This is a genomic window from Pseudomonas fluorescens (assembly GCF_000802965.1).
Lineage (GTDB): Bacteria > Pseudomonadota > Gammaproteobacteria > Pseudomonadales > Pseudomonadaceae > Aquipseudomonas > Aquipseudomonas fluorescens_A.
Genome location: NZ_JSAK01000018.1, coordinates 261,236 through 318,906, shown reverse-complemented (window position 1 = coordinate 318,906; position 57,671 = coordinate 261,236). Strand labels below are relative to the sequence as shown.

General features: G+C 59.6%; 49 protein-coding genes and 3 pseudogenes (1 of these 52 cut by a window edge). 27 read left to right on the top strand and 25 right to left on the bottom strand.

Features of this window, described 5'->3' with window-relative positions:
- Positions 1 to 82, top strand: partial view of a transporter gene (locus NL64_RS16900; RefSeq protein WP_034149204.1) — the 3' end only. 941 nt of this gene lie to the left of the window's left edge; the window shows 82 of its 1,023 coding nt (coding positions 942-1,023); its start codon lies beyond the left edge, outside the window; the stop codon is at positions 80 to 82.
- Positions 83 to 335: 253 nt separating this feature from the next.
- Positions 336 to 1,949, top strand: a complete 1,614-nt coding sequence (locus tag NL64_RS16895; RefSeq protein ID WP_034149203.1) for an inorganic phosphate transporter — start codon at positions 336 to 338, stop codon at positions 1,947 to 1,949.
- 151 nt (positions 1,950 to 2,100) lie between these two features.
- On the opposite strand, the gene NL64_RS16890 is transcribed toward NL64_RS16895, so the two are convergent.
- Complete coding sequence (locus NL64_RS16890) at positions 2,101 to 2,541, bottom strand: multidrug/biocide efflux PACE transporter (RefSeq protein ID WP_034149202.1); 441 nt, start codon at positions 2,539 to 2,541, stop codon at positions 2,101 to 2,103.
- A 101-nt stretch (positions 2,542 to 2,642) separates the two neighbouring features.
- Here NL64_RS16890 and NL64_RS16885 point away from each other — a divergent pair, with 101 nt between their 5' ends.
- Complete coding sequence (locus NL64_RS16885) at positions 2,643 to 3,497, top strand: LysR family transcriptional regulator (protein WP_034149201.1); 855 nt, start codon at positions 2,643 to 2,645, stop codon at positions 3,495 to 3,497.
- Positions 3,498 to 3,625: 128 nt separating this feature from the next.
- Here NL64_RS16885 and NL64_RS16880 read toward each other — a convergent pair whose 3' ends face one another.
- The 3 genes from NL64_RS16880 to NL64_RS16870 all read right to left on the bottom strand — a co-directional run bounded on the left by NL64_RS16880 (position 3,626) and on the right by NL64_RS16870 (position 5,697).
- Positions 3,626 to 4,858 (bottom strand): RNA polymerase sigma factor, encoded by a 1,233-nt coding sequence (locus tag NL64_RS16880; protein WP_034149200.1) that lies wholly within the window; start codon positions 4,856 to 4,858, stop codon positions 3,626 to 3,628.
- A 1-nt stretch (position 4,859) separates the two neighbouring features.
- Positions 4,860 to 5,204 (bottom strand): YciI family protein, encoded by a 345-nt coding sequence (locus NL64_RS16875; protein ID WP_034149199.1) that lies wholly within the window; start codon positions 5,202 to 5,204, stop codon positions 4,860 to 4,862.
- A 67-nt stretch (positions 5,205 to 5,271) separates the two neighbouring features.
- Positions 5,272 to 5,697 (bottom strand): YybH family protein, encoded by a 426-nt coding sequence (locus tag NL64_RS16870; protein WP_034149198.1) that lies wholly within the window; start codon positions 5,695 to 5,697, stop codon positions 5,272 to 5,274.
- A gap of 142 nt (positions 5,698 to 5,839) precedes the next feature.
- Between NL64_RS16870 and NL64_RS16865 the strand changes: the two genes are divergently transcribed.
- On the top strand, positions 5,840 to 6,325 hold the full coding sequence (locus tag NL64_RS16865) for a GNAT family N-acetyltransferase (protein ID WP_034149197.1): 486 nt from the start codon (positions 5,840 to 5,842) through the stop codon (positions 6,323 to 6,325).
- 110 nt (positions 6,326 to 6,435) lie between these two features.
- On the opposite strand, the gene NL64_RS16860 is transcribed toward NL64_RS16865, so the two are convergent.
- The 3 genes from NL64_RS16860 to NL64_RS16850 all read right to left on the bottom strand — a co-directional run bounded on the left by NL64_RS16860 (position 6,436) and on the right by NL64_RS16850 (position 8,237).
- A complete protein-coding gene (locus NL64_RS16860) occupies positions 6,436 to 6,924 on the bottom strand; it encodes a GNAT family N-acetyltransferase (protein ID WP_034149196.1) in 489 nt (162 codons plus the stop codon).
- A 97-nt stretch (positions 6,925 to 7,021) separates the two neighbouring features.
- Positions 7,022 to 7,507, bottom strand: a complete 486-nt coding sequence (locus NL64_RS16855) for a GyrI-like domain-containing protein (RefSeq protein WP_034149195.1) — start codon at positions 7,505 to 7,507, stop codon at positions 7,022 to 7,024.
- A gap of 67 nt (positions 7,508 to 7,574) precedes the next feature.
- Positions 7,575 to 8,237, bottom strand: coding sequence for a LysE family translocator (locus tag NL64_RS16850; RefSeq protein ID WP_034149194.1), 663 nt, complete (start codon positions 8,235 to 8,237; stop codon positions 7,575 to 7,577).
- 139 nt (positions 8,238 to 8,376) lie between these two features.
- On the opposite strand from NL64_RS16850, the gene alaC reads away from it, so the two are divergent.
- Positions 8,377 to 9,594 carry an alanine transaminase gene (alaC, locus tag NL64_RS16845; RefSeq protein WP_034149193.1) on the top strand — a complete coding sequence of 406 codons (1,218 nt, stop codon included), beginning with the start codon at positions 8,377 to 8,379 and terminating at the stop codon, positions 9,592 to 9,594.
- Positions 9,595 to 9,831: 237 nt separating this feature from the next.
- On the opposite strand, the gene NL64_RS16840 is transcribed toward alaC, so the two are convergent.
- Complete coding sequence (locus NL64_RS16840) at positions 9,832 to 11,184, bottom strand: GntP family permease (RefSeq protein ID WP_034149192.1); 1,353 nt, start codon at positions 11,182 to 11,184, stop codon at positions 9,832 to 9,834.
- 82 nt (positions 11,185 to 11,266) lie between these two features.
- On the bottom strand, positions 11,267 to 11,800 hold the full coding sequence (locus NL64_RS16835; protein WP_034149191.1) for a gluconokinase: 534 nt from the start codon (positions 11,798 to 11,800) through the stop codon (positions 11,267 to 11,269).
- A 215-nt stretch (positions 11,801 to 12,015) separates the two neighbouring features.
- On the opposite strand from NL64_RS16835, the gene NL64_RS16830 reads away from it, so the two are divergent.
- From NL64_RS16830 to NL64_RS16815, 4 genes are all read left to right on the top strand, one after another.
- Positions 12,016 to 13,047, top strand: coding sequence for a LacI family DNA-binding transcriptional regulator (locus NL64_RS16830; RefSeq protein WP_034149190.1), 1,032 nt, complete (start codon positions 12,016 to 12,018; stop codon positions 13,045 to 13,047).
- Between the two features lie 175 nt (positions 13,048 to 13,222).
- A complete protein-coding gene (locus tag NL64_RS16825) occupies positions 13,223 to 13,861 on the top strand; it encodes a glutathione S-transferase family protein (RefSeq protein ID WP_034149189.1) in 639 nt (212 codons plus the stop codon).
- 142 nt (positions 13,862 to 14,003) lie between these two features.
- Complete coding sequence (locus NL64_RS16820) at positions 14,004 to 15,428, top strand: MFS transporter (protein WP_034149188.1); 1,425 nt, start codon at positions 14,004 to 14,006, stop codon at positions 15,426 to 15,428.
- Between the two features lie 165 nt (positions 15,429 to 15,593).
- The gene (locus NL64_RS16815; RefSeq protein WP_034149187.1) at positions 15,594 to 16,154 is read left to right on the top strand and encodes a hypothetical protein; all 561 of its coding nucleotides are present in this window, start codon (positions 15,594 to 15,596) and stop codon (positions 16,152 to 16,154) included.
- Positions 16,155 to 16,256: 102 nt separating this feature from the next.
- Here NL64_RS16815 and NL64_RS31160 read toward each other — a convergent pair.
- From NL64_RS31160 to edd, 14 genes and pseudogenes are all read right to left on the bottom strand, one after another.
- Positions 16,257 to 16,676, bottom strand: a pseudogene (locus tag NL64_RS31160) (methyl-accepting chemotaxis protein); the annotation flags it as partial.
- A 123-nt stretch (positions 16,677 to 16,799) separates the two neighbouring features.
- Positions 16,800 to 17,471, bottom strand: a pseudogene (locus tag NL64_RS31155) (PAS domain-containing protein); the annotation flags it as partial.
- A 479-nt stretch (positions 17,472 to 17,950) separates the two neighbouring features.
- Positions 17,951 to 18,598 (bottom strand): peptidase inhibitor family I36 protein, encoded by a 648-nt coding sequence (locus tag NL64_RS16805; RefSeq protein ID WP_034149185.1) that lies wholly within the window; start codon positions 18,596 to 18,598, stop codon positions 17,951 to 17,953.
- A 202-nt stretch (positions 18,599 to 18,800) separates the two neighbouring features.
- Positions 18,801 to 19,655, bottom strand: a complete 855-nt coding sequence (locus tag NL64_RS16800) for a D-hexose-6-phosphate mutarotase (RefSeq protein ID WP_034149184.1) — start codon at positions 19,653 to 19,655, stop codon at positions 18,801 to 18,803.
- A 274-nt stretch (positions 19,656 to 19,929) separates the two neighbouring features.
- The gene (locus tag NL64_RS16795; RefSeq protein WP_034149183.1) at positions 19,930 to 21,276 is read right to left on the bottom strand and encodes a carbohydrate porin; all 1,347 of its coding nucleotides are present in this window, start codon (positions 21,274 to 21,276) and stop codon (positions 19,930 to 19,932) included.
- Positions 21,277 to 21,464: 188 nt separating this feature from the next.
- On the bottom strand, positions 21,465 to 22,625 hold the full coding sequence (locus NL64_RS16790) for an ABC transporter ATP-binding protein (RefSeq protein ID WP_034149182.1): 1,161 nt from the start codon (positions 22,623 to 22,625) through the stop codon (positions 21,465 to 21,467).
- 2 nt (positions 22,626 to 22,627) lie between these two features.
- Entirely contained in the window at positions 22,628 to 23,473 is an 846-nt protein-coding gene (locus NL64_RS16785) for a carbohydrate ABC transporter permease (RefSeq protein WP_034149181.1), read from the bottom strand.
- Positions 23,466 to 24,374, bottom strand: coding sequence for a carbohydrate ABC transporter permease (locus tag NL64_RS16780; RefSeq protein ID WP_034149180.1), 909 nt, complete (start codon positions 24,372 to 24,374; stop codon positions 23,466 to 23,468). Before NL64_RS16780 ends, NL64_RS16785 begins: the two co-directional genes overlap by 8 nt.
- A gap of 157 nt (positions 24,375 to 24,531) precedes the next feature.
- A complete protein-coding gene (locus NL64_RS16775; RefSeq protein ID WP_034149179.1) occupies positions 24,532 to 25,833 on the bottom strand; it encodes an ABC transporter substrate-binding protein in 1,302 nt (433 codons plus the stop codon).
- 118 nt (positions 25,834 to 25,951) lie between these two features.
- Positions 25,952 to 27,211, bottom strand: a complete 1,260-nt coding sequence (locus NL64_RS16770) for a D-mannose isomerase (protein WP_034149178.1) — start codon at positions 27,209 to 27,211, stop codon at positions 25,952 to 25,954.
- Between the two features lie 231 nt (positions 27,212 to 27,442).
- Positions 27,443 to 28,912, bottom strand: a complete 1,470-nt coding sequence (locus NL64_RS16765; RefSeq protein ID WP_034149177.1) for an ATP-binding protein — start codon at positions 28,910 to 28,912, stop codon at positions 27,443 to 27,445.
- Positions 28,902 to 29,633, bottom strand: coding sequence for a response regulator (locus NL64_RS16760; RefSeq protein WP_034149176.1), 732 nt, complete (start codon positions 29,631 to 29,633; stop codon positions 28,902 to 28,904). Before NL64_RS16760 ends, NL64_RS16765 begins: the two co-directional genes overlap by 11 nt.
- 176 nt (positions 29,634 to 29,809) lie before the next feature.
- Complete coding sequence (locus tag NL64_RS16755; protein ID WP_034149175.1) at positions 29,810 to 30,760, bottom strand: glucokinase; 951 nt, start codon at positions 30,758 to 30,760, stop codon at positions 29,810 to 29,812.
- Positions 30,757 to 32,583, bottom strand: a complete 1,827-nt coding sequence (gene edd, locus NL64_RS16750; protein ID WP_034149174.1) for a phosphogluconate dehydratase — start codon at positions 32,581 to 32,583, stop codon at positions 30,757 to 30,759. Before edd ends, NL64_RS16755 begins: the two co-directional genes overlap by 4 nt.
- A 220-nt stretch (positions 32,584 to 32,803) precedes the next feature.
- Between edd and gap the strand changes: the two genes are divergently transcribed.
- From gap to NL64_RS16705, 10 genes and pseudogenes are all read left to right on the top strand, one after another.
- Complete coding sequence (gene gap / locus NL64_RS16745; protein ID WP_034149173.1) at positions 32,804 to 33,805, top strand: type I glyceraldehyde-3-phosphate dehydrogenase; 1,002 nt, start codon at positions 32,804 to 32,806, stop codon at positions 33,803 to 33,805.
- A gap of 134 nt (positions 33,806 to 33,939) precedes the next feature.
- Positions 33,940 to 34,404 (top strand): methylglyoxal synthase, encoded by a 465-nt coding sequence (locus NL64_RS16740; RefSeq protein WP_034149172.1) that lies wholly within the window; start codon positions 33,940 to 33,942, stop codon positions 34,402 to 34,404.
- Positions 34,405 to 34,635: 231 nt separating this feature from the next.
- Positions 34,636 to 35,154, top strand: a complete 519-nt coding sequence (locus NL64_RS16735; protein WP_034149171.1) for an RNA polymerase sigma factor — start codon at positions 34,636 to 34,638, stop codon at positions 35,152 to 35,154.
- Positions 35,155 to 35,255: 101 nt separating this feature from the next.
- Entirely contained in the window at positions 35,256 to 36,221 is a 966-nt protein-coding gene (locus NL64_RS16730) for a FecR family protein (protein WP_034149170.1), read from the top strand.
- Positions 36,222 to 36,343: 122 nt separating this feature from the next.
- On the top strand, positions 36,344 to 38,905 hold the full coding sequence (locus tag NL64_RS16725) for a TonB-dependent receptor (RefSeq protein WP_034149169.1): 2,562 nt from the start codon (positions 36,344 to 36,346) through the stop codon (positions 38,903 to 38,905).
- A 114-nt stretch (positions 38,906 to 39,019) separates the two neighbouring features.
- A complete protein-coding gene (locus NL64_RS16720) occupies positions 39,020 to 39,628 on the top strand; it encodes a biliverdin-producing heme oxygenase (protein ID WP_034149168.1) in 609 nt (202 codons plus the stop codon).
- Positions 39,629 to 39,799: 171 nt separating this feature from the next.
- Complete coding sequence (locus NL64_RS16715; protein WP_034149167.1) at positions 39,800 to 40,189, top strand: YbaN family protein; 390 nt, start codon at positions 39,800 to 39,802, stop codon at positions 40,187 to 40,189.
- Positions 40,190 to 40,391: 202 nt separating this feature from the next.
- Positions 40,392 to 41,672, top strand: a pseudogene (locus tag NL64_RS31150) (PDC sensor domain-containing protein); the annotation flags it as partial.
- Between the two features lie 102 nt (positions 41,673 to 41,774).
- Positions 41,775 to 42,530, top strand: a complete 756-nt coding sequence (locus tag NL64_RS31145) for a methyl-accepting chemotaxis protein (protein WP_371807299.1) — start codon at positions 41,775 to 41,777, stop codon at positions 42,528 to 42,530.
- A gap of 165 nt (positions 42,531 to 42,695) precedes the next feature.
- Complete coding sequence (locus NL64_RS16705; RefSeq protein ID WP_034149165.1) at positions 42,696 to 44,045, top strand: CoA transferase; 1,350 nt, start codon at positions 42,696 to 42,698, stop codon at positions 44,043 to 44,045.
- A 94-nt stretch (positions 44,046 to 44,139) separates the two neighbouring features.
- Here the strand turns inward: NL64_RS16705 and NL64_RS16700 are convergent, their stop codons facing one another.
- On the bottom strand, positions 44,140 to 44,991 hold the full coding sequence (locus NL64_RS16700) for a DNA-3-methyladenine glycosylase family protein (protein ID WP_437176922.1): 852 nt from the start codon (positions 44,989 to 44,991) through the stop codon (positions 44,140 to 44,142).
- 8 nt (positions 44,992 to 44,999) lie between these two features.
- Positions 45,000 to 46,427 (bottom strand): arginine-ornithine antiporter, encoded by a 1,428-nt coding sequence (gene arcD / locus NL64_RS16695; protein WP_034149163.1) that lies wholly within the window; start codon positions 46,425 to 46,427, stop codon positions 45,000 to 45,002.
- A 442-nt stretch (positions 46,428 to 46,869) separates the two neighbouring features.
- Between arcD (NL64_RS16695) and arcD (NL64_RS16690) the strand changes: the two genes are divergently transcribed.
- From arcD (NL64_RS16690) to gcvP, 8 genes are all read left to right on the top strand, one after another.
- Positions 46,870 to 48,297, top strand: a complete 1,428-nt coding sequence (gene arcD, locus NL64_RS16690; protein WP_034149162.1) for an arginine-ornithine antiporter — start codon at positions 46,870 to 46,872, stop codon at positions 48,295 to 48,297.
- A gap of 33 nt (positions 48,298 to 48,330) precedes the next feature.
- Positions 48,331 to 49,587 carry an arginine deiminase gene (gene arcA, locus NL64_RS16685; protein ID WP_034149161.1) on the top strand — a complete coding sequence of 419 codons (1,257 nt, stop codon included), beginning with the start codon at positions 48,331 to 48,333 and terminating at the stop codon, positions 49,585 to 49,587.
- Positions 49,588 to 49,668: 81 nt separating this feature from the next.
- Positions 49,669 to 50,679 (top strand): ornithine carbamoyltransferase, encoded by a 1,011-nt coding sequence (locus NL64_RS16680; RefSeq protein ID WP_034149160.1) that lies wholly within the window; start codon positions 49,669 to 49,671, stop codon positions 50,677 to 50,679.
- 139 nt (positions 50,680 to 50,818) lie between these two features.
- Positions 50,819 to 51,748, top strand: coding sequence for a carbamate kinase (gene arcC, locus NL64_RS16675; RefSeq protein WP_034149159.1), 930 nt, complete (start codon positions 50,819 to 50,821; stop codon positions 51,746 to 51,748).
- A gap of 12 nt (positions 51,749 to 51,760) precedes the next feature.
- Positions 51,761 to 52,123: a DUF5064 family protein gene (locus tag NL64_RS16670; protein ID WP_034149158.1), complete on the top strand. Its 363-nt coding sequence runs from the start codon at positions 51,761 to 51,763 to the stop codon at positions 52,121 to 52,123.
- Between the two features lie 224 nt (positions 52,124 to 52,347).
- Positions 52,348 to 53,856, top strand: coding sequence for a sigma-54-dependent transcriptional regulator (locus NL64_RS16665; protein ID WP_034149157.1), 1,509 nt, complete (start codon positions 52,348 to 52,350; stop codon positions 53,854 to 53,856).
- 512 nt (positions 53,857 to 54,368) lie between these two features.
- Complete coding sequence (gene gcvH, locus NL64_RS16660; RefSeq protein ID WP_034149156.1) at positions 54,369 to 54,752, top strand: glycine cleavage system protein GcvH; 384 nt, start codon at positions 54,369 to 54,371, stop codon at positions 54,750 to 54,752.
- 11 nt (positions 54,753 to 54,763) lie between these two features.
- Complete coding sequence (gene gcvP / locus NL64_RS16655; protein WP_034149155.1) at positions 54,764 to 57,616, top strand: aminomethyl-transferring glycine dehydrogenase; 2,853 nt, start codon at positions 54,764 to 54,766, stop codon at positions 57,614 to 57,616.
- Positions 57,617 to 57,671: the final 55 nt, after the last annotated feature.

Below are 57,671 nucleotides of genomic sequence, written 5' to 3'. Positions count from 1 at the left end.
GTTCTGGATTCTGGTAGCACTGGTGGCGACGTTTACGGTGATTGCGGGGCGGTGGGCGTTTCGTAAGCGGCAGGATTATTGATTCACTCCAACCACTGTGGCGAGGGAGCTTGCTCCCGCTCGGCTGCGCAGCAGTCGCAAGGCCTGAACATGCGGCGCAGCTGAACGAACGGGGGCGCTTCGCACCCCAGCGGGAGCAAGCTCCCTCGCCACAGGTTCTTCATTTCAGATCAATGGATCAGGTAAAAACCGCAAACACTGACCCAGGGCAGTCTCCCTGTAATATTTGGCAACGATCATGAGCGACACTCCTTCCCTCCTCAGGAATGTCCGGCATGGCTACGCCCTCCTTCACCGCCGCCCAGGCGCCCGTCAGTAGTGGCAAACCGCAACTCGATAAAAAACCCAGCCTGCTCACGCTCGTTGTGTTTTTTGCCGTACTGGCCATGGGGCTGTTGTTCACCGCCTATAGCCTGATGCGCGACATGAACGAACTCGGCACGGTGGTGACCACCTGGACACCGTTTCTGCTGTTGGGCGTGGCGCTGCTGATTGCCCTTGGCTTCGAATTCGTCAACGGCTTCCACGACACCGCCAACGCCGTCGCCACGGTGATTTACACCCACTCACTGCCACCGAACTTTGCCGTGGTCTGGTCGGGTTTCTTCAACTTCCTTGGCGTGTTGCTATCGAGTGGCGCAGTAGCCTTCGGCATCATCGCGTTGCTGCCGGTGGAGCTGATTCTGCAAGTCGGTTCATCCGCCGGTTTCGCGATGATCTTTGCCCTGCTGATCGCCGCCATCCTGTGGAACCTCGGCACCTGGTGGCTGGGCCTGCCGGCGTCGTCCTCGCACACCCTGATCGGTTCGATCATCGGCGTCGGCATCGCCAACGCGCTGATGCACGGCCGCGATGGCACCAGCGGCGTCGACTGGGCTCAAGCAACCAAGGTCGGTTATGCGCTGCTGCTCTCGCCGTTGGTCGGTTTTGGTTGTGCGGCGCTGTTGCTGCTGGCCCTGCGCGCCTTCGTCAAGAACCGTGCGTTGTACAAGGAACCGAAGGGCAACACGCCGCCGCCCTGGTGGATTCGCGGCATGCTGATCCTGACCTGCACCGGTGTGTCCTTCGCCCACGGTTCCAACGACGGCCAAAAGGGCATGGGCCTGATCATGCTGATCCTGGTTGGCACCCTGCCGATGGCTTACGCGCTAAACCGCACCATGCCAGCGGACCAGGCTTTGCAATTTGCTGCGGTGGCTGAAGTCACTCAGCAAGCGCTGGTGAAAAGTGCGCCACTGCCGGCGTCGGGCGATCCGCGAGCGATCCTTTCCGAATACGTACGCAGCAAGGAAGCGACGCCTCAATTGGTGCCGGCCCTCGCCGCGCTGACCGGCAGCATTGGCGCCGAGGTCAAGGGCTATGGTTCGCTGTCGAAAGTCCCGGCCGAGGCCGTGGGCAACGTGCGTAACGACATGTACCTGACCAGCGAAACCATTCGCCTGATGGACAAGAACAAGGTCGGCAACTTTGACGCCGACACCACCGACAAGCTGCAATTGTTCAAGCAACAGATCGACAGTTCCACGCGCTTCATTCCGTTGTGGGTGAAGATCGCCGTGGCCATCGCTTTGGGGCTGGGCACCATGGTTGGCTGGAAGCGCATCGTGGTGACGGTCGGCGAGAAGATCGGCAAGACTCACCTGACCTACGCCCAGGGCGCCTCGGCGGAAACCGTGGCCATGCTGACCATCGGCGCCGCCGATATGTTCGGCTTGCCGGTGTCGACCACGCACGTGTTGTCTTCAGGCGTGGCCGGGACCATGGTCGCCAATGGCGGCGGTTTGCAGATGAAGACCATCCGCAACCTGCTGATGGCTTGGGTCCTGACCTTGCCGGCGGCGATTGTGTTGTCGGGGAGTTTGTATTGGTTGTTTACCCAGATTTTCTGATGCACCGCATAAAAAATTGTGGGGGCGAGCGTCGGGGGGATGTTTTTGTAAAACTCTGAAGATCAAAAGATCGCAGCCTGCGGCAGCTCCAACAGGGGATTGAGTACACATAATCCTCTATAGGAGCTGCCGCAGGCTGCGATCTTTGCTTTTACTCCGGGCAGGACTCGTAACGCATCACCACCCGCTCGCGCACCACGTCATATACCCAGTGGTAAACGTAGGTGTACGGCAGGAAAAACAGCAGCACGCCGATATCCAGCAGGAACGCCTGCCACAGGCTGACATTCAGCCACCAGGCAATCAGCGGCACGCCCAATGCGACCAGCCCACCTTCGAACAACAGCGCATGCACTACGCGCACCCACGCGTTATGCACAATGGCAAAGCGCTTGAGCATCCGGTCGAAAAAGCCGTTGAACACCACATTCCACGCCAGGGCCAAGGCTGCCATGACAACGGTGACGGCGCCCATTTCGAGCATCGGCCTGTCCATGATCCAGGCCAGCAACGGGGTACAGATGAGAATGGCCAGCAGTTCGAAACCGATAGCCTGAAAAATACGTTCAATGATGGATTTGTTGGCACTCATGGCCTGACTCCCGGATTGTCGATGTGGGCGACGATGGTTGCCATGATCCTCCAGCACACCGATACTTCATAACCAATAACCATCGATCAAGGCGATAGTTTATGGCCTCCCACGAAGTGTTGCTGGCGTTCGTCCAGGCAGCGACCCAAGGCTCTTTTTCCGCCGCGGCGCGCAAGTTGGGCCGCAGTCAGTCGACCATCAGCGCTGCGGTGTCCAGCCTGGAAATCGACTTGAACCTGACGCTGTTCGACCGCAGCAGCCGCAAGCCGACCCTGACCCCGGCCGGGCACGTGATGCTGCAACGCGCCGAGGACATCCTCGCCGCCACCAGCCGTCTGGAAATGACTGCCACGCAACTGTCGCAAGGGGTGGAGCCGAAGCTGACCGTGGCGCTTTCCGATACTTATCAGTCCGACCGTTTCGAAGCGTCACTCAGTGCTTTCGAGCAGCGTTATCCGGACCTGGAACTCGAATGCCTGATCGCCGAATGCGACGACTTGGTGGCGCTTGTGCAAAGCGGTCGGGCGCAACTCGCCTTCGCCGAAATGCAGGACAGCTATCCGCCGGACCTGGTCCATTCGACGGTAGACGAACGCACGGACATCGCCTTGTTCGTGTCCCCCCAGCATCCATTGGCAGCACTGAAATACGTTGATCAGGACGCGTTGCAACAGCACCGTGAATTGCGCCTGGCAACCATCGTCAACCCTTATGAAAGCCGCGCAAAGGGTCGCGTCTGGTCGGCGCCGAGTTATCTGATGCTGCTGGAAATGGCCCAGGGCGGATTTGGCTGGGCGCCGTTGCCGCGTTGGCTGGTGGAGCGTTTTGGGCCGGGTTCATTGCAGGAATTACAGGTGCGCGGCTGGCCGAAAACGGTGTCGGTGGATGCGTTGTGGTCGCGGCTGCATCCGCCGGGGCCGGCGGGGAGTTGGTTGCTGGGCAGGATGCTGGAGTAGCGGTGCGGCGAATGGCCTCATCGCGGGCAAGCCCGCTCCCACAGGTTTGTGTGTCGGCCACAAATTTGCTCAACACCCCTCACCACTGTGGGAGCGGGCTTGCCCGCGATAGGGCCCGCAAGATCACATCAACGCAACGCCTTGAGCCGCCCCTCGATAAACCGCCGCTCAGGCTCTTGCTGGGTCAACTCAAGCGCCCGTTCATACGCCTCGCGCGCCTGCTCCACCCGCCCCAACTGCCGACAAAACTCCGCCCGCGCCGAATGCGCCAAGTGGTAGTCGAGCAACTCTCCACGCTCGAGAATCGCCTCGACCAGCGACAGTCCCGCCGACGGTCCATCGCGCTTCGATATCGCCGCAGCGCGGTTCAGCTCGATCACCGGCGACGGCACGGCTCGCAATAGCACGTCATACAGCCCGACGATCTGCGCCCAATCGGTTTCATCCACCGACGGCGCTTCGGCATGCACCGCCGCAATCGCCGCTTGCAGACAATAGGGGCCGAATCGACGGGAGCTCAGCGCTCGCTCGACCAGTGCACAACCTTCGGCAATCATCTCGCCGTTCCATAAGGTGCGGTCCTGCTCATCGAGCAAGATCAACTCGCCACTCGCCGAGGTCCGCGCCTCCCGGCGTGACTCGTGCAGCAGCATCAGCGCCAGCAGGCCCATCACCTCCGGCTCCGGCAACAACTCCATCAATAAACGTCCGAGGCGGATCGCTTCGCGGGTCAATTCCTCGCGGGTCACTTGCGCACCGATGGACGCCGAATAGCCTTCGTTGAACACCAGGTAAATCACCCGCAAAACGCTCTCGAGGCGCTCCGGCAATTCCGCCAGGGACGGCACTTGGTAAGGGATTTTTGCGTCGCGGATTTTCGCCTTGGCGCGCACGATACGCTGGGCGATGGTGGCCGGCGCAGAGAGAAAGGCACGGGCGATTTCTTCCGTGGTCAGGTCGCAGACTTCCCGCAGCGTCAACGGCACTTGAGCATCAGCCGCCAGCGCTGGGTGACAACAGGTGAAGATCAGGCGCAGCCGATCATCTTCCACGTCTTCGTCACTCCAGTCGGCCTGCTCCAGATCCTCCAGTTGCGCGATCAACAGCGGTCGTGACGCGGCGAAGCGTGCACGCCGTCGCAACACATCGATGGCTTTGAAGCGTCCGGTGGACACCAGCCAGGTGCGCGGATTGTCCGGTACGCCGTCCTGCTGCCAGCGTTCGACCGCGACGAAAAACGCCTCGTGCAAGGCTTCTTCGGCGAGGTCGAAATCGCCGAGCAGGCGGATCAGCGTCGCCAGAATGCGCCGCGACTCTTCGCGATAAACCAGCTCGACGCGTTCCTTGACCGAGGCAGTCATCTCAAGGATTCAACTGCCGAACGGGGCGCACTTCGACACAACCGACCCGGGCTGCAGGAATGTCCGCAGCGACCTGAATCGCTTCGTTCAGATCCTTCGCATCGATCAGGTAGAAACCGGCCAATTGCTCCTTGGTTTCGGCGAACGGACCGTCGGTGATCGACACCTTGCCATTGCGCATGCGCACGGTAGTGGCGGTCTGCACCGACTCCAGCGCTTCGGCGGCAACCATTCGGCCGCTGCCCTGGACAGACTCTGCGTAGGCCATGCATTCCTCGTCCTTGGGGCTCTCCGGCAGCGAATGCAGCAAGTGCTCATCGCTGTAGACCAGGCATAAATACTTCATCGCGCGCTCCTGACTGAACGGATCAACTATGGCTGCAGATCGGCAGCTTCGCCCTGTTTCCCGACGATCAGGGTTCCAGGTTGAACAGTGTCGCGCCACTCTGCATGTCGAACGGCGCCGACCAGTGCTCATGGACGATCTGCCACAACCCCGCGTCCTGTCGGTAGCACTGCGAGACACGCATCCAGCACGCCTGGGTTTCGCCTTTCTCGTTGGTCCCGCCGCAATGGGCCAGCCAATGGGCGAACGCGATCTCCTGGGACGGCTCGATGGTGATCTCGTGGAACTCGAAAATGTGCGGGCCGGGGCACATTTCCATGCATTCCTGCCAATGTGCGCGATAGGCAGGCTTGCCCTTGAATTGCAGGGCTTTGACCGCGTCGAAGGAGACGATGTCGTCGGCATACAAGGCCATGACTTTTTCCACGTCCTTGTTGATGACGGCCTGGCGATAGCTGTCGATCAGGTTCTGGATCTGGGTTTGCGAGTTCATGGTGGTTCTCCGTGGTTTTTGTTGTGAAGACACCCTTAGTCGTCTGGGGAGCCGGCGAATCGACAGGTGAAATAAAAATATTCCAAACGGCCGGAATCGCTAGAATCCGAGGTTCTATTCATGTTGGAAAAAGGACACTCCCGTGACAGCCCGACTCGTGCCTTACGAAAGCCTGAATGCGCTCCAGCGCCAGCAGGTCGAGGCAATTGAAGTACACCCGGAGCAAATCAGGTTCTCCGGTGACATCCATGGTGCATTGCACACTTTGTTGTCCAAGCCTGGCCCCGGCGTCAAAGGATTTGCTCTGTTGGCCGAAGACATTCCCGTTGCGTTTTTACTGCTCAAACGCCCACCGGTGTTGCCCGCCTGGGCCGACGAACACAGCGCCACGCTGCATGCGTTGCAGGTCGATCAGCGTGCTCAGGGCAGAGGTTTCGGCAAGGCCTGCCTGCAAGCACTGCCCGAGGCCGCGCGCCTGGCGTGGCCGGAAATCAGAGGGCTGGAATTGTCGGTGGATGCGGATAACGCGGCGGCCATTGCGCTGTATGCCAAGTATGGTTTTGTCGACAGTGGCGAAGCGTACAAGGGGCGTATCGGCTACGAGCGACGGATGGGTTTGATATTCTGAAATCGCCGCCCCCTGTAGGAGCTGCCGAAGGCTGCGATCTTTTGATCTTGATCTTAAAAAAACAAGATCAAAAGATCGCAGCCTTCGGCAGCTCCTACAGGGGAATGTGTTTACAGCACCAACACCATTTCGTGCCACGCCATCCCGCCGTGGTCCGACGCCGACGGCTTGACGTAGGCGAAGCCGAATCCGGCGTACAGCGGAATATGCCGTTCCTTGCACATCAGGTGGATGCTGACCTTGCCCATTGCGCGCATGCGCTCGATGAACTCGCCCATCAAACGTTTCGCCAGCCCCTGCCCCTGATAATCCGGATGCACCACCACCGACATGATCACCACGTTGGGCCCCGCCGGGTCGTGGCCGATCAGTTCCTTGAAGGCTTCGTCGGACATTTCCACCTGAAATGCCGCACCGGAGTTGATGAAACCGGCTACAACACCGTCCACTTCGGCAACGATGAAACCCTCGGGCCAGGTCGCGATGCGGGTAGCGATTTTCTCCCGGGTCGCGGCTTCGTCGCCTTCATAGGCAACGGTTTCGATGGCGTAGCAGCGGTCCAGGTCGGCGGGGGTGACGTTGCGGATGACGGTGTTCATGGCGGCTCGGGATCAGCGATGGAAAGGCCGGGAATGATAAATCAGCTTCCCCATGACATCGAGAGACGAATCGTCGATCCGTCTCTCGATGCAGCGTTCAGCCTTTGATCGGCAGCCAGAGTTCCAGCTTGCCGGTGTTGAGCTTCGGGTTGAAGTCTTCGCTGTAGCGTTCGAACTCCGGAGCGTTCAGCAGCTCGCGCCCGGACTGCGGCAGCCATGTGCCATGGATGTACTGGAAGGTTTGCGGCAAGGATTCCAGCGGTCCTTTGTGTTCGAACACCACGTACTGCTGAGGCTGGACCTCGACCCAGCGGTAGGTTTCGGGCAAATCGTCGAGTTTGCTGATCTCGACGCCAGCGATGTAATCGAAACCGCCCTTGCCGTCGAAATTGCAGCAGACGCCGTAAGTGACTTCGCCTTTTTGCCCCGGAACATTGCCGATGTGAGGTATGAATTTTTCCCAGAGTTCGGGTATGCCTTTTACCGTTTGCTGGGTAAATTGTCCGCCAAGTCCTGCGATCAGCAGGAAGTGTCCATGTTCGAAGCGTGGTTCCAACACTTCGACGCTTTTTTGCTCATCCATGACTCGACTCCTGGAAGGAAAAAATGGGTTCGGCTGGGAGTATAGAAGCCAAACCCGGTTCGCCCAGTTACAGCGCGTGCAACTGCTCGACGGCACCTGAACCGACAAACTCGTTGTAACCCGATAGGATCACGTACACCGCGAAATAGCAGAAGATCGCTGCCGATGCCATGTAGGAATAACGCAGCAACTTGTCGCCGAGCAACTTGCCGCCGTGGCTCGCGGCAAAGCACAGGCCTGCGGACCACAGCAAACCAGCGCAGAGGAAACCGCCAAGAAACAGCGCCGAACTCAGCGCACCACCGCCGCCTGAGCGGGCGATCAACGTACCGCCCACGGCGGCAAACCAGAGAATCGCGCTGGGCGACGACATGGCGAGAAAAATCCCGCGAAAGAACTCTTTGCGATGGGAGTTGTGGCCCACCTCGGCAGTCTCGGCCAACAGCGCTTCGTGATGGATCGCCGAATAAATCATCTTCGCCGCGAAGTACACCAACAGCGCGGAACCGCCGATCCACAACACCCAGCGCACGGTTTCGTATTGCAGCAAAACCGTCATGCCGGCCAGTGCCAGCACGGCGTAGATCAGGTCACCGACACAGGTGCCCAACCCCAGCGCAAAGCCTTGAAAATAGCCGCGTTGCATCGCCAACGTAATCATTGCGATGTTGGCCACGCCAATGTCCAGGCACAGCGAAAGGCTCAGCAAAAAGCCACTGGTAAATTCCATCGAACCCTTTCCTTCGGACAAATTTGTTTATTTTGAGGCTGGACAGTCTGCCACAGCTGCCCGTACATTCCGCCACAGGTCACCGCAGTGACCAGCGTCGCTCGGACGGTTCCGGGCGCTTACGTTATCCGAGGCAACAATGGCCGAACAAGGTTCGCCGCGCCGCTTTGCGCGCATAGATCGACTCCCCCCTTACGTTTTCAACATCACCGCCGAGCTGAAGATGGCCGCCCGTCGTCGTGGCGAAGACATCATCGACTTGAGCATGGGCAACCCCGACGGCGCCACGCCGCCGCACATTGTCGAAAAACTCGTACAAGTCGCCCAGCGCGAAGACACCCACGGCTATTCCACTTCCAAGGGCATTCCGCGACTGCGCCGGGCAATTTCCAACTGGTACAAGGATCGCTATGAGGTCGACATCGACCCGGAAACCGAAGCCATCGTCACCATCGGCTCCAAGGAAGGCCTGGCGCATTTGATGCTGGCGACCCTGGATCAGGGCGACACCGTGCTGGTGCCGAACCCGAGCTACCCGATTCACATCTACGGTGCCGTGATTGCCGGCGCCCAGGTGCGTTCGGTGCCGCTGGTGCCGGGCGTGGATTTCTTTGCCGAACTGGAACGGGCCATTCGTGGCTCGATCCCGAAGCCGAAAATGATGATCCTCGGTTTCCCGTCCAACCCGACCGCGCAATGTGTGGAGCTGGACTTCTTCGAACGTGTAATCGCCCTCGCCAAGCAGTACGACGTACTGGTGGTGCATGACCTGGCTTACGCCGACATCGTCTACGACGGCTGGAAAGCGCCGTCGATCATGCAGGTGCCCGGCGCCAAGGACATTGCGGTGGAGTTTTTCACCCTGTCCAAGAGCTACAACATGGCCGGTTGGCGCATCGGTTTCATGGTTGGCAACCCGGAGCTGGTCAACGCCCTGGCGCGGATCAAGAGTTATCACGACTACGGCACCTTCACCCCGCTGCAAGTGGCGGCGATTGCGGCGCTGGAAGGCGATCAGCAGTGCGTACGCGACATCGCCGAGCAGTATCGGCAGCGCCGTAATGTGTTGGTCAAAGGCCTGCATGAATTGGGCTGGATGGTGGAAATCCCGAAGGCGTCGATGTACGTCTGGGCGAAGATTCCCGAGGCTTACGCGCATTTGGGCTCGCTGGAATTCGCCAAGAAGCTGCTCGCCGAAGCGAAGGTTTGCGTCTCGCCGGGCGTGGGGTTTGGCGAGTACGGGGATGATCATGTGCGCTTCGCGCTGATCGAAAACCAGGACCGGATTCGTCAGGCGGTGCGCGGGATTCGCGGGATGTTTCGGGCGGATGGGTTAGCACCGAAAACCAATGCCTGACACCCGATAAATGTAACAACAACAATCCTGTGGCGAGGGAGCTTGCTCCCGCTGGGTCGCGAAGCGGCCCCGAAACCGGTCACCGCATTTCTTCAGCCAGGACGCATTGACCGGATTTGCGACTGCTTCGCAGCCGAGCGGGAGCAAGCTCCCTCGCCACAAAAGTGATCCACGTTGAGTTTTGATCACCCACAAAAAAACCGCATCGCTGCGGTTTTTTTGTGTCTGGCGAATCGCTTAGACGAACAGCGACAACAGCAGAATGAAGCCCAGCCCAACTACCGACAGGATGGTTTCCATCGCGGTCCAGGTCTTGAAGGTTTCGGCCACGGTCATGTTGAAGTACTGCTTCACCAGCCAGAAACCGGCGTCGTTGACGTGGGACAGGATCAACGAACCGGCGCCGGTGGCCAGCACCAGCAGTTCCCGGTTCACGCCCGGAATCATCCCCACCACCGGCACCACAATGCCTGCGCCAGTAATGGTTGCTACGGTTGCCGAACCGGTGGCGATACGGATCACCGCCGCCACCAGCCAGGCCAGCAGGATCGGCGAGATCTGTGCGTTCACCGCCATGTGGCCGATCACGTCACCCACACCGCTGGTCACCAGCATCTGCTTGAAGCCACCACCGGCGCCGATGATCAGAATGATCGCGGCGGTCGGCGCGAGGCTCGCGTCCAGCCATTTCATCATTTGGCTGGAACCGATGCCCTGCTTGTAGCCGAAGGTGTACAGCGACAGCAGCAACGCCAGCAGCAACGCCGAGATCGGGTGACCGATCAGGTCCATGAAGGCGCGGAAGATGTTGCCGTCCGGCAGCACCACGTCGGCAAACGTCTTGAGCAGCATCAGGAACACTGGCAGCAGCACGGTTACCAGCGTGATGCTGAAGCTCGGCAGTTCAGCCGAATCCGTTTCGCGGGCCAGTTGATCCACCAACTCCTGGTTCGGATGACCGGGAATGTGCTTGGCAATGAACGTACCGAAGATCGGACCGGCAATGATTGCCGTTGGCAGCGCCACGATCAGACCATAAAGAATGGTTTTACCGATGTCGGCGCCGAACACGCCAATCGCCAGCAGCGGACCCGGGTGCGGCGGCACCAAGCCGTGTACTGCGGACAAACCGGCCAGCAGCGGGATACCGATCTTGATGATCGACACGCCGGTGCGACGGGCCACAATGAACACCAACGGAATCAGCAGCACGAAACCAATTTCGAAGAACAGCGGAATGCCGACCAGGAACGCGGCGAACATCATCGCCCACTGCACCTTGTCCTTGCCGAACGCACGAATCAGCGTTTGGGCAATTTGATCCGCCCCGCCCGACTCGGCCATCATTTTGCCGAGCATGGTGCCCAGCGCCAGGATGATCCCGACAAAACCGAGCACGCCACCGAAGCCATCCTGGAACGCTTTGATGATGGTGCCGATCGGCATGCCGGACGTCAGCCCGAGGAAGGCTGCAGCAATGATCAGGGCTAGAAAGGGGTGCAACTTGAACTTGGTGATCAGAACGATAAGCCCGATCACCGTGACCACTGCATCGAGCAGCAGGAACGTCTCGTGGGACATGCCAAACATTAGGGGTGTCTCCTGGTTGTTGTTGTTATTAAAGCGGGAAATTCGAAAGCCATAAGGACAGCGCTATCTCTTCAAGCAAAATTTAACCGGCGCGTTTCAAGCCGTGTTCCAGCCACCAGACGTGAGCCTGAACGGCCAACTGGTCGACACTGTGGAGCGAAGCATCAAGGGCCAGGGTCAACGGCTCGCCGACGGGCGATTCGAGGGTGGCGAACTGGCTGTCGATCAAGGTCGATGGCATGAAGTGGCCTGGCCGGTGGGATACACGGTCGGCGGCGACTTCAGGGGTCAACTCAAGAAACACGAAGCCCAGGCCCGGCAAGGCACTGCGCAGACGTTCGCGGTAAATGTGTTTGAGGGCCGAGCAGGTCAGCACGGGGCGCTGGCCCAGGGCGTCAATGCGGCGCAGTTCATCGCACAGGCTGTCGAGCCAGCCGGCACGGTCTTCATCGTTCAGGGGGATCCCCGCGCTCATCTTTTCGATATTGGCGGCAGGATGGAAAGAATCGCCTTCAATGGCAGTGGCGCCGCTGAGCTGGCACAAAGCCTCGCCGACGCTTGTCTTGCCGCAACCGGCAACGCCCATGATGACCAGGGCGGTGATGGGATGATTCATGTAACACCTCAGCGCGCAGACAGCGCTACCTTTGCCAGTTATGACACTAGACCAAAAGCAGAAGTTGCCGACGCCTTTCTTGTCATTTTGTGGGTTGCAGCATGTGTGTTCCCAACGCCAAAAAGCGAGGATCAGGCGAACCCTCGCTCACGCATTTGCAGCTGCATCGAGACAGCGCTACCTTAGTGCCTTGAATTTTGTTTGGCAAGCCGTCGATGACTCCAACTAAAAACGATAAAAATACGCGCACCACTGGCCGCCCTACCCTGAATGAAGTTGCCCGCCTGGCCGGTGTCAGCCCGATTACTGCCTCCCGTGCCTTGCGCGGCGTCAGCACCGTGGCCACCGAACTGGTGGAAAAAGTGCAGAAAGCGGCGCTTGAACTCAACTATGTGGTCAACCCTGCTGCCCGCGCCCTCGCCTCGGCCCAGAGCCATTCGGTGGTGGTGTTGGTGCCGTCGCTGTCCAACCTTTTGTTCATTGATACCCTGGAAGCCATTCATCAGGTTTTGCGGCCAAAAGGCTTCGAAGTGCTGATCGGCAACTTCCACTATTCCCGCGACGAAGAAGAAAACCTGCTGCGCAACTACATGGCCTATCAGCCGCGCGGCTTGCTGCTGACCGGTTTCGACCGCACCGAAAGTTCGCGCAGGATGATCGAGGCGAGCAATATTCCGTGCGTGTATATGATGGAGCTGGACAGCGCCGCCGGGCTCAATTGCGTCGGTTTTTCGCAACTGGCTGCTGGCGAAACGGCGGCCGAACATTTGCTCTCTCGGGGCCGCAAGCGTCTGGCCTACATCGGCGCGCAACTCGACCAGCGGACGTTGCTGCGGGGTGAAGGTTTCCGCCGCGCCCTGCAAAAAGCCGGTCTGTATGACCCGGCGCTGGAGGTGCTGACGCCACGCCCGTCGTCGGTCGGCCTGGGCGGCGAGTTGTTCCTGAAGATGATTGCCAGTCATCCCGATGTGGACGCGATTTTCTTCGGCAACGACGACCTGGCCCAGGGCGCATTGCTCGAAGCCCTGCGCCATGGCATCAAGATCCCCGAGCAGGTAGCGATTCTCGGTTTCAACGATCTGCCCATGTCCGAATACATGGTCCCGCGCCTGAGCAGCATCAACACCCCGCGCGAAGCCATCGGCCGGCGTGCGGCGGAGCAGATGTTGACGTTGATGGCTGGGAACACCGTGGCCAGACCGGTGCAAGACATGGGCTTTGAGTTAAAGATTCGCGAGAGTACGTAGTTCCCCCTGTAGGAGCTGCCGAAGGCTGCGATCTTTTGATCTGGCTCTTAAACAACAAGATCAAAAGATCGCAGCCTTCGGCAGCTCCTACAGGGATACCGCGGTCAGGCAACAGGATTTCAACTAACCTTTTAGGACGACGAATGTCCCCCATCGGTCGCTAACGGGTAGCTCAATGGAACACGCACTGAAAATCCTCGGTAAAGCCTCGTCAATCAACGTCAGAAAAGTCCTTTGGACGTGCGAGGAACTGGGCCTTTCCTACGAACGCGAGGATTGGGGCAGTGGTTTTGCCTCGACCCACAGCCCCGAGTTTCTGCGACTCAACCCCAACGCACAGGTACCGGTGATCATTGATGAGAACGGGGTGTTGTGGGAATCCAACACCATCTGCCGCTACCTGACCGGCAAACACCACCATCACCACGCCGATTTGCTACCCACCGAACCCGCCGCACGCGCGCGGGTGGAACAGTGGATGGATTGGCAAGCCACTGAACTCAACCCGTCCTGGAGTTATGCGTTCATGTCGTTGGTGCGCAAGGATCCGGAATTCCAGGATCCGCATCGCCTCGAAGTCGGCGTGCGTAACTGGAATCAGAAGATGGCCATCCTCGAACATCAGCTGGCAGTCACCAAGGCTTATGTTGCCGGGGCTAAATTTACCTTGGCCGATATCGTGGTCGGGCTGTCCGTTAATCGCTGGCTGATGACGCCGATCGAGCGTCCGGATTACCCGGCGGTTGATGAGTATTTCCAGCGCTTGGCACAGCGCCCCGGATTTATGAAACATGGCTGCAACGGCCTGCCTTGAGCGGTCGAGCGCTACAAATCGCTAAAATGTAACCATTCATTGCAATAACGTGGCGAATCTCGGTGTGCCAGCGCCGGGATTCACAATCATTGGTTTCCGATAGCAGGCTAAGCTTCTCCATCGATAAAAAATGGATCAGCCCATGACTGCCCTCCCCACTGCTGCTGCTCAAGCAGGCGACGTAGATCCGGTGCGTGCCGCACAGATTTCCGCCCGCATCGATCGCCTGCCCGCTGTTTCGACGATCTGGCGCCTGGTGGCGCTGCTGTCGATCGGCGGCTTCTTCGAACTCTACGACCTGTTCCAGACTGCCTACATCAGCCCCGGCCTGATCAGTGATGGCATCTTCGCCACCGGCAGCCAGGGTGTATTTGGTTTCTCCGATCAGGCAGCGTTCGCCTCGGCGACGTTTCTCGGTCTGTTCCTCGGCGCCAGCCTGTTGAGCCCGCTGGCCGACCGTTTTGGCCGGCGCGCCATCTTCACCTTTGCCTTGATCTGGTACACCGTCGCGACCGTGCTGATGGGCGTTCAGAGTTCTGCGCTGGGGATCATCTGCATGCGCTTTCTGGTGGGCATCGGTCTGGGCATCGAGTTGGTGACCATCGACGCTTACCTCTCGGAACTGGTGCCCAAGCGCATGCGCAGTTCGGCGTTTGCCTTCGCGTTTTTCGTGCAGTTTCTGTCGGTGCCGGCGGTGGCGCTGATGTCTTGGTGGCTGGTGCCGCAGGCGCCTTTCGGTGTGTCCGGTTGGCGTTGGGTGGTGTTGGCCAGCGCGGTGTTTGCGTTGTTCATCTGGTGGCTGCGTTCGCGTTTGCCGGAATCACCGCGTTGGCTGGCCCAATATGGGCGTTACGATGAGGCAGACCAGATTCTCGCCCGCATCGAAGCGCGTTGCGTCAAGGATCAGGGTAAGCCGCTGGACGAGCCGGAACTGGCTGACGTGGACATTCAGGGTAAGGGCCGCTTCGCCGATATCTGGCAGCCGCCTTACCGCCGTCGCGCCTTGATGCTGATCGTATTTCACGTGTTCCAGGCTATCGGTTTCTTTGGCTTCGGCAACTGGTTGCCGGCGTTGCTCAATGGCCAGGGCGTGAGCGTCACACACAGCCTGATGTACGCCTTCATCATCACCCTCGCCTACCCGCTGGGGCCGTTGCTGTTCGTGAAGTTCGCCAACCGTTTCGAGAACAAGTGGCAGATTGTCGGCTCGGCGTTGGGCGCCATGACCTTCGGCACTTTGTTTGCCCTGCAAACGAGTGCGTTCGGCCTGATTTTCTGTGGGGTGATGATCACCTTCTGCAACGCCTGGCTGAGCTTCAGTTATCACTCCTATCAAAGCGAACTGTTCCCCACCAACATCCGTGCGCGTGCGGTGGGTTTCTGTTATTCGTTCAGTCGTTTGTCGACGGTGTTCAGCAGCTTGCTGATCGGGATTTTCCTCGAACACTTCGGCACGCCGGGCGTACTTGCTTTCATCGTCAGCAGCATGCTGATCGTGATGCTGACCATCGGCTGGTTCGGCCCGCGCACCCGCAACCTGGCGCTGGAAAACATCGCCCATCGCTGACGACCACGCGGTCGGGCTCTGCCGCAGAGCGGCAAGGCTTGACCGCGATCGCTACGGTTTATTCTGGCGAGAAACATTAACCGATTGATATATATGGACTTTTATATATAGGCATACTATTTGCTCCAAGCACTGCACCGCCAATACCTACAAGGTCTGCTTATCATGTTGGTCAGTGCAAAATTAAACCTGGTAACCCCACTCCCGAAGCGCCCCGGTGAAGATCTCACCGCCGAAGCCGCCGCCGGACTTCAAAGTGCGTTGACGCAAGCCCTGCAAAACAATGTGCAGGCGCAAAACGCGCAAGCCACTTCGCAAGTCCAGGAATCCGCCACTCAACTCGCCACGCAACAGGTGAGCGAAGCCACGAGAATCAGCGACAACGTTGATGAAGCGTTTGCCAAAACCCGCGTGGGTCTGCAAGCGAATAACTCGGCGTTGCCAAGTGACGTCAAGGACCGGATCGGTGACGGTTCAGCCACGTCCGAGTTCAAGGACTACATGAGCAAGACCCCAGAACAGCGGATGCGCGACGCGATACTGGCGCAGATGGGCCTGACCGAAGATGAGGTAAAAGCCATGCCCCCTGAACAGCAAGAGGCTATCGGCAAAGAGATTGCGGACCGCATGCAGGACAAGGTGAAAGTGGCCCAGGCCGAGAAAGACAACAGCAGCAGCGAGAAAAATGGCAGCCAGGTGGTCGATAAATTCCTCGCGTCGCTTTAACCAATTCCGTGTAGGAGCTGCCGCAGGCTGCGATCTTTTGATCTTAAACAATCAAGATCAAAAGATCGCAGCCTGCGGCAGCTCCTACAGGGGTCTGGGAAGTCAGTTCAATTGCAGCGTTGAATTGAACTGGCTGATCGCGTCCACCACGTGCCGCGATCCCTGTTGAATCTCCAGAATCACCTCCCCCGCCTCGTTTGCCAATTCCACGCCAAGGCCGGTTCGGCTCAGACTCGACTGCATGCTCGACACCGCGCTCAATGACAGATCGTGGTTCTTGCGCACCACATCAACGATCTCTAGCGTCGCCTGACTTGTGCGTGCTGCCAGGCTGCGCACCTCATCCGCCACCACCGCAAACCCTCGCCCATGTTCCCCGGCGCGGGCCGCTTCGATGGCGGCGTTGAGCGCCAGCAGGTTGGTCTGATCGGCAATGCCACGGATGGTCTGGACGATGGTGCCGATGATGTCGGACTGTTTGCTCACCGCATCGATGCTCAGCGCCGCTTCGTTCAAGTCCCGGGAAATGTCCTGGATGATCTGCACCGTTTGCTGCACCACCTCGGAGCCCTTGCGCGCGCAGGCGTCGTTTTGCACCGAGGTGCTGTGCGCCGCTTCCGCAGCGCTTTGCAGAGTAGTGACCTGCCCGGTGATATTGCTGGCGAACTTGACCACTTTGTACAGCCGGCCCTTGGCATCAAACAGCGGGTTGTAGGACGCTTCCAGAAACACCGTATGACCGAACTTATCCTTGCGCTCGAAACGGTGCGAGTGATATTCGCCGCGGTTCAACGAGGCCCAGAACGCCCTGTAGTTTTGCGACTCACTCTCGCTGCGATGACAGAACATGCTGTGATGCTGCCCGACGATTTCATTGAGCGAGTAATGCATGGTTTTCAGGAAGTTTTCATTGGCCGTGATGACCTTGCCATCCGGGGTGAATTCGATCACCGCCATGGAGCGCCCGATCGCGGCGAGCATGCTTGCGTTTTCGTATTCCTTGCGCGCCCTGGCTGATACGTCAGTGGCGACTTTGATCACACTCTTAACCTGCCGTTCGGGACCGAAGACCGGCATGTAACTGGCTTCGAGCCAGATCTCCTTGCCACTCTTGTCCAACCGCAAAAAGGTACCGCTGACCGGTTCACCACGGGCCAAGTCGCGCCACAACTTGGCGTACTCCTCGCTGCGGTAAAACGCCTCTTCGCAAAATATCCGGTGGTGCTTGCCGCGTACTTCATCGGCGCTGTACCCCATGACATTGCAAAAATTTTCGTTGGCATCGAGCACGATGCCTTCAGGGGTGAACTCAATCATCGCCATCGAACGACTGACGGCGGCCAACTTGGCATTGGCTTCGGTCAAGGCACAACTGAAGCGTTCAATTTCCAGCAGGTCAGCCTTGTGATGTAGGTTGAACATGGTCGTATCACCCTAAGCGCGTTTTTTTAAATGAAAGTCACGGGTCTTTCAAATCCACCACTACGTTCCACAGAACAGGCACACGCGCCCCTCCAGAAGAAGGACTTGTCAGGTGATTTTTGATGTTGAATCGGAGGGTCCCTGTCGCGACGTCCTCATCAAGACATCCTTCTCTTGATAGCCCGCAAACGGGCCAGCCCTAACGTGTTCACTGGCAAACTCCCCAGAGCTTAGCCAGTGGCGTTAGGACTACAAGGCCACTAGTCGGCCATTATCGAGGACTAAAACGGTTCATCTCCACTCGAGGTCACGCCAAGTCAAGGAGGGGTCACTTGCGCAATGCAGGAGACAGCACTCCATGCCCCGTTAGCCAATTATTTTTTATCCTCTGCCAACGGCGCGACTTTGATACTCACAATCCTGTCGCCAAATTCTCCAAGATGGGCAATGAAGTATTGCTCCGTCCACGCCTCAGTTTTTTCTGGAATATTAAACGGACAACATTCATCACCAATTCCGATTTCTTTCAGAGTACTTGTCATAATTCTTCCACGGCCATCAACTCCGTCCACCCCATAAACAATCTTGGCATAAGGCTTGTAACTGTATTTCCAGGATGAGACTTGGTGACTCATGTTGTAGTCCGACAAATTGACGATACTGTTTGAACTGCTCACCACCGATACCTTTCTGCCTACATAATCCGGATGTTCCCAGACACAGAAATAGCCAAATTCGCAGGAAGTGAGTACATCACTGGCAACACCGGGGGCCGGGAAGGTGACCACGACAGCTCCGTTGTCATAAACCAGCTGGGTCGAGCTGACCTTCGTTCCGCCCTTTTTTTTCGCTAGTTGTTGATCCATTTGTTGCTGAACTACAGCCTTCTGTACATCGTCCAGTGGAGGATTGAACACCACATACTTTCCTGGGCGAATCGAATTTTCTGACGAATATAAATAGAATCCTGCGACGATGCAGGCGCCTAACACTGAGACGATAGTTAGCCATTTGATTTTCATATTGAACTCCACACTTTGAGTTTTAACTTAATCACAAAGTACAGAGTCCAAGAATCGCAACGGATCGTCTACTGTCACAAATGACAGAAAAGACAACCGGCCCATGGTTAAAAATCAACGATTCCCGGTTACCCGTATAGCCACTTCAGCCGTCACCCAGCCGCGCCACACTTGCGTTTGCTGTTGCAGATTATCTTTTCGACTAAGCCGCCGCCCGTGCCTGCAAACTCAAATGCGCCCGTTGCCCCGGCGCCAGGCTCAGGCTATCGGTGCCGCCACTCGCCGCTTCCACGCAGACGAATTCTGATATTTCGTTCCAGCTCACCCCCAGCAAAGGACGCGAGCCGGGATGCCAGACCACCGTGTCGGCTGTGTCGCCGGTATCGATGCACAGCGCCCGCTGCCAGGCATGGTCGTTGAGCTGTAATTCACCGTCATGCTGGAACACTCGCTGACAGCCGCCATCGACGCGCAACTCGCCTTCCTGCTGACATATCTGCCGGCTTAAATGGTCGTAACCTTGCGCGCCGTCGAGTCCAGACAGCGCTACCTCACCGACATCACCAATACGCCAGTAAGCGTGCAACGCCTGGCTCAACTGGCACGGCATGTCGTCCTGATGCTCGGTGCTCAGGCGCAAATCCATGCTTTCACCCAGATGGGCATGCAGCTCAACGGTCCAGTCGCACAGTTGTAATTGCCAGTGCAGACGCACGCCCTCATCGTCACTGCTGCTGTCGAGCAGCTTCCAGTCGAGTAATCGCGCCCAACCATGGGACGGCCAGGCGTTTTCGCTCGGATGACGGCCATACCACGGCCAGCACACCGGCACGCCACCGCGAATGGCGCCGACCTGCGGCCACTTCGCCGCGCACCACAGCCAGGGTTTCTGGCCCTTGGGCTGAAAGTGCAGCAACTGCGCGCCCTGGCGACTGAACACCGCCTGACACAGCGGATGATCAATCACCAACACGTCGCGCTTCTGATAGCGCTCCCACGCAAACACCGGTCGTTCGCGCAAGGATTTGAAGAAGCGTTGTAGCGGATGCTCAAGCATGTGCCACGGTCCTGAAAAACATGGAGGTTCAAACGCTTTAGTAACGAACTCACTGTGGCGAGGGAGCTTGCTCCCGCTCGGCTGCGAAGCAGTCGTAAACCCGATAAACGCGGTTTGCCAGAAACACTTGAGTCGCTGGTATTGGGGCCGCTTCGCAGCCCAGCGGGAGCAAGCTCCCTCGCCACAGGTACTCATTGCTCCCATACACAAAAAAAAGCGGACAGCCATGGCCGTCCGCAAATGCGCACATAGAGAGGAGCTTATCGCAGTCGCGTTAGAACACCGACTGAATTTTCAGGCCGGCGACCAAAGCGTTATCAACTTCATCAACACCGCCCGGGTGAGTGATGTATTGCAAGTTAGGACGCACGGTCAGCCAGTTGGTAACGTGGAAGCCGTAGTTGAGTTCGTAGTTGTATTCGGTGTCACGCAGCGGCGAGAACAGTGGATCGCTGTATTCGCTGACGCCATTGGAGGCGTTGACCAGTTCGGCGTTTTTCTTCACGTCATCGTTGACGTGGATGCGGGCGAAGCCGATCCCCATGTCATCTTTAGGACGTGCGTCAAACGGACCTTTGTACACAAACATCAGCGACTGGTAGTTGTCGACGATGTTGGTGTCCTTGTCGTGGAAAGTGGCGTTGGCCGCAATGTTCAGACCGCGAGTCGCGTCACCGTTGTGGCTGGTGAGTTGCTGTTGCGCAACGAACCAGTAGCCGTGCTTGCTGCTATGGCTGCGATAAGCGTTGCCGCTGGTGGCCGCGTTATTGCCGTTGTCGTCTTCAAGTACGTCATCGGCGCTGGCCGTGCTCTTGTAGTAACCGACACGGTATTCGCCCGGCAGTTTGTTCGGGTTAGGCAACCACACGAGTTCAACCGGCAGCACGGTGCCTTCAGTACCGCTGCCGCTGAGCTTGAAGCCGTTACCGTGTTCCAGTTGCGACGGGTTCTGGTTGTACGCGCCGATCTGCGCATACCACTCAGGCGAGATGTTGTATTTCACGCGGATCGCGGCCTGGCTGACTGGCCAGTTGTACCAGATGTTGGTGGCCCAGTTACCCACCTGGGAGCCGCAGAACGCCAGGTTCTGGAATTCGCACGGGAAGGTGTTGAAGTCTTCGCCTTCACCGAAGTAACCGGCCTTGACGTCGAGTTTGTTGTCGAGGAACTGATGCTTGATCCACAACTGGGTCAGACGGACCATGTGGCCACGACCGTAGACTTCCTGCGAGGAGCTCAGGGTGCCGGCACGCGGATCGCCGATGCGGTCGTTGGAGATGTTTTCGCCGTTACGGTTGGTGAGCTGGATCTTGGCCTGGGTGTTATCCCAGCCGAACAGCTTCTCCAGGTCCAGCGCCGCGCCCAGGCCGAATTGGTCGGCGTAGCGCGCAGTCTTGTCATCGTTGAAACCGCCGTGGAGGTTGCCGCCCACTTCACCGACGTAGTCCATTTTGATGTCGATGCCTTGCTCGATCAGCTTGGTTCGCTCGCCACCCCAATCGCCCGTCATCCACTCGGAATCGGCGCTGAACGCATCAGCCGCATGCACGCTACCGGCCAGCATCATTGCCGCAATCGCCGATAACTGGCAGATAAGCTGAGCGTTGTTCTTCTTCATCATCCCTACATCCTCGTTTTATTGTTATTAACTTTTCTTTTTCTAACGTGGTTACATCAGTTGCGACGGATAACAGGCCCTGTGGGAGCTGGCTTGCCAGCGATGGCATCAACCCGGTTCAACTGAAAACCGAGTCGGCTGCATCGCTGGCAAGCCAGCTCCCACACAACCGCATTCCCCCCATTTGATCTTCAGCGGCCTTTGAATTGCGCCACGTTGGCAGCGTGCGCCTCGGCTTTCGGCAGGCCGGCAACCCCCAAACGCTCGCCGGTCTTGGCGTCGAACAGCAGCACTTTCGCCGGATCGAATTGCAGGGTCAGGGTCTCGCCCACGGCCGGTGCAACATCGGGTGCCAGGCGGCAGCAGACTTTGGTGTCGTTGAGGTTGACGAAGACCAGGGTGTCCGGCCCGGTCGGTTCGGTGACCTGGACTTCGGCGCGAATGGTCGGCAACCCGTTAGGTTCGCCGCTGGCCAGAACAATCTGCTCCGGACGCATGCCGAGGATCACTTCGCGGTCTTCAAGACCGGCGTCCTGCATGCCCAGCGGCAACTCGCAACGGGCCTGGCCGCTGTCGAGCAGCGCCAGCAGACGACCGTCCTTGCGCTGCAAGCGCAGAGGGATGAAGTTCATCGGCGGCGAACCGATGAAGCTCGCCACGAACAGGTTGGCCGGGTTGTTGTAGATGTCTTTCGGCGTGCCGAACTGCTGGATGATCCCGTCCTTCATCACCGCCACTTTGTCACCCAGAGTCATCGCTTCGATCTGGTCGTGGGTCACGTAGACCGTGGTGGTTTTCAGGCGCTGGTGCATCAGTTTCATTTCGGTGCGCATCTCGACCCGCAGCTTGGCGTCGAGGTTGGACAACGGTTCGTCGAACAGATAAATCTTCGGCCGACGCGCCAACGCACGACCCATCGCCACACGCTGTTGCTGTCCACCGGAGAGCTGGCCGGGCTTGCGATTGAGCAGGTGCTCGATCTGCAGCAGCTTGGCGACCCGGGTGACTTCCTCATCGATGGCCGACTGGCTCATCTTGCGGATTTTCAGGCCGAACTCGATGTTCTCGCGCACGCTCATGGTCGGGTACAGCGCGTAGGACTGGAACACCATGGCGATGTCGCGATCCTTGGGGCTCATGCCACTGACGTCCTGATCGCCGATCATGATCGCGCCGCCGGTGATGGTCTCGAGACCGGCGATGCAGTTCATCAGGGTCGACTTGCCGCAGCCCGACGGGCCGACAAGGATCAGGAACTCACCGTCCTTGATCGACAGTTCGATGTTCTTCAGGGTGTCCGGCAGGCCGGCGCCATAGGTCTTGTTTACATTGCGAAGTTCGAGCGTAGCCATGATTACCCCTTGACTGCGCCGGCCGTCAGCCCGCGCACGAAATACTTGCCTGCGACCACATAGACCAGCAGGGTCGGCAGCCCGGCGATCATCGCCGCTGCCATATCAACGTTGTATTCCTTGGCCCCGGTACTGGTGTTGACCAAGTTGTTCAGCGCCACCGTGATCGGTTGCGAATCACCGCTGGAGAACACCACCCCGAACAAGAAGTCGTTCCAGATCTGAGTGAACTGCCAGATCAGGCAGACCATGATGATCGGCGTCGACATCGGCAGGATGATCCGGCGGAAGATGGTGAAGAAACCCGCACCGTCGAGGCGCGCCGCTTTCACCAGCGCATCGGGAATGCTGATGTAGTAGTTACGGAAGAACAGCGTGGTGAACGCCAGGCCGTAGACCACGTGCACGAACACCAGGCCCGTGGTGGTGCTCGCCAGACCCATCTTGCCGAGGGTGAACGAGGCCGGCAGCAGCACGGTCTGGAACGGCAGGAAGCAACCGAACAACAGCAGGCCGAAGAACAGCTGCGAACCACGGAAACGCCACATCGACAGTACGTAGCCGTTCAAGGCACCGATGGCCGTGGAGATCAGCACCGCCGGAACGGTGATCTTGATCGAGTTCCAGAAGTAACCATCAACCGTGCCCCAGGCCTTGACCCAGCCGATGCCGCTGACCACGGTCGGCCAGCTCAACAGGTTGCCGGTGCTGATGTCTTCCGGGGTCTTGAAGCTGGTCAACAGCATCACCACCAGCGGAATCAGATAGAGCATTACAGCGAGAATCAGCACCGCGTAGATCGCGATGCGACTCAGGCTGATCGCAGGTTTGGCAGCGAGACTAGTCATGACGCTTGGTCCTCAGCTCGGAGTACAGGTAAGGCACGATGATTGCGAGAATCGCACCGAGCATCAGAATCGCACTGGCCGAACCCATGCCCATCTGGCCGCGACTGAAGGTGAAGGAATACATGAACATCGCGGGCAGGTCCGAGGAGTAACCCGGGCCACCGGCGGTCATCGCGGCCACCAGGTCGAAGCTCTTGATCGCGATGTGCGCCAGAATCATCACCGCACTGAAGAACACCGGACGCAGGCTTGGCAGCACCACTTTCCAGTAGATGCGCGGCATGCTCGCGCCATCGATCTGTGCGGCACGGATGATCGATTGATCAACGCCACGCAGGCCGGCGAGGAACATCGCCATGATGAAACCCGAGGCTTGCCAGACAGCGGCAATCACCAGGCAATACACCACGCGATCCGGGTCGATCAGCCAGTCCAGGCGGAAGCCTTCCCAGCCCCAGTCACGCAACAATTTGTCCAGGCCCATGCCCGGGTTGAGCAGCCATTTCCACGCGGTACCGGTGACGATCATCGAGAGCGCCATCGGGTACAGGTAAATGGTGCGGATGAAGCCTTCGCGACGGATGCGCTGGTCGAGAAAAACCGCCAGCAGCACGCCGATCACCAGGGTGATGCCGATGAACATGCCGCCGAACAGCGCCAGGTTCTTGCTCGCCACCCACCAGCGGTCGTTGTCGAACAGCCGCGCGTATTGCGCCAGGCCTGCCCACTTGTAGTTCGGCAGGAAGGTCGAGGTGGTGAACGACAGCACGAACGTCCACAGGATGTAGCCATAGAAGCCCACCAGAACGATGAACATGCTCGGCGCCAGCACCAGTTTTGGGAGCCAGCGCTGCAATGCATCGAACGGCGAGGCCTTGCTGAACACAGCAACAGAACTCATGGGGAAATCCAGTACGAGGGAATAAAACTACATGCAGATCCCTTGGTAGGAGCCGGCTTGCTGGCGATAGCGGTAGACCAGTCGATGAATCCGTTGACTGACACTCAGCCATCGCCAGCAAGCCGGCTCCTGCACAGGGGGCCGGCGTTGCTTGCGGTTATTTGGCTGACTGAACCGCCGCGCCCAGTTTCTTGGCCGCATCGGCCGGGTCGGCTTTCGGGTCGTTGATGTAGTTGGTCACGACATCGAAGAACGCACCCTGTACCGCCAGCGTGGTCGCCATGTTGTGCGCCATGCTTGGTTGCAGGCCGCCGGACTTGGCGTCAGCCAGGAAGTCCTTGGCGGCGGTCTGGGCGCAGGAGTCGAAACCGAGTTTCTCCATGTCGTTCAACATGTCGTTACGGACCGGAATCGAACCTTTGTTGATGCTGAAGACTTTCTGGAAGCTCTCACCCAGCACGACTTTGGCGATGTCCTGCTGACCGGCAGCAGTGCCTTTGTCTTTCTGCTTGAACACCGCCAGCGAGTCGATGTTGTAGGTGAACGCCTTGTCGGTACCCGGGAACGCTACGCACTCGTAGTCCTTGCCGGCGACTTTCTTGGCGGCGGTCCATTCAGACTTGGCCCAGTCACCCATGATCTGCATGCCGGCCTTGCCGTTGATGACCTTGGCCGCTTCCAGGTTCCAGTCCTGGCCTTTGCCGTCGGCGTCCATGTAGGTCGCGACTTTCTTCAGCTCGGTCAGCGCCTTGACCATTTGCGGACCGGTCAACGCACCGTTGTCGAGGTCAACCAGGGCTTTCTTGTAACCATCGACACCCATGACCGACAGCACAACGGCTTCGAACACGGTGCTGTCCTGCCATGGCTGGCCGCCGTGGGCGAGCGGAATGAAACCGGCAGCCTTGAGCTTGTCGCCAGCGGCGTAGAATTCTTCGAGGGTGGTCGGGTTCTTGGTGATACCGGCTTTCTTGAAGACTTCCGGGTTGATCCACAGCCAGTTCACCCGGTGAATGTTCACCGGCACGGCCACGTAATCACCTTCGTACTTCACGGTATCGGAGACTTTCTTGTCGAGCAGGCTGTCCCACTTCTCTTCCTTGGCAACCTCTTTGAGGACGTCGGTGTCGAGCAGTCCGGTCGACGCCCATTCCTGGATGTCCGGGCCCTTGATCTGCGCAACGCCTGGCGGGTTACCGGCAACGGCGCGGCTTTTCAGCACGGTCATGGCCGTCGCACCACCTCCGCCAGCTACTGCGCCGTCTTTCCAGGTGAAACCGTCTTTTTCAACTTGGGCCTTGAGTACATCAACGGCAGCCTTTTCACCGCCGGACGTCCACCAGTGCACGACTTCCACCGAACCTTTGGAATCGGCAGCGGAAACACTGAGAGGCAGAATGGCGAGCGGGAACAGGGAGGCGACAGAAATGACAGTAGCGAGGCGAGAAATCGCATTCATCTGAGATGTACCTTTCTTGTTGTTATGCATGCAAGTCTGGTGCTTGCGCTGCATAAGAGTTTAAACAGGGGATGTCCCTTCGCAGGTAACGAAGGGACGTGCGAATGTCACTGCATGGTTACATAGAACCGCCCTGGGACAATTGCGCCAGAGCCGTTGCCATACTGGGTGACAAGGGTAGACGAGGGATCAGTACGGCTTGCCAGGCGTGATAAAGGTCCGGTTTACCGGCCCAGATATCGGCACTTGGGCGGTTCAATGGGTCGAGTTCGTGATGCCAACTGCCATCGCAGCGGTCGATGAAATGACTGTCACAGAATTCCCAAAACAGGCGGTACCAGCGCTCGAATTGCTTATCACCGGTACGCTGCAGCAGCGCACTGGCAGCCGCACTGGCTTCGCAATGGGTCCAGTGCAGGCGATGGCGAACCACCGCTTTGTTGTCCCAGTCGAGGGTGTAGACAATGCCCGGCGCGCCGTCGACGTCCCAGCCGTGGCGGCAGTTTTGCTCGAAGAGTTTTTGCGCGTCGGTGGCCAGCCATCCGGGTGTCAGCATGCCGGCCTGAACCCGCGCCGCTTCCAGATGCAGTAGCAACCGCGCCCATTCGAAACCATGGCCCGGCGTGGTGCCGTAAGGACGGAAACCGTCGGCCGGGTTGTCGTGGTTGTATTCGCGCAGCGGCTGCCAGTCGTGGTCGAAATGTTCGATCACCAGGTAGTCGTTGGCGGCGGCGTAGCCATGGATCACGCGCTCGACGATGCGCTGCGCTCGGCACAGCCAGCGGTTGTCGTCGGTGACATCGGCCAGGGCGAGGAAAGCTTCAGTGGCGTGCATGTTGCTGTTGGCACCGCGATACGCCTCCTCTTCACTCCAGTCGCGATTAAAGGATTCGCGCATGGCGCCCTCCTCCTCGCTCCAGAAATAAGTGTCGATAATGTCGATGGCATCGTCGAGCAAGGCCTGCGCACCGGGACGCTGCGCAACCACCGCAGAACTGGCGGCCAGCGCGACGAAGGCATGCAGATAGGCGTTCTTGCCCGTGTTGCCGTCGCGGTGTTCAGCGACGGCGAACCATCCCCCATGCAGCGCATCGCGTAACGGCCCGCGCAGGGCAGCGATGCCGTGATCCACCAGCTCGGCAAACCCCGGCAGGCCCTGAATATGGGCCATGGCGAAGCTGTGGGTCATGCGCGCAGTGTTCATGGTTTCGGCTTGGGCGTTGGCTGAAAGTCGGCCTTTTTCATCGAGATTGCCGAAGCCTTCTGCAAGTTTCGAAGCCTTGGCAAACGCCAGCAGGCGCAGGCCTTCGGCGACGAGCCATTGCTGATGAGCGGGCGCGTTCAGCCAACTGCTGAAGGCCGGTTGGAAGGTGTGCATGGGGGACCTTTTTTGTTGTTATGACTGAGGGGCAGTCTAAACAACGGATGGTCGCGGGCTTGTAACGAAGGGGGCGAGTTATGTCACCAGCCTGTGACATTCACGCAGGTTTCGTGGTGATTGATAATTGTGGCGAGGGAGCTTGATCCCGCTGGGTCGCGAAGCGGCCCCAAAAGAAGGACTGCTACGCAGTCCAGCGGGAGCAAGCTCCCTCGCCACAGGGTTTGTTTGTCAGTCCATCGATCGTGGTAGTTGCAACGTCACCCGCAACCCGCCTTCACGCAAATTCTGCAAACTCACCTCACCCCCATGACTATGGGCAATGTTGCGCGCAATTCCCAAGCCCAACCCATAACCCTGCTGCTGCCCGGCTAACCGGAAGTGCGGTTCGAACACCTGCTCCAGCCGCTGCTCCGGAACCCCCGGCCCTTCGTCATCGACATGCAGGACGAACGCACTGTCGTCGTCATCGATGTGCAGGTGCGCGTTTTGCCCGTACTTGAGCGCGTTGTCGATCAGGTTGCCGATACAGCGCTTGAGCGCCAACGGCTTCCCCGGATACGCTGCCAGCGCCCGCCCCTGTTGGGTCACGCGACCATTGCCGTTCGGTGCCAGGTACGGCTCCACCAGACAATCGAGCACGTGATTGAGATCCACAGGCTCGATGTTCTCGTGGATGTCGGTGTCCTTCACACATTGCAGCGCGCCTTTGACCAGCAGTTCCAACTCATCCAGATCGCGGCTGAACTTGGCTTGCATCTTTTCGTCTTCGAGCAGCTCGACTCGCAAGCGCAACCGGGTAATCGGTGTGCGCAGGTCGTGGGAAATCGCGCTGAACAATTGGCTGCGCTCGGTCAGGTAGCGGCTGATGCGTTCGCGCATGGTGTTGAAGGCACGACCGACCTCGACCACTTCACTGCCACCGCCCTCAGCCACCGGCTCGACGTCGGCCCCCAGCGACAGATCCCGCGCCGCCCGCGCCAGGCGCTTGAGCGGACGGCTTTGCCAGTGCACCAACACACCAATGAACAACAGCAGAAAGCCGCTGGTGAGGACGATGAACCACACCTGCTGCGACGGCAGGCCTTGCTCCTCTAGGCTGGTGTAGGGCTCGGGCAACAGCGAGGCGATATACAGCCATTCGCCCGGCGCCATCTGGATCTGGGTGACCAGTACAGGTGGATTAACCGGCTCCAGGGTCAGCGCGTAATGCGCCCAGGACCGTGGCAGCTCGTCGAGCTTCAGGCCGGCGTTGAAAATCCTCAGATCTTCAGGACTGACGAAAGTCACCGAAATATCGGTGTCATGGCCAAGGGACTGGCGCAACACTTCGTCCACCGCTTTGATCACCGCCTCTTTGCGTGGGGTGATCGGCAGCACTTCCATACCTAAGGGTTTGTCATTCAGCGTCACCACAAACCGCGTGCCGCCCATGCTGCGCAACTGGTCGAGCACCAGCGGCCGGAACGCCACCGGCAACGAACGGAAATAACTGACACTGGCGGTCATCGAGTGCGCCAGGCTGCGGGCGCTGGTGACCAGGCCTTCGAGTTGGGTGGCGCGCAACTGCGAGACCCAGATCACGCTGGACAAAGCCTGTGCAAACAACATCGCCAACAGGGTCAGCAGCAACATGCGCCCGAGCAACGATCGAGGCACCGGCACCCGCCCGGCGAGTTTGCGCAGGAACTCAGTGACCATTGCTGGCAACCACATTGGCTGCCAGTTGGTAGCCGCTACCGCGTACGGTACGAATCAGGCGCGGAGGTTTTTCGGTGTCGCGCAGACGCTGGCGCAGGCGGCTGACGGCCATGTCGACGATGCGATCGAGCGGCATCAACTCACGGCCCCGCGTGGCGTTGCCGATGGTGTCGCGGTCGAGGATTTCCTGCGGGTGATCGAGGAACAGTTTCAACAAGGCGAAATCGGCGCCGGACAGAATCACTTCTTCGCCATCGATGTGGAACAGCCGATGGCTGACCATGTCCAGGCGCCAGTCGTCGAAGGCCAGCACTTCGCTGCCGGAACGTTCCTGGCCAAACTGCGCGCGGCGCAACAAGGCTTTGATCCGCGCCTGCAATTCACGCGGGCTGAAGGGTTTACCGAGGTAATCGTCCGCGCCCAGTTCGAGGCCGATAACGCGGTCGGCCTCGTCGGAGCTGGCAGTAAGCATGATGATCGGCACCTGGGCCCGACGCGGGTGCTGGCGAATCCAGCGGCACAAACTGAAACCGTCCTCGTCCGGGAGCATCACGTCGAGGATCACCAGATCGCTCGGTTCATCGTTCAGGGCCTGGCGAAAACCGGCGCCGTCGGGCGTGGTACGCACCTGAAACCCGGCACGGGTCAGGTAGGTGTCCAGCAACTCGCGTATCTCTTGGTCGTCATCGACCAACAAAATCGACTTGTTGACTGAGCTCACGGGGCGGCGTCCTTGTTGTTTGAATTGGGGCCGATTATGCCTGATGAACCTTAGATATTTGTTGCCCGTTCTGGCCCCATCGCTGGCAAGCCAGCTCCCACAAGGTTTTGTGCACATTCTGAAATACTACAAATCCTGTGGGAGCGTGGCTTGCCCGCGATGGGGGCGACACGGTTTTAAGCCTGATCCAGCGCCACTCCCGCACCAACAAGCCCCGAATACGGCGCCGTCACCAGCCACACCGGAATCCCCTTGAAGTAATCGCTCATGCAGCCCTTGTCGGCAAAGCAGCGGGAGAAACCGCTTTCGAGGAAGAAATCGGCGAAGCGCGGAATCACCCCACCCACGATGTACACGCCACCGCGCGCACCAGTGGTCAGCACATTGTTGCCGGCCACGCGACCGAGCCAGCAGCAGAACTGCTCAAGCACTTCCAGGGCAATCGGGTCGCCCGCCAACCCGGTAGCGGTAATCGCTTCCGGGGTTTCGAGCACCGGCGTATGACCGTCCACCGCACAAATCGCCCGATAGACACGCGGCAAGCCACCACCGCTCAGCGCGGTTTCGGCGCTGACATGGCCGATTTCATTGAAGATGTGCTGCCACAGTTGAGTCTCGCGTGGACTGCTCAGCGGTAAATCGACATGACCGCCCTCCCCCGGCAGCGCGGCGAAACGGTCCTCGCCCAGATCGAGCAAGGTGCCAACGCCCAACCCCGTGCCCGGACCGATCACCACTGCCGGGCGCAACGGCTCCGGCGTACCTTCGCAGACCACGCGAAATTCGCCGGGCTGCAAACGGGTCATGCCCAGGGCCATGGCCGAGAAATCGTTGACCAGCAACAGTTGCTCCACCTGCAAGGTCTTGCAGAAACCTTTGCGGCTGAGGCGCCAGTGATTGTTAGTGAATTTGAATTCGTCGCCGCTCACGGGGCCTGCCACCGACAGGCACACCGAACCGATCGACCCAGGCGCCAGGTCCAGCCCGCTCAGGTAGAGGCTGATAGCCTCTTCCGGGCTGGCGAAATCTGCCGTCGCCAGCACCTGGACTGATTCCAGCTGCTGGTTTTTCCACAACGCGAAACGTGCGTTGGTCCCACCGATGTCACCGACCAAAGCCAGTTTCAATTAAGCGTCTCCAGGGCAGAAGTAAAGGCGCTGGCGCCCTGCTCTGCGGAGCTGAAGGCCATGCGCATGAAACCAAACAGTTCGCGACCGGTGCCGATGTTGTTGCCCAACAGGCCTTTGGCCGGCGTGCGCGCTGCGAATTCTTCGGCGTCCACCTTAAGCTCCAGGGTGCCTTTGACGCCATCGACGCGGATGATATCGCCCTCTTGCACCCGCGCCAAAGCGCCGCCGACATAAGCTTCGGGGCTGACATGAATGGCCGCCGGGATTTTCCCCGACGCGCCGGACATGCGCCCGTCGGTCACCAGCGCGACTTTGAAGCCGCGATCCTGCAGCACGCCGAGGAACGGCGTCATCTTGTGCAGTTCCGGCATGCCATTGGAACGCGGGCCCTGGAAGCGCATCACCGCGACAAAATCCTTCTCCAGCAAACCGGCCTTGAACGCATCGGCCAGGTCCTGCTGATCCTGGAACACCATCGCCGGAGCTTCAACGATCTGGTTTTCCAACGCCACGGCGGACACCTTCATCACGCCACGACCGAGGTTGCCTTCCATCACCCGCAAACCGCCCTCTGGCGAGAACGCGCGGGCGACCGGGCGCAGGATGCTTTCGTCGAGGCTTTCGGTGATGCCTTCGCGCCAGACCAGTTCGCCATTGTCGAGGAACGGTTCCTGGGTATAACGGCTCAGGCCGTGGCCCAACACAGTGTTGACGTTTTCGTGGAGCAGCCCGGCTTCCAGCAGTTCGCGGATCAGGAACGACATGCCGCCCGCGGCCTGGAAGTGGTTGATGTCGGCTTTGCCGTTCGGGTAGACGTGGCTCAGGGTCGGCACCACCTCGGAGAGGTCGGCCATGTCCTGCCAGGTCAACTGGATGCCCGCCGCCATGGCGATCGCAGGCATGTGCAAGGTGTGGTTGGTGGAGCCGCCGGTGGCGTGCAAAGCCACGATGGAGTTGACCAGCGAACGCTCGTCGACGATTTCGCCGATCGGCAAGTAGTTGCCGTTCTGTTGGGTAATGCGCGTCACCTGATGCGCCGCTTCGCGGGTCAGGGCGTCACGCAGCGGCGTGTTCGGATTGACGAAGGACGCGCCCGGCAAGTGCAGACCCATGACTTCCATCAGCAACTGGTTGGTGTTGGCGGTGCCGTAGAAGGTGCAGGTGCCGGGGCTGTGGTAGGAATTCATTTCCGACTCCAGCAGCTCTTCGCGGCTGGCCTTGCCTTCGGCATAGCGCTGGCGCACATCGGCTTTCTGCTTGTTGGAAATGCCCGACACCATCGGCCCGCCCGGCACGAAGATCATCGGCAGATGCCCGAAACGCAGCGCGCCCATCATCAGGCCCGGGACGATCTTGTCGCAGATGCCGAGCATCAGTGCGCCATCGAACATGTTGTGAGACAGCGCCACGGCGGTGGACAGCGCAATCACTTCGCGGCTCGGCAGGCTCAGTTCCATGCCCGGCTCGCCCTGGGTCACGCCATCGCACATCGCCGGCGTGCCACCGGCGAATTGGCCGACGGAGCCGATTTCACGCAGGGCTTTTTTGATCAGCTCCGGGAAGACTTCGTACGGCTGGTGCGCCGAGAGCATGTCGTTATATGACGAAACAATTGCGATGTTGGCGGAGTTCATCATCCGCAGGCTGTTCTTGTCGTCGCTGCCGCAGCCGGCCACGCCGTGAGCGAAGTTGGCGCATTGCAGCTTGCCGCGCATCGGACCGTCGCTGGCCGCACTGCGAATCAGTGCAAGGTAAGCCTCACGCGTGGCGCGGCTGCGGGCGATAAGCCGTTCGGTGACCTCAAGGACGCGGGGATGCATGTGTAGAACTCCAGGCTAACGGATGTGGCGACCTGATTGTCTATGCTGATCAAAGGCCGGTGTCGATGGGATGACAGACGGTTTTCTTGATCGGTTGGACCAGTTGATTCAGGTCACTCGTTGTAGATTGAACAAAATATTGCCACTAAAAAGGCTTGTTTTCTATTTTTTTGCGAATAATCTTGTAATTCCAACAACAAAACGACGGCGGCGCTGATAAATGACTCTTCGAATCGCAATCAATGGTTTTGGCCGTATCGGTCGTAACGTCCTCCGGGCACTCTATACCCAAGGCTATCGCCAGGATTTGCAGATCGTCGCCATCAACGACTTGGGTGACAGCGCGATCAATGCGCACTTGCTCAAGTACGACACGGTTCACGGCACGTTCGAAGCCGATGTCCAACATGATCAGGAAAGCCTGACCGTCAACGGCGACCGTATTTCAGTCAGCGCCATTCGCAACCCGGCCGACCTGCCCTGGGCTGCGGAAAAGATTGATGTCGTATTCGAATGCACCGGTCTGTTCACCGACCGGGCCAAAGCCGCCGCGCATATTACGGCCGGCGCACGCAAAGTGATTATCTCGGCTCCGGCCAAGGGTGCCGACGCCACCGTGGTTTATGGGGTCAACCACGACATTCTGCGACAGTCGCACCAGATTATTTCCAACGCCTCCTGCACCACCAACTGCCTGGCCCCGGTGGCCCAGGTGCTGCATCGCGAACTGGGCATCGAAAGCGGCCTGATGACCACCATCCACGCTTACACCAACGATCAGAACCTGACCGACGTTTATCACACCGACCCGTACCGCGCCCGTTCGGCCACCCAGAACATGATCCCGAGCAAGACCGGCGCCGCTGAAGCGGTCGGTCTGGTGCTGCCGGAACTGGCAGGCAAACTGACCGGCATGGCGGTGCGTGTGCCGGTGATCAACGTGTCGCTGGTGGACCTGACGGTGCAACTCAAACGCGAAGCGTCGGCCGATGAAGTCAACGCGCTGCTCAAGGAAGCCAGCCAGCACTCGAAGATCCTCGGCTATAACACCCTGCCGCTGGTTTCGAGCGACTTCAATCACAATCCGCTGTCGTCGATCTTCGACGCCAACCACACCAAGTCCAGCGGCAAGCTGCTCAAGGTGCTGGCCTGGTACGACAACGAGTGGGGCTTCTCCAACCGCATGCTCGATAACTGCCTGGCGTTGTGCAACGCCGAATAAGTTTGCGGACATAAGATCTCTATCGCCAGCAAGCCGGCTCCTACAGGGATCGTATACGACGCAACTTGTAGGAGCCGGCTTGCTGGCGATGGCGTCTTCGCAATCCCCCTCGCAAATCGCCTGTGGAACAACCCATGATCGGCATCAGCTTTACGCAAAAAACCATGGCCGCGCGCAAGCGTATCGCCCTGGTTGCTCATGACCACTGCAAAGTGTTTTTGCTGGACTGGGCCGAGCGGCAGAAAGACAAGCTTGCGCAGCATGAACTGGTCGCTACCGGCACCACGGGTTTGTTATTACAACAACGCCTCGACTTGCCCGTGGAAAGCATGATCAGTGGCCCGTTGGGCGGTGACCAACAGCTCGGCGGGCGAATCGCCGAGCAACGGGTCGACATGCTGGTGTTCTTCTGGGACCCGTTCGAACCGCAGCCACACGACCCGGACATCAAGGCTTTGCTGCGAGTCGCAGCGGTGTGGAACATTCCGGTGGCGTGCAACGAATGCAGCGCCGACTATCTACTCAGCAGCCCGTTGATGGATCAGGCGCACGAGCACCGGATTCCGGATTACGTGGCGTATTTGTCGGGTCGGCGTTAACGATTCTAAAGTCTTCTGCTGTAACTCTCCGCGCAGTCGCTCGAAATGAGGCTGCGCTGACTCTTCCCATTCCGCTGCTTAAAAGTGCGCAACTTTTTGCCAGGCGAGAGACGCTTTGTCCGCGTCACCCCGTTTGAAATGTAAAGACAAGGCTTACAAACAAACACTTGACCACCCGCATAGATGATAAGCATTATCATTCGCTCAAAATGGATCAGGTCCTCCCCTCCCGTGAGTCAATCGCGCTTCAACGACGTCTTCATCACCCAGCGCATCTCGTTGCTGCGCACGCTGGAGCGGATGGTCAACAACCACAGCACCGCCGAAGACCTGCTACAGGAAACCTACCTGCGCGTGACCCGGGCGCTCAGCGAGCGGGCCATCGATCACCTTGAACCCTTTGTGTTTCAGACCGCGCGCAACCTGGCGCTGGACCATTTGCGCGCGCGACGCATTCATTCGCGCACCATGGTCGACGACGTGCCGCTGGACGTAGTGGAAAGCGTCGCCGCCCCTGCCAGCAGTGCCGAGGACGCCGCCCATGCCGAACAATTGCTCGAGCGTTTGAACGTGCGCCTCAGTCAACTCAGCCCACGACAGCAGCAGATTTTCATCCTCAGTCGCCTGCACGGCCACAGCTACCTGGAGATCGCCGAAAAACTCGGTGTATCGCTCAGTACCGTGCAAAAAGAACTGAAGCTGATCATGACGGTCTGCATCGGCGTCGCCGAGCGGGCAAACGGCCACTGAGTCACCTGTGTCTCGACGGCTTTGATCATCAGGGCTACCCTTGCCCCTCTTTTGCGCTTCACTAAAAAAACAGTCGTGCACAAACACGCCGAGGAAACACCGTGACGGACACCCACCGCTCCCCTGAGCCTTCGCCGGCGCAGGACACTGCTGACGCGATGGACCAGGCCCTGGACTGGCTGATCGTGCTGGACAGCCCGAGCGAAGAACAAACCCGACAGTTCCACCAGTGGCTCGCGGCCGATCCGGCGCATGCCGATGTTTTCGCCAAGGCACAGGCGATCTGGAACGGTCCGCAAGTCACGCAGTGCGCGCAAAGCCTGGCCGCGCGCCCGGCGAAAGTCACCGTCCTGTCGCGCCTGCGCCCACACTGGAAACCGCTGGCTACCGCTGCGGTGCTGATCCTCGGCCTGTTCAGCTTCAGCAATCTGCCGATGCGTTTGCAGGCCGATCACTTGACCGTGGTCGGTGAGCGCCAGCGCCTGCAACTGGAGGACGGTTCGAAAGTCCTGCTCAACACCAACTCGGCGTTTTCCAGCACCATCACCGATCAACAGCGCGTGGCGCGCCTGTATCAGGGCGAGGCGTTTTTCGAGGTGCAGCCCCATCGTGGCCAACCACTGGAAATCGACGCCGGCCCTGTGAAAGCGAGCGTTCGCGATACGGCGTTTGCCGTGCGCTACCTAGATGGCGTGACACAGGTTCGGGTGCAACGCGGGGATGTCGACCTGCGCGCCACCCGCGACGACGCGCGGATTCGACTGTCTGCCGGGGAAAGTATCCGCATCGGCCCCAACGGTTTCGACCGCCCGGCCAAGCTGGATGCCGCCACTGACCTGGCTTGGGTCCAGGGTCGACTGGTGTTCGAAAACTGCCCGCTGAGCCAGGTGCTCGCGGAGCTGCGGCGCTATTACCCGGGCTGGATCATCAACAACAACGAGCAGTTGGCCGATGTCGCTGTGACGGGCAACTACCGTCTCGATCAGCCACTGGACGTGGTGCGCTCCCTCGCCCACATCACCTCCGCCAAGCTCAAGGAATTTCCGGCACTGGTGATTTTGAACTAAATGAGAATTATTTTTACTCGATAGCCAATCCTCGTACGTCTCGTTATAGCCAATGCAATTGATTCGCATCTATAAATGCCAATCAGCACCTATAAAGATTCGTGCGACACGGAGCGCTATCGATGTCCTCTCGCCTTACCCGCCAAGCCTCTTCACCTTCCCGCGTGCTGTCGTTGCTGACCGCCGCCATCCTGATGGCCGGAACAGCACCGGTCATGGCCGCCACCCCCGAACAACCCAGCCGTAACATGGGCGATTACTCGTTCGCCATTGCGCCGCAGTCGCTGGTGTCGGCACTCAATGCCTTCACTGCCGTGACCGGGTGGCAGGTCGGCTTGCCCGCAGAGTTGGGCGAAGGTGTGACATCGCCGGGTGTACGCGGGTCACTGCCGCCGGAGAAAGCACTGGATCGCCTGTTGGTGGGGACCAACCTGAGCTATCGCAAACTGGGTAACAACAACATTGTGCTGGAACGACGTACCAGTGCCGGCACCCTCAATTTGCAGCAGGTGACGATCAGCGCCACGCGTAACGAGCAGGATGTCAACAGCGTGCCCAGCACCGTCACGGTGCAGACCCGAGAAGATCTGGACCGCAACAATGTGAATAACATCAAGGATCTGGTGCGCTACGAGCCGGGTGTTTCGGTCGGCGGCGCCGGTCAGCGCGCAGGCCTTACCGGGTATAACATCCGTGGTATCGACGGCGACCGCGTATTGACCCAGGTCGATGGGGTGCAGGTGCCCGACAGTTTTTTCAACGGCCCGTATGCCCAGACTAATCGCAATTATGTCGACCCGGAAATCGTCAAGCGCGTGGAAATTCTCCGCGGCCCTGCGTCGGTGCTGTACGGCAGCAATGCCATCGGCGGCGCGGTCAGCTACTACACGCTGGATGCGGACGACATCATCAAGCCGGGTAAGGACGTGGGCGCGCGCCTGAAAACCGGTTACAGCTCGGCCGATGACAGCTGGCTGACCTCTGGCACCGTGGCTGGCCGTACCGGCGAGTTCGACGGTTTGTTGCACCTGAGTCAGCGCAACGGCCATGAAACCGAGTCCTACGGCGAAACCGGCGGCACCGGCCTGAATCGCACAGAGGCCAACCCTGAGGACGTGCGCACCACCAACGTGCTGGCCAAGCTGGGCTGGGATTACGCCGACGACGCGCGCCTGGGCCTGACCTACGAGCACTACAAGGACGACGTCGATACCAACCAGTTAAGCGCGGTGGGCGGCCCGTTCAACGCAGGGCGCGGCTTCGGCTTCTATAAATCCCGAACCGGCAACGACACCGTCACTCGCGAACGTTTCGGCATTGAGCATCGCTTCGGCCTGGACACAGCTCTGGCCGACAACATCAAGTGGTCGCTGAATTACCAGATCGCCAAGGCCGACCAAAGCACCGAAGAAATCTACGCGCCATCGCGTACTGTGCTGCGCAAACGCGATACCACTTACAAGGATCGCCAATGGGTGTTCGATGCCCAGGCAGACAAGTCGTTTGCCATCGCCGATACCGATCACCGCATCACCTACGGCACCACCATCAAACAGGATAAAGTCACCGGCCTGCGCACCGGCAGCGGCACCTGCCTGACGGTGGCCGGCGCCTGCCGGGTGATCGGTGCCCCGAGCGCTGCCGATACCCTGACACCGGCCAGCGATTTCCCGGACCCGACCATCACCAGCTACAGCCTGTTTGCCCAGGATCAGATCAGTTGGGGGAACTGGACCTTCCTGCCCGGTGCACGCTATGACTACACCAAACTTGATCCACACGTGACTGAAGAGTTCCTGGCCACCGCTGACCAGAGCGGCAACGGCGATGTGAGCGATGACAGCAAAACCTGGCATCGTCTGTCGCCAAAATTCGGCACTACTTACAGCTTCAACGACAATTACACTTGGTACGGCCAGTACGCCGAAGGCTTCCGCACGCCGACCGCCAAGGCCTTGTATGGTCGTTTCGAAAACCTGGCGGGCGGCTATCAGGTCGCGCCCAATCCGGACCTCGAACCGGAAAAGAGCAAAAGCTATGAAACAGGCTTGCGCGGCCAGTTCGAAGCCGGCTCTTTCGATATGGCGGTGTTCTACAACAAATACCGCGACTTCATCGACGAGAACGCCATTACCCCCGGCTACACCGAGACCACGTTCCAGAGCAACAACATCGCCCACGCCACCATCAAAGGTGTCGAACTCAAGGGCCGCCTGAACCTGGACAGCTTCGGCGCCCCGACCGGCCTCTACACCCAGGGCTCGATGGCTTACCTGTACGGCCGTAACGATGACACCGGCCAGCCGCTTAACAGCATCAACCCGCTGACCGGCGTCTTCGGACTGGGTTACGAGCAAGACAAATACGGTGCCCTGCTGAACTGGACACTGGTCAAGCGCAAGACTCGTGTCGACAGCACCAGCTTCAAGACCCCGGACGGCACCAGCACCCAATTCAAGACCCCGGGTTATGGCGTGCTCGACCTGGCCGGTTTCTACAAGGTGACCGACGACGTGACCATCAACGCGGGCCTCTACAACCTGACCAACAAAAAGTACTGGCAGTGGGATGACGTACGCGGCTACGACAGTGTCGGCGAGGCCTCGGTGACACAACCGGCCAACCTCGATCGCCTGACCCAACCGGGTCGCAACTTCGCGGTCAATCTGATCTGGGACATCTGATCCCTCCCCCTCACTGCGCGGCGTTTATTAATGCTACGCAGTGAGGATTTTTTACTCTCGCGCCCCTGCTCATTCGTCTCGTTACCAGGCTCTTCTCTTTCTCAAGGATTTCCCATGACCACTCAGGACACGGCTCAACGCCCGGCCTTGCGTTCGCAACGCCTGAACCAGATCACCCACGAACCGCACAGCAAACTCGACGCCCTGGTCAAAGCCCACGCACCGTTCGAAACCCAAGCCAACTTCGCCCGTTTCGTGGTGGCGCAGTACCTGTTCCAGTCGGAACTGGTGGCGCTGTACAACGATGCGCAACTGACCGACATCGTCCCTGACTTGCCCGCTCGCTGCCGGGCGGAAGCCGCCAAGGCTGACCTGGCAGACCTGGAAACTGACGTGCCGGATCCGGTCGCAGGCGCGGTGAACAACCCGAGCAAGGCTGAAGCATTGGGCTGGCTTTTCGTATCCGAAGGTTCGAAGCTTGGCGCGGCGTTCCTGATCAAACGCGCAGTGGGTGTTGGCTTGAGCGAAACCTTCGGCGCCCGTCACCTTGCCGAACCGGCCGGTGGCCGTGCTGAAGGCTGGAAAAGCTTCGTCAAAACCCTTGATGGACTTGAGCTCAGCGCCCAAGAAGAAGCTGAACTGGATAAAGGCGCCATCGACGCCTTCAACCGCTTCACAGTGTTGCTGGAACAGGCTTACGCCACAGCCCCGGAAACCGCCTGACTACACGGGGTACACCCCTGTAGGCGCTGCCGCAGGCTGCGATCTTTTGATCTTGGTTTTTACGATATCAAGATGATCAAGATCAAAAGATCGCAGCCTTCGGCATCTCCTACATGACCCGAGCGGAGCCGCGATATTCCGATCAAGCCTCACATTAGTTTTCCTGAGCCCATGCCCGCCACCTCAAAACTCACCCGCCTGCTCTTCGGACTGCTGGCCTACGTCAGCCTTGGCATCGGCCTGATCGCCATCGTCATCCCCGGCCTGCCCACCACCGAATTCATCTTGCTGGCCGCCTGGGCCGCGACTAGAAGCTCGCCGCGCTTGAGTGCCTGGCTGGAAAACCATCGGTTGTTCGGCCCCATTCTCAGCAACTGGCGCAACGGCAAAATCATCACGCGCCGGGCCAAGGTCAGTGCCACCGTCAGCATGCTGCTGTGTGCCACCCTGATGCTGGTGATGCTCGATCATGGCTGGCCGATTTACCTGGCGATTGCCGGAATGGGCCTGGGCAATCTGTGGATCTGGTCGCGCCCCGAATCACTGCCGCAACGTTTCTGAACCCCGCCGCGTTTTCCCCCGTTTTTATTTCGATTTTCGGCACATTTTCCTGCGCAAACGATCAATCACTACCGTTCGTCGGCGACCCGTTAATGCAACACCCGCCCTGCGCCGATGAGCATTGAATGGCGCTGAATGGATTTGGCGTATCGAGTCGCCTTTGACTCCTAGCCAACAGCTCATCCATTCGCGAGTTCGCCCCATGTTCGACTCACTGTCCATCCGCCTGAAAATTGTCCTGCTCTCCGGTCTGTGCCTGCTGGGTGTGGTCGCGTTGATCGTCGGCATGAATTTCTACCAAACCAACGAAAACGATAAATTGGTCAGCACTTCCAGCAGCAAGATGCTCACCGACAGTGTGCAGGACTTGCTGCAGGCCAAGGCCGCCGAGCAGGCGGTGCGGGTGCAGAAGACATTTGGCGAGACGCTGACGGTGGTAACTGCCTTGGCCGATCAGATCAAGGACATGCGCGCCATGGCCACCAAGCGCTCGCTGGAGGCCGGCGCGCTGCGTGAGGAATTGAACCAGAGCCTGAAAACCGCCTTCGAGCGCAACAACAAAGTGCTGGGGATCTGGCTGGCGTTCGAGCCCAATGGCCTGGATGGCAAGGACAGCGAATTCGCCAATGACGCCGCTCGCCAGTCCAACGAAGCCGGACGTTTTGCCACCTATTGGAGCCGCGCCGGGGGCGAAGCGCTCAACACCATCATGGTCGAAGAGGACATGACCAAAACCACCCTGAACCTGAGTGGCACGCCGTACAACGTCTGGTACACCTGCCCTCGGGACAGCAAGCGCACCTGCCTGCTCGACCCGTACGCCGATACGGTCGGTAACAAGGAAGTGTTGATGACCACCATTTCCGTGCCACTGCTGGTGGATGGCAAGGCCATCGGCGTGGTCGGTATCGACATCGCCCTCGACGCCCTGCAAGCAGCGGCGGTCGACTCCCAGCGAGAGCTGTTCAACAGCGCCGGGCACATGCTGATCGTCTCCGGCACCGGCGTGATGGCAGCCTACAGCGTCGACGCTGGCAAGGTAGGCAAAAGCATCGGCGATACCCTCGGCGCGGACGGCAAGGACATCTTGCAACTGCTCGGCGCGGGCGCACCGAAAATTCTGCAACAGGGTGACCTGATCCGCGCGGTTTACCCGGTCAGCCCGATTGCCGACTCCAAAGCCTGGGGCGTGATCATCGACCTGCCGAAACAAGTGTTGCTGGCCGACTCAGTAAAACTGCAAGCGGTGCTCGACGACGCCCAGCAAAGCGGCACGATCAAAGCCGTGGGTGTGGCGATCATTGCCGGCCTGATCGGTTTGTTGCTGATCTGGCTGACCGCTTCCGGCGTCACCCGGCCGATCAACAGCGTGGCCGAAATGCTCAAGGCGATTGCCAGCGGCGACGGCGACCTGACCCAACGCCTGCACTACAGCAAGAAAGATGAGCTGGGCGAACTGGTCAGTTGGTTCAACCGCTTCCTCGACAAGCTGCAGCCGACCATCGCGCAGATCAAGCAAAGCATCACCGACGCGCGCGGCACTGCCGACCAGTCTTCGGAAATCGCCCGCCAGACCAGTGAGGGCATGCAGGTGCAGTTCCGCGAAATCGACCAGGTGGCGACCGCGTCCAACGAAATGAGTGCCACGGCGCACGATGTCGCCAACAGCGCATCGAACGCCGCGAGTGCGGCCAAGGGCGCCGACCAGTCAGCCCGCGATGGCATGCAAATCATCGAGCGCAGTACCCGCGACATCAATCAACTGGCCGATGAGGTCAGCAAGGCAGTGACCGAGGTTGAAGCGTTGGCGGTGAACAGCGAGCAGATTGGTTCGGTGCTGGAGGTAATCCGCAGCATCGCCGAACAGACCAACCTGCTGGCGCTCAACGCGGCGATCGAAGCCGCCCGTGCCGGCGAAAGCGGTCGCGGGTTCGCCGTGGTTGCCGACGAAGTGCGCAACCTGGCCAAACGCACCCAGGACTCGGTGGAAGAAATTCGCCTGGTGATCGAACGCATCCAGAGCGGCACCCGCGGCGTGGTCGCCACCATGCATTCGAGCCAGACCCAGGCCCACAGCAACGCCGGACAGATCCAGCAGGCGGTGCAGGCCCTGAGCAAAATCAGCGACGCGGTTACCGTGATCAGCGACATGAACCTGCAAATCGCCAGCGCCGCCGAACAGCAAAGCGCCGTGGCCGAAGAGGTCAACCGCAACGTCTCGGCGATCCGCACCGTCACCGAGACCCTGACCGGCCAGGCCACTGAATCGGCGCAGATCAGCAGCCAACTCAACAACCTGACCACCCATCAAATGAAATTGATGGATCAGTTCCGCGTGTAACCCGCCGGCCCTGTAGGAGCTGGCTTGCCAGCGATAGCGACCGTTCAGGCGACAGGGTGTTGAATGCCATGCCGCCATCGCCGGCAAGCCAGCTCCAACAAAGGAATTCATCCGGCTCGCGGTTTTTTTGATTTATGCTCGGGCTCTCGTTTCGGAGGGCCTTCAATGACTGATCTGCTCACGTCCATTCAAGCCGCACTCGGCTTGCCCCACACCCCGATCCCGTTCACCTCGACAGGCGCCCTGCCCTCGGCGTTTGCCGTCACCGACCTGGCCTGTGCCAGCATCGCAGCCGCCGGCCAAGCCGTCAGCGAATTGTTGCTTCAACAAACCGGTCGATTGCCCGCCGTTGAAGTCGACCGACGCCTAGCCTCGTTCTGGTTCGCGACCTCGCTGCGCCCGGTCGGCTGGAGCGTTCCACCCTTGTGGGACCCCATCGCCGGTGACTACGCCGCCAAGGACGGCTGGATCCGTCTGCACACCAACGCGCCCCATCACCGCGCCGCTGCCGAAACCGTACTCGGCGCTTGTGCCGACCGTGCCGCGATGGCGAGCAAAGTGGCGCAATGGGCCAAAAGCGATCTGGAGCAAGCCGTGGTCGATGCCGGTGGCTGTGCTGCCGAAATGCGCAATTGGGAACAATGGCAGGCTCACCCTCAAGGTCGCGCAGTAAACGCCGAACCGTTGATTCAGTTCGGCCAGCACAGCGGGCACAACGTCAAACCGTGGCAAGGTTCGGTGGCGCAGCCATTGGCCGGAATCAAGGTGCTGGATTTGACCCGCGTACTCGCCGGCCCGGTCGCCAGCCGCTTTCTCGCCGGCCTTGGTGCCGACGTGTTGCGTATCGACCCACCGAGCTGGAACGAGCCCGGCGTGGTGCCGGAAATGACCCTGGGCAAGCGCTGCGCGCACCTGGATCTGCACGACAAGGCGGATCGCACGCTCTTTGAAAGCCTGCTCAAAGACGCCGACATCGTGCTCCATGGCTATCGCGCCGACGCGCTGGAACGCCTGGGATTCGGTGCCGCCGAACGGCAACAACTCGCCCCCGGCCTGATTGACGTTTGCCTGAACGCCTACGGCTGGAGCGGCCCATGGCAGAACCGCCGCGGATTCGACAGCCTGGTGCAGATGAGCAGCGGGATTGCCGAAGCCGGCATGCAATGGCAGCACACGGACAAACCGACGCCACTGCCATTGCAAGCCCTTGATCACGCCACTGGATATCTGATGGCGGCCAGTGCGATCAAGTTGTTGGCTGAACGCTTGAGCAGCGGAATCGGCGGATCGGCGCGGTTGTCGTTGGCGCGGACGGCGAAACTGTTAATCGACAATGGACGCGGAACGGAGGGGTCGTTGCGGGCCGAGGATGATCAAGATCAGGGGATGTTGGTCGAGCAGACATCCTGGGGGCCAGCGCATCGGTTGCATGTACCGCTGAAGATCACCGGGACGCCGCTTCAGTGGGCGATTGCGGCTGGGGAATTGGGTTCACACCGCGCACAGTGGTGGTGACTGACAAATAGCCATCGCTGGCACCGCGTAACCCTGTGGGAGCTGGCTTGCCAGCGATGGCGTCAGACCTTTCAACACAAAAACCAGATGCGCCTCAATCCGCACGACTCAACGAAGTCCAAAGCAACTGCGCCGCATACCCTCGATAAGGCCGCCAAGCCTCAGCCCGCAATAAAAGCTGCTTTGCCGTCACCGGTTCACCTTCCAGCGCAGCGAGCGCATTGATCAACCCCACATCCCCGTTCGCAAATCCATCCATCTCGCGCAACTGCCGCAGCGCGATGTACTGCGCCGTCCACTCACCGATCCCATGCAGCGCCAGCAATCGCGCAACACCACCCTCCCGACCCGGCTCAAACAACAAAGGATCATCCAGTAATGCCTGAGCGACTCCCGATAAAGTGCGGCCACGACTTTTCGGCATCCCCAGCGTCGCCAAATCCGCTGCCGCTAATACCGAGGCATCCGGAAAAACGTGGGTCAATCCTTCCCGAGGCGAAACTAATGGCACGCCGTACTGCGCAACCAGTTTGCCCGCCAGTTTGATCGCCGCCACCACCGTAATCTGCTGCCCCAACACCGCACGAATGGCCAGCTCCAACCCGTCCCACGCCCCCGGTACGCGCAGCCCCGGACGCTCGGCAATCAGCCGTGCCAGCAGCGGATCGTTGCTTAGATGTCGTTGCATCGTGATCAGGTCGGCGTCCAGATCAAACATCCGTCGCAATCGCGCGATGATTTCTGGCAACGCTGTCGGGTCGGGAAAATCCAGCGTCAACTCCAGCGCGTCGGCAATCGCTGGCTGGATCGACAGCGTGCCGTGAACCCCGTTCAAGACAATGCTGCGCGAGTAAACATCGCCAACCACCGTTTCCATTCCGGCAATCGCCCGTGCCGATAAAAAACCCAGCATCGCCGGCCAGTCATAGGGCGCAGCGAATGCCATCAACACCTTCACAGACTCAGCACCCCGCTGTACAACGCATACGCCGCCAGCCCCGCACCGCACACAACGCAAGTGAATATGCCCTTCTCGACCAGGGTGAACACTGGCATGCCCTGCTCATGCCGGGCCTTGGCAAACAGAATCACCCCCGGCGCATACAGCAGCGCCGAGAGCAGCAAATACTTCAAACCACCGGCGTACAACAACCACACCGCGTAACTCACGGCGACGGCGCCGATCAGCAGATCCTTGGTGCGTTCCGCCGATGCGTGTTCGTAGGTTTCACCACGCCCGCTCAACAGCACCGCATACGCCGCCGACCACAGGTACGGCACCAGAATCATCGACGACGCAAGGTAAATCAGGCTGGTGTAGGTGCCGGCGGAAAACAGCGTGATCAACAAGAACAGCTGGATCATCGTGTTGGTCAGCCACAACGCATTGACCGGCACATGGTTGGCGTTTTCCTTGGTCAGGAACGCTGGCATGGTCTTGTCTTTCGCCGTGGCGAAGAGGATTTCGGCGCACAGCAGCGCCCATGACAACAAGGCACCCAACAGTGAAATCGCCAGGCCAACGCTGATCAGCAAAGCGCCCCACGGGCCGACGATATGTTCCAGCACCGAGGCCAGCGACGGGTTCTGCAAGCTGGCCAGTTCCGGCTGGCTCATGATGCCCAGCGACAGCACATTCACCAGCACCAGCAGCGCCAGTACCCCGAGAAAACCGATCACCGTCGCCCGGCCCACGTCCGAACGCTTCTGCGCCCGCGCTGAATAGACACTGGCGCCTTCGATGCCGATGAAGACGAACACCGTCACCAGCATCATGTTGCGCACCTGGTCCATCACGCTGCCGAAACTCGGGTTACTGCGGCCCCAGATGTCCCGGGTGAAGATGTCCGCCTTGAACGCCACTGCCGCGATGACGATGAACAGGATCAGCGGGACGATCTTGGCCACGGTCGTCAGCAGATTGATGAACGCCGCCTCCTTGATCCCGCGCATCACTACAAAATGCACGGTCCAGAGCAACACCGATGCACAGGCGATGGCAATCGGTGTGTTGCCTTCGCCAAAGACCGGAAAGAAAAAACCCAGGGTGCTGAACAGCAGGACGAAGTAGCCGACATTCCCCAGCCAGGCACTGATCCAGTAACCCCAGGCTGACGAGAAACCCATGTAATTGCCAAAACCGGCCTTGGCGTAGGCGTACACGCCCGAGTCCAGTTCCGGTTTGCGATTGGCCAGTGTCTGGAACACAAACGCCAGGGTGAGCATGCCGACGGCAGTGATCGCCCAGCCAATCAATATCGCACCGGCATCGGCTTTGGCCGCCATGTTCTGCGGCAGGGAAAAGATCCCGCCCCCAATCATCGACCCCACCACCAGGGCGATCAGTGCGCTCAGGCGAAGTTTTTGCGTCGATTGCGACATGGCTGCGTCTCCATTCCCAAGGGGCGGCAGTCGCCGCGAGATCGTCACATAACCGGCGTTAACTTACGGATGAAGCGTAATGACGTTTACTGAATAACGCCAACAAACGACATTTTTATTACCAAAATCATCACAGCAGACATCGATATATTCATTCGCTTTATACAGGCCGATTCATAAGCAAATTTGGTTCTTACAACCCACCAGGAAAAGTTGCGCATTGGCCAAAACGAACTAGCTTCATAAGTCGCAGGGAATGCGAAAAAGTTTCAACAAAAATTCAACAACGTCTCTAGAACAGGCAATACGGGCAGTAATGTTGTGCGAGCTACTCTTTCAGTTATTAACAACGGAATGTAGACATGCACTGATCCAGGTCAGCCGACTGAAGGGCTGGCGGATTTAGTGTGTCGTCTCACTTCTCCTGCAATGGAGTCATGCAATGTCTGAAGCTCCCGGAAAACTGAAACTCGGCGCGCTGGTTGCATTAGTCGTCGGTTCAATGATTGGCGGCGGTATCTTTTCGCTGCCGCAAAACATGGCGGCCAGTGCTGACGTCGGCGCCATTCTAATTGGTTGGGCGATCACCGCTGTCGGCATGCTTACCCTCGCGTTTGTGTTCCAGACCCTGGCCAACCGCAAGCCTGACCTGGACGGCGGGGTCTACGCCTACGCCAAGGCCGGTTTCGGCGACTACATGGGTTTCTCATCCGCCTGGGGGTACTGGATCAGTGCCTGGCTGGGGAACGTTGGCTACTTCGTTTTGCTGTTCAGCACCCTCGGTTATTTTTTCCCGATCTTCGGCGAAGGCAACACGGTAGCCGCCGTGATCGGCGCGTCGGTGTTGTTGTGGGCCGTGCATTTGCTCGTGCTGCGGGGGATCAAGGAAGCGGCGTTCATCAACCTGGTCACCACCGTGGCCAAGATCGTGCCACTGGTGCTGTTCATCCTTATTGCCGTGTTCGCCTTCAAACTGGACATCTTCACTGCCGATATCTGGGGCCTGAAAAACCCCGACCTGGGCAGCGTGATGGACCAGGTGCGCAACATGATGCTGGTCACCGTGTGGGTGTTCATCGGCATCGAAGGCGCGAGCATTTTCTCGGCCCGTGCGGAAAAACGCAGTGATGTGGGTAAAGCCACGGTGATCGGTTTTATCTCCGTGTTGCTGATTCTGGTGCTGGTGAACGTGCTGTCGCTGGGCATCCTGACCCAACCGGAACTGGCCAAGCTGCAGAACCCGTCGATGGCCGCCGTGCTGGAGCATGTGGTCGGCAAATGGGGGGCCGTGCTGATCAGCGTTGGTCTGATCATTTCGCTGCTGGGTGCACTGTTGTCGTGGGTGCTGCTGTGCGCGGAGATCATGTTCGCCGCCGCCAAGGACCACACCATGCCCGCGTTCCTGCGCAAGGAAAACGCCAACCAGGTGCCGGTCAACGCCCTCTGGCTGACCAACGCCATGGTCCAGATATTTCTGATCATCACGCTGTTTTCGGCCAGCACTTACCTGTCGCTGATCTACCTCGCCACTTCAATGATCCTGGTGCCGTACCTGTGGTCGGCAGCCTATGCCCTGCTGTTGGCAGTTCGCGGCGAAACCTACGAAGGTGCGGCGGGTGATCGGCAGAAGGATCTGATCATTGGCGCCGTGGCGCTGATCTACGCGGTCTGGCTGCTGTACGCCGGCGGTATCAAATACCTGCTGCTTTCGGCACTGCTTTATGCCCCCGGCGCGATCCTGTTCGCCAAGGCCAAGCTGGAACTCAACAAACCGGTTTTCACCAATGTCGAGAAGCTGATTTTCGCCTTGGTGGTCGTCGGCGCCCTGGTGGCGGCCTACGGCCTCTACGACGGCTTCCTGACCCTGTAACACGACTGTTTTGCCATCTGGAGGTTCACTGAAATGACCACGGAAAAAGTTAAGTACGGCGTCCATTCCGAAGCCGGCAAACTGCGCAAAGTCATGGTTTGCTCCCCCGGCCTCGCCCATCAGAGGCTGACCCCGAACAACTGCGACGAATTGCTTTTCGACGATGTGCTGTGGGTGGCCCAGGCCAAGCGCGACCATTTCGATTTCGTCACTAAAATGCGTGAACGCAACATCGACGTGCTGGAAATGCACAACCTGCTGACCGACATCGTCGCCATCCCCGAAGCCCTGGACTGGATCCTCGAACGCAAGATCACCCCCGATTCGGTGGGCCTGGGCCTGATCAATGAAACCAGTTCGTGGCTGCGCAGCCTGGAACCGCGACACATCGCCGAGTTCCTGATCGGCGGCGTGTCGGGTGACGATCTGCCCACCAGTTTCGGCGGCAAGGCCATCGAGATGTTCCGCGGTTTCCTCGGCCATACAAGCTTCATTCTGCCGCCGCTGCCCAACACCCAGTTCACCCGTGATACCACCTGCTGGATCTACGGTGGCGTCACCCTCAACCCGATGTACTGGCCGGCGCGCCGCCAGGAAACCCTGCTGACCACCGCCATCTACAAGTTCCATCCGCAATTCACCAACGCCGAATTCGAAATCTGGTATGGCGACCCGGACAGGGACCACGGTAACTCCACCCTTGAGGGTGGCGACGTAATGCCGATCGGCAACGGCGTGGTATTGATCGGCATGGGCGAACGCTCTTCTCGCCAGGCCATTGCTCAACTGGCGGTGAATCTGTTCCAGAAAAAAGCCGTGGAAAAAGTCATCGTCGCCGGCCTGCCGAAATCCCGCGCGGCGATGCACCTGGACACCGTGTTCAGTTTCTGCGACCGCGATTTGGTGACCATCTTCCCGGAAGTGGTGAACCAGATTGTCGCCTTCACCCTGCGCCCGGACGAAAGCAAACCGGGCGGCATCGACATCCGTCGCGAAGAAACCAACTTCCTCGACACCGTGGCCAAGGCCCTCAACCTCAAAGCCCTGCGCGTCGTCGAAACCGGTGGCAACAGCTTCGCCGCCGAACGCGAGCAATGGGACGACGGTAACAACGTGGTGGCCGTGGAACCCGGCGTGGTCATCGGCTACGACCGCAACACCTACACCAACACCCTGCTGCGCAAGGCCGGGGTGGAAGTCATCACCATCAGCGCCGGCGAACTCGGCCGCGGTCGTGGCGGCGGCCATTGCATGACCTGCCCGATCATCCGCGATCCGATCGACTACTAACCTGACAGCCTTGGCCCGCGCTGCCGTCTACCCCACGGCATGCGCGGCCAAGGGGATAACCGACAACTTAGGAGATCCAAAATGGCGTTCAATATTCATAACCGCAATCTGCTGAGCCTGGAACATCACACCCCTCGCGAATTGCGCTACCTGCTCGACCTCTCCCGCGACCTCAAACGCGCCAAGTACACCGGCACCGAGCAGCAACACCTCAAAGGCAACAACATTGCCCTGATTTTCGAAAAAACCTCGACCCGCACCCGTTGTGCCTTCGAAGTCGCCGCCTATGACCAGGGCGCCAACGTCACCTACATCGACCCGAACTCCTCGCAGATCGGCCACAAGGAAAGCATGAAAGACACCGCCCGCGTGCTCGGGCGCATGTACGACGCCATCGAGTACCGTGGCTTCAAACAGGAAATCGTCGAAGAACTGGCCAAGTTCGCTGGCGTGCCGGTGTTCAACGGCCTGACCGATGAATATCACCCGACGCAAATGATCGCCGACGTGCTGACCATGCGTGAGAACGCCGACAAGCCGATCCACGAAATCAGCTACGTCTACCTCGGCGATGCGCGCAACAACATGGGCAACTCGCTATTGCTGATCGGCGCCAAACTTGGCATGGACGTGCGCATCTGTGCACCGAAAGCCCTGTGGCCGCTGGACGACCTGGTCGCGCGCTGCAAAAAATACGCTGAAGAGAGCGGCGCGCGCATCACGCTGACCGAAGACCCGAAAGCGGCGGTCAAAGGCGTGGACTTCATCCACACCGACGTCTGGGTGTCCATGGGTGAGCCGGTCGAAGCCTGGGCCGAACGCATCCAGCAATTGCTGCCATATCAGGTCAACGCCGAACTGATGAAAGCCACCGGTAACCCGCGCACCAAGTTCATGCACTGCCTGCCGGCGTTCCACAACAGCGACACCAAAATCGGCAAGCAGATCGCCGAGCAGTACCCGAACCTGAAAAACGGCATCGAAGTAACCGATGACGTCTTCGAGTCGCCGGCCTGCATTGCCTTCGAGCAAGCGGAAAACCGCATGCACACGATCAAGGCGATTCTGGTGTCGACGCTGGCTGACCTGTAACGGCTGACGCGGCCCCTTGTGGGAGCTGGCTTGCCAGCGATGGGATCACCGCGGTTTATCAGAATCACCGAGGTGCGGCCATCGCTGGCAAGCCAGCTCCCACAGGCCCGCTTACCTCTCTTTTAGAAGGACATGCACCATGCGTATCGTCGTTGCTCTGGGCGGGAACGCCCTGCTTCGCCGGGGTGAACCGATGACCGCTGACAACCAGCGCGCCAACATCCGGATCGCCACCGAGCAGATCGCCAAGATCCACTCCGGCAACCAACTGGTCATCGCCCACGGCAATGGCCCCCAAGTCGGCCTGCTGTCGCTGCAAGCGGCGGCCTACACCTCGGTGTCGCCTTATCCGCTGGACGTGCTCGGCGCCGAAACCGAAGGCATGATCGGCTACATCATCGAACAGGAACTGGGCAACTTGCTGGACTTCGAAGTGCCCTTCGCCACCCTGCTGACCCAAGTCGAAGTCGACGCCAACGACCCGGCCTTCAAGAACCCGACCAAACCCATCGGCCCGGTCTACAGCAAGGACGAGGCCGAAAAACTCGCGGCCGAAAAAGGCTGGGCAATTGCCCCGGACGGCGACAAATATCGTCGCGTGGTTGCCAGCCCGAAACCGAAACGCATCTTCGAGATTCGCCCGATCAAGTGGCTGCTGGAAAAAAGCAGCATCGTGATCTGCGCCGGCGGTGGCGGCATCCCGACCATGTACACCGCGCCCGGTAAACTCGAAGGCGTCGAAGCAGTGATCGACAAAGACCTGTGCTCGGCGCTGCTGGCCGAACAGCTTGAAGCCGATCTGCTGGTGATTGCCACTGATGTCAGCGCCGCGTTTATCGACTACGGCAAACCAACGCAGAAAGCCATCGCCCAGGCTCACCCGGACGAAATGGAAAAACTCGGCTTTGCCGCCGGTTCCATGGGACCGAAGGTGCAGGCAGCCTGCGAATTCGCGCGCCATACTGGAAAGGTCGCGGTGATCGGCTCACTCGCGGACATCGAAGCGATCGTCCAGGGCAAGGCCGGCACGCGCATCAGCACCGCGACACCTGGCATTACTTACTTGTAGGGAGAGACGTCTATGGCACAGTTTGAGCCGGGTCACTTGCACATCGAACGTCATGCGCTGACCCCGGATGATGTCAACTACAACGTGCACCTCGACTATGAAGTCAGCAAGAACGACAAAGGGGAAAAGGGCATCCTGTTCACCATGCATGGCAGCATTCAGGGCAAGGACATCTCAGAGCCCTTCTTCCTGCCAAAAGAGGAGGCCTACAACTTCGCCAGGGATGTGACAAGAATTGCCGAGAAGTACGGAATTCCGAAGTCACACAGCCAGATTGGCTCGGTCCACAAGCATTACGATTTGATGTTTGAAGACATCCGGAAGCAGTTGGATATGAAATCCGGCGATCCGGTAAACCCCGAGCACTTCGAGTAACCCGAACACATATTCTGTGGTCAGTCACAAATCCCTGTGGGAGCGGGCTTGCCCGCGATAGCGGTACATCTGTCACATCAATGCCGGATCTGCCACCGTCATCGCGGGCAAGCCCGCTCCCACAGGGATCATCGTTGGCCTGAAGTCCTGCGCTGGATTTCACCTTACCCCCTGCTCCAAGGCATACTTGCCACCCTCCGCACTCCAGAACCCGAAACCGCCCCATGCGTATCCACGTCAGCTTCATCGACCGCGTCGGTATCACCCAGGAAGTCCTGGCCCTGCTCGGTGGGCGTAACCTCAATCTGGATGCGGTGGAAATGGTTCCGCCGAACGTTTATATCGACGCGCCGACCTTGAGCCCGGAAGTCCTCGAAGAACTGCGCGATGCGCTGCTGAGCGTGCGGGGCGTGCAGGCGATGACCGTGGTCGACATCCTGCCCGGCCAACGCCGGCACTTGCAGCTCGACGCGTTGCTCGCAGCCATGACCGACCCGGTGCTGGCGCTGGACAGCGCCGGCAAAGTGTTGCTGGCCAACCCGGCGTTGATCGCCCTGTATGGCCGTGAGCCGGCGGGTGAAAGCGTCGCCGACCTGTTCGCCGACCCGGCACTGCTCGACGCGTTGCTCGAACAGGGTTTTCGCTTGCCGCTGCGGGAAGTGACCGTCAACGGCCAGACGCTACTGCTGGACGCCACGCCAATTACCGACGCCGGCGCCCTGCTGACTCTGTATCAACCCAATCGCATCGGTGAACGCCTCTCGGCCCTGCACCACGATCACGCCGAAGGGTTCGATGCGCTGCTGGGCGAGTCGCCGGTCATCCGCACGCTCAAGGTTCGCGCGCAACGGGTGGCGGCCCTTGATGCGCCGCTGCTGATCCAGGGTGAAACCGGCACCGGCAAGGAGTTGGTGGCACGAGCCTGCCATGCCAGCAGCGCGCGGCACAACTCGCCATTTCTGGCATTGAACTGTGCAGCATTGCCGGAGAACCTCGCCGAAAGCGAACTTTTCGGCTACGCCCCCGGTGCCTTCACCGGTGCACAACGAGGCGGTAAACCGGGGCTGATGGAACTGGCCAACCAGGGCACAGTGTTTCTCGATGAGATCGGTGAGATGTCGCCGTATTTGCAGGCCAAGTTGCTGCGTTTTCTCAACGACGGCAGCTTCCGTCGGGTCGGCGGTGATCGTGAAGTGAAGGTCAACGTACGCATTCTCAGCGCGACCCACCGCGACCTGGAAAAAATGGTCAGCGAAGGGTTGTTTCGCGAAGACCTGTTCTATCGCCTCAACGTGCTCAACGTCGAAGTACCGCCACTGCGCGAGCGTGGCCAGGACATCCTGCTGCTGGCCCGTTACTTCATGCAGCAGGCGTGCGCGCAGATCCAGCGCCCGGTCTGTCGCCTCGCGCCGGGCACTTATCCGGCCCTGCTCGGCAACCGCTGGCCTGGCAACGTGCGGCAACTGCAAAACGTGATTTTCCGCGCCGCGGCCATTTGTGAAAGTAGCCTGGTGGACATCGGCGATCTCGACATCGCCGGCACCTCTGTCGCGCGCCAAGGCGACCACGACGTCGACAGTCTGGAACAGGCCATGGAAGAGTTCGAGAAAACCCTGCTGGAAAAACTCTACGTCAGCTACCCCTCCACCCGGCAACTCGCCAGCCGCCTGCAAACCTCCCACACGGCCATCGCTCATCGACTTCGTAAGTACGGCATTCCCAACAAGCCGTGACCACATTCTGACGAACGCCTCGCACTTGTAGGAGCCGGCTTGCTGGCGATGCCTTTCTAAAGACCACCCCGACCTGTAGGAGCCGGCTTGCTGGCGATGCCTTTCTGAAGACCACCCCGACCTGTAGGAGCCGGCTTGCTGGCGATGGCGTTTTCAAAATTGCCATCGCCAGCAAGCCGGCTCCTACAGCTCGGGTTTTCAGTCAATAATCGTCTTAAAAGCGACCTCCAGCTGTACTGAAAGCGCTACAGCGGAACGATATCGCTACACCCCTCCCCGATCACGGCTGTGCAAGGCTTTGATCCACCTCAGCTTTCTTCTCCGATCATAGCCGTATCGATTTCGCTACAGCAGGCAATTCTCGATAACTCGTAAAACACCATAACCAATTGTTTTATATGACAAAAAATACATTGGCCGCGTTCTTGCTATGTAGTCCGTCATACCCGGGCTTTTTTGCCCAAGCATTCAACAGCGTCCACCAGACGAGTCTGGCCCCCTTAGGAGTTTCCATGAGCGAATTGCGTTTTACTGAAGATCACGAATGGCTGCGCACCGAAGCTGACGGCAGCGTCACCGTCGGCATCACCGCTTTCGCGCAGAACGCATTGGGCGACGTGGTTTTCGTACAACTGCCTGAGCTGCAGTCCTACGAAAAAGGCGCTGAAGCAGCCACCGTGGAATCGGTAAAAGCCGCCAGCGGCGTGTACATGCCGCTCGACGGGGACGTACTGGAAGTGAACCCGGCGCTGGACAGCTCCCCGGAACTGGTCAACGAAGATCCGCTGGGTGAAGGCTGGTTCTTCCGCTTCCAGCCAGCCGACGCTTCGGCGGTCGCCAAACTGCTCGATCAGGACGCCTACGACCGTCTGATCAAAGCCAACGCCGAAGCCTGAGGAGCACTGACATGACCCAGATCAATTTGACCACCGCCAACGAATTCATCGCCCGCCACATCGGCCCGCGTGCCGGTGACGAGCAAGCCATGCTCAACAGCCTCGGCTTCGACTCCCTGGAAGCCCTGAGCGCCAGCGTGATTCCGGACAGCATCAAGGGCACCAGCGTGCTCGGCCTCGAAGACGGCTTGAGCGAAGCCGACGCGCTGGCGATGATCAAAGGCATCGCCGGCAAAAACCAGCTGTTCAAGACTTTCATCGGCCAGGGCTACTACGGCACCCACACGCCGTCGCCGATCCTGCGCAACCTGCTGGAAAACCCGGCCTGGTACACGGCTTACACCCCGTATCAGCCAGAAATTTCCCAGGGCCGTCTCGAAGCGCTGCTGAACTTCCAGACCCTGATCAGCGACCTCACCGGTCTGCCAATCGCCAACGCCTCGCTGTTGGACGAAGCCACCGCCGCCGCCGAAGCCATGACCTTCTGCAAGCGCCTGAGCAAGAACAAGGGCAGCCACCAGTTCTTCGCTTCCGTGCATTGCCACCCGCAAACCCTCGACGTGCTGCGCACCCGTGCCGAGCCGTTGGGCATCGACGTGGTGGTCGGCGACGAGCGCGAACTGACAGACGTGACGCCATTCTTCGGCGCCCTGCTGCAATACCCGGCGAGCAACGGTGACGTGTTCGACTACCGCGAACTGACCGAGCGTTTCCACGCTGCCAACGCGCTGGTCGCGGTGGCCGCCGACCTGCTGGCCCTGACCATGCTGACCCCGCCGGGCGAGTTCGGCGCCGACGTGGCCATCGGCAGCGCGCAACGCTTCGGCGTGCCGCTGGGCTTCGGTGGCCCGCACGCCGCGTATTTCTCCACCAAGGATGCGTTCAAGCGTGACATGCCGGGCCGTCTGGTCGGTGTCTCCGTCGACCGTTTCGGCAAGCCCGCATTGCGCCTGGCGATGCAGACCCGCGAGCAACACATCCGCCGCGAGAAGGCCACGTCGAACATCTGCACCGCGCAGGTATTGCTGGCCAACATCGCCAGCATGTACGCCGTGTACCACGGCCCGAAAGGCCTGACGCAGATTGCCAACCGCGTGCATCACCTGACCGCGATTCTGGCCCAAGGCTTGACCGCTCTGGGCTTGAGCGTCGAGCAAGCAAACTTCTTCGACACCCTGACCCTGAACACCGGCGCCAACACCGCCGCGCTGCACGAGCTGGCCCGTGCCCAGCAGATCAACCTGCGCGTGGTCGATGCCGTGCGTCTGGGCCTGTCCCTCGACGAAACCAGCACCCAGGCCGACATCGAAACCCTGTGGGCCTTGTTCGCCAATGGCAAAGCGCTGCCGGACTTCGCCGCCCTCGCCGCTTCCGTCACCAGCACCATCCCTGCCGCGCTGGTTCGCCAGTCGCCGATCCTCAGCCACCCGGTTTTCAACCGCTATCACTCGGAAACCGAGCTGATGCGCTACCTGCGCAAACTGGCGGACAAAGACCTGGCGCTGGACCGCACCATGATCCCGCTGGGCTCGTGCACCATGAAACTCAACGCCGCCAGCGAAATGATCCCGGTGACCTGGGCCGAGTTCGGTGCGCTGCACCCGTTCGCCCCGGCCGAGCAAAGCGCCGGTTACCAGCAACTGACCGATGAACTGGAAGCGATGCTCTGCGCCGCGACTGGTTACGACTCGATCTCGCTGCAACCGAACGCCGGTTCGCAAGGCGAATACGCCGGTCTGCTGGCCATCCGCGCCTACCACCAGAGCCGTGGCGAAGACCGTCGCGACATCTGCCTGATCCCGTCGTCGGCCCACGGCACCAACCCGGCCACCGCACAAATGGCTGGCATGCGTGTTGTCGTCACCGCGTGCGATGCCCGTGGCAACGTCGACATCGAAGACCTGCGCGCCAAGGCCATCGAGCACCGCGAACACCTCGCCGCGCTGATGATCACCTACCCGTCGACCCACGGCGTGTTCGAAGAAGGCATCCGCGAAATCTGCGGCATCATTCATGACCACGGCGGCCAGGTGTACATCGACGGCGCCAACATGAACGCCATGGTCGGCCTCTGCGCGCCAGGCAAGTTCGGCGGCGACGTGAGCCACCTGAACCTGCACAAGACTTTCTGCATTCCGCACGGCGGTGGCGGCCCGGGCGTCGGCCCGATTGGCGTGAAATCGCACCTGACGCCGTTCCTGCCGGGCCACGCGCAGATGGCGCGCAAGGAAGGCGCGGTGTGTGCCGCGCCGTTCGGCAGCGCGAGCATTTTGCCGATCACCTGGATGTACATCCGCATGATGGGCGGCGCCGGTCTGAAGCGCGCTTCGCAGCTGGCGATCCTCAACGCCAACTACATTTCCCGCCGCCTCGAAGAGCACTACCCCGTGCTGTACACCGGCAGCAACGGCCTGGTGGCGCACGAGTGCATTCTCGATTTGCGTCCACTGAAAGACAGCAGCGGCATCAGCGTCGATGACGTCGCCAAGCGCCTGATCGACTTCGGCTTCCACGCCCCGACCATGTCGTTCCCGGTGGCCGGCACCTTGATGATCGAGCCGACCGAAAGCGAATCCAAGGAAGAACTGGACCGCTTCTGCGACGCCATGATCCGCATCCGCGAAGAAATCCGCGCGGTGGAAAACGGCACGCTGGACAAGGACGACAACCCGCTGAAAAACGCTCCGCACACCGCGGCGGAAATCGTCGGCGAGTGGACTCACCCATACAGCCGCGAGCAAGCGGTTTATCCGGTTGCTTCGCTGATCGAAGGCAAATACTGGCCGCCGGTCGGTCGCGTCGACAACGTCTTCGGCGATCGCAACCTGGTCTGCGCCTGCCCGTCGATCGAAAGCTACGCTTAAACCAAAGGGGGCGGCATGTCCGCCCTCGCAAGAACGCCACAAAACCTGTAGGAGC

Excerpts from the sequence above, each read along its gene's own strand:
- NL64_RS16790 (WP_034149182.1), bottom strand. The coding sequence starts at position 22,625 with ATGGCTACGCTCGAACTTCGCAATGTAAACAAGACCTATGGCGCCGGC.
- NL64_RS16890 (WP_034149202.1), bottom strand. The coding sequence starts at position 2,541 with ATGAGTGCCAACAAATCCATCATTGAACGTATTTTTCAGGCTATCGGT.
- NL64_RS16670 (WP_034149158.1), top strand. The coding sequence starts at position 51,761 with ATGGCACAGTTTGAGCCGGGTCACTTGCACATCGAACGTCATGCGCTG.
- NL64_RS16700 (WP_437176922.1), bottom strand. The coding sequence starts at position 44,991 with ATGGCATTCGCTGCGCCCTATGACTGGCCGGCGATGCTGGGTTTTTTA.
- NL64_RS16775 (WP_034149179.1), bottom strand. The coding sequence starts at position 25,833 with ATGAATGCGATTTCTCGCCTCGCTACTGTCATTTCTGTCGCCTCCCTG.
- NL64_RS16855 (WP_034149195.1), bottom strand. The coding sequence starts at position 7,507 with ATGGATGAGCAAAAAAGCGTCGAAGTGTTGGAACCACGCTTCGAACAT.
- gap (WP_034149173.1), top strand. The coding sequence starts at position 32,804 with ATGACTCTTCGAATCGCAATCAATGGTTTTGGCCGTATCGGTCGTAAC.
- arcD (WP_034149162.1), top strand. The coding sequence starts at position 46,870 with ATGTCTGAAGCTCCCGGAAAACTGAAACTCGGCGCGCTGGTTGCATTA.
- alaC (WP_034149193.1), top strand. The coding sequence starts at position 8,377 with ATGGCCGAACAAGGTTCGCCGCGCCGCTTTGCGCGCATAGATCGACTC.
- NL64_RS16740 (WP_034149172.1), top strand. The coding sequence starts at position 33,940 with ATGATCGGCATCAGCTTTACGCAAAAAACCATGGCCGCGCGCAAGCGT.
- NL64_RS16780 (WP_034149180.1), bottom strand. The coding sequence starts at position 24,374 with ATGAGTTCTGTTGCTGTGTTCAGCAAGGCCTCGCCGTTCGATGCATTG.
- arcC (WP_034149159.1), top strand. The coding sequence starts at position 50,819 with ATGCGTATCGTCGTTGCTCTGGGCGGGAACGCCCTGCTTCGCCGGGGT.
- NL64_RS16665 (WP_034149157.1), top strand. The coding sequence starts at position 52,348 with ATGCGTATCCACGTCAGCTTCATCGACCGCGTCGGTATCACCCAGGAA.
- NL64_RS16875 (WP_034149199.1), bottom strand. The coding sequence starts at position 5,204 with ATGAAGTATTTATGCCTGGTCTACAGCGATGAGCACTTGCTGCATTCG.
- NL64_RS16830 (WP_034149190.1), top strand. The coding sequence starts at position 12,016 with ATGACTCCAACTAAAAACGATAAAAATACGCGCACCACTGGCCGCCCT.
- NL64_RS16840 (WP_034149192.1), bottom strand. The coding sequence starts at position 11,184 with ATGTTTGGCATGTCCCACGAGACGTTCCTGCTGCTCGATGCAGTGGTC.
- NL64_RS16895 (WP_034149203.1), top strand. The coding sequence starts at position 336 with ATGGCTACGCCCTCCTTCACCGCCGCCCAGGCGCCCGTCAGTAGTGGC.
- NL64_RS16805 (WP_034149185.1), bottom strand. The coding sequence starts at position 18,598 with ATGAAAATCAAATGGCTAACTATCGTCTCAGTGTTAGGCGCCTGCATC.
- NL64_RS31145 (WP_371807299.1), top strand. The coding sequence starts at position 41,775 with ATGCAGGTGCAGTTCCGCGAAATCGACCAGGTGGCGACCGCGTCCAAC.
- NL64_RS16820 (WP_034149188.1), top strand. The coding sequence starts at position 14,004 with ATGACTGCCCTCCCCACTGCTGCTGCTCAAGCAGGCGACGTAGATCCG.
- NL64_RS16795 (WP_034149183.1), bottom strand. The coding sequence starts at position 21,276 with ATGATGAAGAAGAACAACGCTCAGCTTATCTGCCAGTTATCGGCGATT.
- NL64_RS16785 (WP_034149181.1), bottom strand. The coding sequence starts at position 23,473 with ATGACTAGTCTCGCTGCCAAACCTGCGATCAGCCTGAGTCGCATCGCG.
- NL64_RS16835 (WP_034149191.1), bottom strand. The coding sequence starts at position 11,800 with ATGAATCATCCCATCACCGCCCTGGTCATCATGGGCGTTGCCGGTTGC.
- gcvP (WP_034149155.1), top strand. The coding sequence starts at position 54,764 with ATGACCCAGATCAATTTGACCACCGCCAACGAATTCATCGCCCGCCAC.
- edd (WP_034149174.1), bottom strand. The coding sequence starts at position 32,583 with ATGCATCCCCGCGTCCTTGAGGTCACCGAACGGCTTATCGCCCGCAGC.
- NL64_RS16850 (WP_034149194.1), bottom strand. The coding sequence starts at position 8,237 with ATGGAATTTACCAGTGGCTTTTTGCTGAGCCTTTCGCTGTGCCTGGAC.
- NL64_RS16770 (WP_034149178.1), bottom strand. The coding sequence starts at position 27,211 with ATGCACACCTTCCAACCGGCCTTCAGCAGTTGGCTGAACGCGCCCGCT.
- NL64_RS16870 (WP_034149198.1), bottom strand. The coding sequence starts at position 5,697 with ATGAACTCGCAAACCCAGATCCAGAACCTGATCGACAGCTATCGCCAG.
- NL64_RS16815 (WP_034149187.1), top strand. The coding sequence starts at position 15,594 with ATGTTGGTCAGTGCAAAATTAAACCTGGTAACCCCACTCCCGAAGCGC.
- gcvH (WP_034149156.1), top strand. The coding sequence starts at position 54,369 with ATGAGCGAATTGCGTTTTACTGAAGATCACGAATGGCTGCGCACCGAA.
- NL64_RS16885 (WP_034149201.1), top strand. The coding sequence starts at position 2,643 with ATGGCCTCCCACGAAGTGTTGCTGGCGTTCGTCCAGGCAGCGACCCAA.
- arcD (WP_034149163.1), bottom strand. The coding sequence starts at position 46,427 with ATGTCGCAATCGACGCAAAAACTTCGCCTGAGCGCACTGATCGCCCTG.
- NL64_RS16765 (WP_034149177.1), bottom strand. The coding sequence starts at position 28,912 with ATGGTCACTGAGTTCCTGCGCAAACTCGCCGGGCGGGTGCCGGTGCCT.
- NL64_RS16720 (WP_034149168.1), top strand. The coding sequence starts at position 39,020 with ATGACCACTCAGGACACGGCTCAACGCCCGGCCTTGCGTTCGCAACGC.
- NL64_RS16715 (WP_034149167.1), top strand. The coding sequence starts at position 39,800 with ATGCCCGCCACCTCAAAACTCACCCGCCTGCTCTTCGGACTGCTGGCC.
- arcA (WP_034149161.1), top strand. The coding sequence starts at position 48,331 with ATGACCACGGAAAAAGTTAAGTACGGCGTCCATTCCGAAGCCGGCAAA.
- NL64_RS16705 (WP_034149165.1), top strand. The coding sequence starts at position 42,696 with ATGACTGATCTGCTCACGTCCATTCAAGCCGCACTCGGCTTGCCCCAC.
- NL64_RS16860 (WP_034149196.1), bottom strand. The coding sequence starts at position 6,924 with ATGAACACCGTCATCCGCAACGTCACCCCCGCCGACCTGGACCGCTGC.
- NL64_RS16800 (WP_034149184.1), bottom strand. The coding sequence starts at position 19,655 with ATGCTTGAGCATCCGCTACAACGCTTCTTCAAATCCTTGCGCGAACGA.
- NL64_RS16825 (WP_034149189.1), top strand. The coding sequence starts at position 13,223 with ATGGAACACGCACTGAAAATCCTCGGTAAAGCCTCGTCAATCAACGTC.
- NL64_RS16880 (WP_034149200.1), bottom strand. The coding sequence starts at position 4,858 with ATGACTGCCTCGGTCAAGGAACGCGTCGAGCTGGTTTATCGCGAAGAG.
- NL64_RS16680 (WP_034149160.1), top strand. The coding sequence starts at position 49,669 with ATGGCGTTCAATATTCATAACCGCAATCTGCTGAGCCTGGAACATCAC.
- NL64_RS16725 (WP_034149169.1), top strand. The coding sequence starts at position 36,344 with ATGTCCTCTCGCCTTACCCGCCAAGCCTCTTCACCTTCCCGCGTGCTG.